Origin of the sequence: Miniphocaeibacter halophilus (assembly GCF_016458825.1) — a bacterium.
Taxonomy (GTDB): Bacteria; Bacillota; Clostridia; order Tissierellales; family Peptoniphilaceae; genus Miniphocaeibacter; species Miniphocaeibacter halophilus.
Genome location: NZ_CP066744.1, coordinates 1,100,252 through 1,157,922, shown reverse-complemented (window position 1 = coordinate 1,157,922; position 57,671 = coordinate 1,100,252). Strand labels below are relative to the sequence as shown.

Sequence of the window (57,671 nt, the reverse complement as noted above, 5' to 3'; positions counted from 1 at the left end):
TGATGAAGAGTTAGAGAGTAGCAAAAAATTAGCTAATAAAATAGAAGAAGGATTGTCATTATTTGGCTTTCCTTCACCTATAGTAGCGTGTAGCGGTAACGGTTACCATTTATTATACAAAGTCAATTTTAAAAACAATACTGCAAATGTAACTAGAGTTAAATCTTTATTGTCTGTACTTGATGAAGAATACAGTAATTCTAAGGTAACAGTAGATACCAGTGTATATAATCCATCTAGGATTTGCCGACTTTATGGAACTGTAAATCATAAAGGTAAAAATACAAAGGAAAGACCTCATCGGGAGTCTTTTTTAGATAAGATACCTGAAAATATTAAAATATTGGACATTGAAACTATAGATGATTATATCAATTCTAAAAAAGTTGATATTAAAGCTGTTTCTACTAAAAAAGCTAGGTTTACTAATGGTAATATTGATGATTTTATTGCTAACTATAATGTAGACGTTAGTAGTATAAAAGAAATGGATTATGGGAAAGTTTATGTACTTTCCCAATGTCCATGGAATAATGGACATGATATTGACAATGGCTCTTATTTAATAAGTTACCCTGATGGTTCTATAAGTGCAGGATGTCACCACGATAAATGTAGCATGGAGAACATTATCACCCTATTTAAATCATTAGATTTTAAGGATTATAAAATTCTTAGTTTTAATAGAAGTAGCTTAAAGGAAAAAACTGGAACCCTTAATGAATATATTCAACATATTAAAGAACATTCTAAATGCTTTGTTGATGATTTTAATAGTGAATATATGTTTATTAGTACTGATGATATTAATGAAGTTTTTCCTATTTATAGCTCACAATTAAAAAAAGCTATTATAAGAATCATCTACAATAAATTTGGTAAATCTCCTAACTCATATACTATTTCGTCAATACAAGATCACTTTTCTGCTTTTTGCTATGAAAATCAGTATAGTTTAAAGAAACGTATATGTGTTAGTAATGATGCTATATATTATGACTTAGGTAACTCCAATAAAGAAATTGTAATAATTAGTAAGGATGGATTTCATATTAAACCTTCTTCAGACAAAGAAATACTTTTTAATCGTAGTAATATAGGAGAACAAGTAGCACCAAGTAGTGAAGATTCTAAAACTGATTTAATGGAATTACTTAGACCATTTTTTAATTTAAATATGAAGACGAATTTAAGTTATTTATAATCAGCTTAGTTAGCAAGTTTATTCCTAATATTAACCACACCATCGAAATACTATCTGGTGAGCAAGGTGGTAGTAAATCAACAATAATGAAATATGCAAAAAGCTTAATAGATCCCTCCAATGATCTTCTTACTACAGTTTTAAATAACGATAGCTTGTTATTATCATTAGCTAATAATTATGTCACGTGCTTAGACAATTTAGATTATGTTGGAAAGGATGCTGCTAACATACTGTGTATGTCTTCTACTAGTGGGACCTACAAGAAACGTAAACTTTATACAGATAATGAAGAATATATTATGGATATTTCTTCAATAATATATATAAATGGAATAAATATAGCATCATCTAGAGCCGATTTACTTGATAGATCCATTGTTTATACTTTAGGAAGAATAAAAGCCAAAGATAGAATTCCTATATCTGAGTTAGATTCTAATTTTGAAAAACTAAAACCTACCATTTTATCGGAAATTTTTATAACGTTGTCTTATTGTCTTGAAACCTATGAAAATCAAGATTATAAATTATTTGAAACACCAAGAATGGCTGATTTTTACATTTGGGGTTGTATTATAGCTAAAACATTAGGAATAGGAGAAAAAGAATTTGATCGAATATACAAAAACAATATAGATAAAATGAAAACTTATTCTCTTGAAGAAAATGCAATAGTGCCGGTATTTATAAAGTTTATACAAACAAAAAAACATTTTGAAGGTACTGCCACTAGACTATTGGAAGAATTAGGACAATTTACTGCTAAAAATAACTTAACAAACCTTGGAGATTTACCAAAAACCCCAAATAAACTAACTAGAGTTTTAAATAGATTGTCAAATAGTTTTAGAAGCATAGGAATTGAAATAGAGCATAATTACAAAAATCGTAGCCGTAATATAACTATAAGTTATAATCCAAAAAACAACGATAACAACGATGATCTTGCAGCTTAAAATAAAGAGGTAATAAAACAATATGAATGAACTAATCAAAACACTATCTGAAATAATTTTAGAGTATGAAATAAAGAACACAGAAGAAATGTAAATAAGTTAAAAATAAGCATATATTATAGTTTTGACCATAGTATATGCTTAAAAGGAGGATATAATGAATTTAAATAAAAGAATTGCAATATATTGTAGAGTAAGTACTAATGAACAGGCTGAAGAAGGTTACAGCATAGATGAGCAAGAAAGGTTATTAATACAATGGTGTAAGGAGAATGGCTACGAAATATATGAATGCTATTCTGACAGGGGTATTAGTGGTAAAAATATTAAGGATAGACCAGCCTTAAATAAGTTATTAATTGATGCGAAAAATAAAAAGTTTGATATGGTTGTTGTTTGGCAAGTCAATAGGATTAGTAGAAAATTAGCCGATCTTATAAGGATTGTAGATATCCTAGAAGATTTTAACATCTATTTTAAATCACTAACTGAAAATTTTGAAAATAATACTCCTACTGGAAAAATGTTACTCCATATGATTGCCACAATTGGTGAGTTTGAGAGGGACACTATAGCTGAGAACATTAAGATGGGCATGCTAGCCAAAGCTGAAAACGGTGAATGGTGTGGTGGAAGGGTTTTAGGATATGATATAGTACCAGTTGATCCTAATAATCCTAAAGGGAAAACCAAACTTGTAATCAATGAAGATGAAGCGAATATAGTAAGGCTCATATTTAAGGAATATGCTAATGGCAAAGGATACAAGGCCATCTGTAACAAGTTAAATAGGTTACGCTATAAAACTAAAAGAGGTAATGCGTTTGGAGTTAATTCCATAAAAGATATTATATTAAATCCTCTATATATCGGTAAAATCCGATACAACGTCTTGCAAAACTGGTCTGAAAAAAGACGTAGGAATATAAATCCAGATCCTATTATAGTAGACGGAAAACATGAAGCTATCATTGATATAGACACGTGGGATAAAGTACAAACCATTAATAAAAATAGAAGAGGAAAACCTGCTAGAATATATGATGGGAAATTTGCTCTTACTGGTGTATTGAAATGTCCTGTATGTGGTGCTGGTATGGTAATGTCCAGAACTATTAATAAACTAAAGGATGGTACTAAAAAGAAAACAGACTACTATGTATGTGGTAATTGGAAGAACAAAGGAACTACTGTTTGTAACTCAAATGGGATAAGAGTTGATATAGCTAATAGATGTGTGTTTAAAAAAATAGAATCTCTAATAAACAAACCTAAAATAATAAAGGATATTGTCGAAAATATAAATTCTGAACAAAATGCAAACATGGAACCTTTAATAGAAAGACTTGAAAATGTGGATTTGAAAATAAAAAATCTTAACAACAAACTAGATAATCTATTTAATGCATTAGAAGATGGTTTCATCTCTAATGAAGAATTTAAGCTACGAAAAGAGAAATATTCACCTAGTAAATTCGAACTAGAAAAAGAAAAATCTAAATTGCTAAAAATAGTATCCAATAGAAAAGTTAAAGAAATTTCATATAAATATATACAAAATATAATTGAGCATTTTGGAGAGTTGCTATTAAAAAGTAATGATATAAGACAACAAAAGAAACTGATTCATCTTTTGATCTCAGAAATTACTATTAACAAAAATAGAGAGATCGACTCTATAAATATAGTAATTAACGATGAACTATTAAATTATCTAGATATTAAAAAGGGAGCATCTAAAAAAGATGCTTCTTTTTTAATGCCCTAATATAATGACAATACAATTTTTAAATTCAATTTTTGCATATAAGTTTTAATAATTATACTCGGAGGTAAAGTTATGAAATACGATTTAAAAACAGCACATAATTTTTTAGAAGAATACTTAAAAATGAACATAGATATTGAATATATTGCCTGTGAATCAATAGAGTTTGAGTCTAATGAATTAGATGAAGAGTTATTTCCAAAAAATATAGTTTTGCCAACTAAGGTTATGACTCATGCCTATTTATATGGAGAATACTATCTTTACTATATTAATACCATCGAAACAAACGAAGTAATGCTAATGGATCTATTAAAAGACTGGGATTTAGTCTATTACAAATTTGGAGATTCCTATAATGAATAGTAATTTAAAAACTCTAATAAAATGTGTTGTTGCTATTCTAAATATTTTAATTAAGGAGAATAAAAAATGATTGTTACAGAAAATATTAATATTCAAACAGAAATATTTAAAAGTAAAAATAACAAATACAGGTATCTGCTTAGCAAAACTTGGAATGATAAAAAGGATAAATATATGGTTATTACCCTATATCCAAGTAACAGCTCTATCTTAAATGAGGATATGACTACTAGGATCATATTTAATGAACTTGCCAAGTATGAAGTTGGCTCTATTATATATACGAATCTATACCCTAGTAATGATATAAAAAATATAAGTAAAGAAGCCTTCAATGAAAATGACAATATTTTAGTAGAACAAGCTAAGTTATGTTCTAAAATAATCTTTGCTTGGGGTACTTTGTCCGAGACAAATAGAACTGTAAGAAGTAGAACTTTGGAAATTATTAAACTATTTGAAAATATAAAATCAGATATCTACTATTTAACAGATAAAAAGAAAGAAAAAATGTATCATCCTCTAAATCCTAAGATTAGAAATAACTGGGTTTTAGAGAAATATACTAATTAAATATAAACTAACTTTTAATAAAAGAGATAGGAATTTATGTACCGACCCCCAAAAGTTAGACCAAAAATCTAACGATTAGGAGGTCGGTTTTTCAATGGCGAAATATAGTTTTGAATTTAAACTAAAAGTAGTAGAGGAATATTTAGATGGCTTGGGAGGATATCGGTATCTAGCTAAAAAATATAATATTCCAAGTTTTACGACAGTATGTACCTGGATACAAGCATATAAAGAATTTGGAGAAACAGGGTTATTAAGAAAACGACAAAATGATAAATATACTTTAGATTTTAAATTAAATATGATAGAGTCTTACCTAACTACAGAGACCTCTTATCATGAACTAGCAACCAATTTCGGAATAAATAATCCATCATTAATAGCAGGGTGGGTATCAAAGTTTAGAAAATTGGGAAAAGAAGGTCTCGTAAAACAACAAGGGAGACCCTCTAAAATGAAAGCTAAAGACAATAAAAACAATAAAAATTCTCAGATAAGTAAAAATGATGCTGACAGAATCAAAGAACTAGAACAACAAGTTTTAGCTCTGAAAATAGAGAATGAATATTTAAAAGAATTGAGGAGATTGCGTCTAAAGGAAAGTCAAAAAAAGAACAAATCGCAAGAATAATACACAATCTCCGAGGATCATTTAAATTAAAAGATATTCTTGCAGTGCTTAAATTTCCCAAATCAACATATATGTATTGGCAAAAAAGATTTAATAGAGATAATCCGGATAAAAAAATAGAAGAAGAAATCTTAAAGATAAGAGAAGACCATGAAAACTTTGGATATAGAAGAATTTATGGTGAACTTAAAAAATTAGGATTTAAGATAAATAAGAAGAAGGTGCAAAGACTTGTACAAAAACTTGTACAAAAACTTAAACTTCAAGTAATGTCATTTACTAGAAAAAGTAGAAAATATAGTTCATACAAAGGTAAAGTTGGTAAAATAGCAAAAAACAAACTAAATAGACGATTTAACACCAGTGTAATACATCAAAAAATCACAACAGATACAACGGAATTTAAATACTATGAGCGTGATAAAAATGGCAATCTTCAAATTAAAAAGTTGTATTTTGATCCATTTATGGATTTATGTAACCTGGAAATATTAAGTTATGGAATATCTGAAAAACCATCAGCAGAGAGTATAATGGCTTCCTTAAAAGAAACTATTAAAATAACGTCTGATTGTAAATATAGAAGAACATTTCATTCAGATCAAGGTTGGGCGTATCAGATGAAAGCCTATGTAAAAGAGCTAAGGGGAAATGGAATAATACAAAGTATGTCTAGAAAAGGTAATTGTTTAGACAACTCACCAATAGAAAATTTCTTTGGAATAATGAAGCAAGAAATGTATTATGGAAAAATATATTATAGTTATAAGGAATTGGAAACAGCAATAAGAAAATATATAAAATACTATAATGAACTAAGGATAAAAGAAAGATTTGGATGGTTGAGTCCAGTAGAATATAGAAAACAATTATCTGTAGCATAGCTATGGTATTATTTTGAAAGCCATAGGTCAAGAGTCGCTTCGCTTTTGTTCTTGACATAAGTCTTTCAAAATAATTAAATAAAATTAGCTACAGTATAATATAAAAAACCAGAGCAAAAAATCTGCTCTGGAAAAAGTCCAACTTTTTGGGGTCACCTTATTTAAAAATCTATCTCTTTTTATTTTTATAAAGAAGTATTTTAAACGATAAGAAGCCCATTATGTGTCCATGTTAAAAGTTATTATTATTTTAATGTAGCTTGGAGGTTTGCATTATTGAGAAAATCTATAAATTTAAAAGGTAATAAGGGTTTTAGATTACTACTTATATACGAAAGAATGAATAAAGGTGAGGTTTTAAATAAGGATTCTTTATCTAAAGAATTCAACGTTTCTTTAAAAACTATACAAAGAGATTTTAATGAACTTAGGATTTATCTAAGGGAAATATATCCTTTTGAAATAGAAACAATTATTAAATATGACAGAAAATTAAATGGATACTACTTAAAAAGATCTGAAATTGACTGGTTAACAAAGGAAGAGGTTCTAATTATATCCTTGATTCTTTTAGGTAGTCATTCTTTGGCAAAAAATGAAATTACTTCTTTAATAAATAAATTAAAAAAACATATCACTTATTATAATAAAAAACACATAGAAAATATTATAAGCGATGATTTTGACAAATATATCTCTTTTATATCCAATGGAAAAATGCTGCAATCAATATGGAAATTAACAGAATATATCACAAACAGAGAAATTATTTCATTTAAATATAAATTATTTGAAAATAATATATATAATATTGTGAAGCCTGTTTCAATACTATTTAGAAATTACCATTTTTATTTAATTGCCTATACTATTGTAGAGGATAAGGAAGAATTACAAATCTTTAGAATCGACTATATAGAAGAGGTAAGGCTAATCGGTGAAAAATTCTATATTCCATATTCAAATAAATTTAGTAATAGTGAATACAGAAGAAAACTTTTAAAAAACATTAAATAATTAGGAGGAAAAAATGTTAGGATTTATATTAGGGATTATATTGTTTATACTATACCATAAAATATTTCGAGTATATTATTTTGGAAATTTAGGAAGCTCAATTTTTAGAGAATTTTTAATAGCACAGTTTTTTGGCTATATTATCTCTTTAATAATAGGTGGAATATTTGGGTTTGCTTTAGCTGGTATAGGGACAATTTTAGGATTAATAATAATAGTTGGTGTTTTATATTTTGTTATTAGAACGATATATTTAACCATTAAGGAAAATTTAAGACGAAAATCAGATAATCTTGATTATATGACTACTTCCGAACAAATACAATTCTTGAAAAAAATATGGAAGTTTGATAAAAAAGTTAGCAACCAAGATGAGGCTTAAATCAATAATGATGGAGATAAAAAATAAAGTTTTAATTAAAAGTCTATTTAGCAATCAATTATATTGATATGAAAAATAGACTTTTTATTTTTTTACCTTTTGGTCTTTTAACAAACAATTGCGAAAATATTTCAATTTCTTGTTGATTTCTTATTTAAATTCTATCTCCATAGGGAATGGATTTAATATAGCTCTCAATAAAAATCCAATCAGGGGCACCTTTATCATCCACGGGTAAAATTACTTCTGTGTTTTTTATTAATTTTAGTTTAAATGCCCTTCCATAACTATATCTGTATTTCTCTAAATCAATTAGAGTTTTTATATAAATTCCTGTAAACTGATTTAACCAATCAGCTCTACACACCACCATATGGTCTCCTGTTATAAATTGTTTTGGCTGATAAAATAATGTTGCTGTTGTATCTCCAATAGTTATTGCATTACCACTCTCTATTTTCTCTGCTTGATCAATGCTGACATAACAGTCAACACCATTATTTTCAGCTGTCCTTGTAACTAATGGTATTGCATTTTTACTATTCAACATTTTTTTTACTAAACCCACTTTTACATGTGGATAACCTTTATATATATTACTAAATAAATCTTTTAACTTAAATTTTTTATATTTTTTACTGTAAATTTTATCAAAGTCATATTTATTTTTAGTAGTTATTCTTTTGTAATTTAACGTCTTAATATAGTTTTCCATAAACTGCCAGTTTGGATTTCCATTACTCGTAATAGGCATCATGACATTTATCTTTTTGCTATCACCGACACGACATTGTCTACCATAATTCCATCTATAATTTTGGTCATAATTAATTAGGGTAGCAATAAAAATACCAATGTATTCATTGAAATTTTCAAATTTAGGAATAAAAACATTAATATCACTTGTTGCACAGAAATCATACTTTTGATAAAATGCTTGGCAAGAAATTTTTTCAGTAGTTATGCAATTACCCTTGAAATCTGGATCTAAGTCTATATATTCAGACACTCCATTATTAGCTACAGTTGCTGAAATATATGGTGTATCTCCATGTCCATATTCATGAGGATAATAATACTTTCCTGCTTTTATATCAAAATAATCGTTCAGCAATATTGGTGCCCAAAATTTACCTACTTTAATAGTTTTATTCTTCATAAATCTCACCTATTTTAACTAAATATGAAAGATAATTATTTATATTTTTTTGAAAATCATTGTAACTTAGTTTATCATAGTCAGTCTGCATATATGCTTCAGCTAACCATTCATCATTTGCTTTAACTTTTTTAGTAACTGACATTCCAGCTTTACTTTCTCTATTAAAATATAATGTTAGCCATTCTTCTTCAATTTTCCGCCATAAACCATCTTCTCTTTCCATTCGTCCCAAATTCTTTCTTTTTTCATACCCATCATCTTTAAAATAACCAAAAAAAGTTTCCTTAATAGGTGAATTTTCATGTCTCATTCCCAGATTAAAAATCATGCAGCAAGCAGATGCACTCGCTCCAGGATGAAAGATATCAATCGGCAATGAAAAAACGGCATCCAAAGTATGTTCTTCTAACATTTTTCTTTTAAAAAGTTTAACATCTCCAGAATTTCCTATAGCACATTGCGTTGGTAACAAAACTGCTAATTTCCCAGTCTTTATTTTTTTTGCAGCTTCATATACAAAATGAAATCCTTTTGAAGGATCTTGTTTAGTGGTCGTTTTCCATGTTTCTACATATTTAGGATTGCTATGTTTTCTTTGAGCATTATATGGTGGATTCATTAATATAGTATTTATTTTTGTTTTTTCAACCACATCATCTAATAAATCAAAACAACTACCTTGCAATACATTTGAATTACCATCCCCATGTATGAGCATATTTGTTGTTGATAAACCATATGCTTTCTCTTCAAATTCAATTCCAAAAATCTGATTCTTCTTTATATTCTCTCTTTCTTCATCAGTATCGCAATCATCCATTGCCTCTGTCATAGCTCTAACTAAAAAAGCTCCACTACCACAGCATGGATCAAGTACAATGGAATGTCTGTTTATGCCAATCACATTGCACATGAAATGAACAATATGATCTGGAGTGAAGGCTTGATTTTTATCTGCCTTACCAACATACTTATTAAAAGTAGTGAAGAATAAATTTAATAAGTCCTGACCCATGGTGCTTTTCTCATTAATGTAAGGTATAATTTTATTTTCAATATCTCTTAAAATATGCTGAAATTCATCCACTTTTAAATCTCTCACATCTTGGGAATCTATAACATTATCTTTTAAAATCACAAGTTTTCTTGCTTTATTTAGATCACCATCTAATAAATCCTCTAAAATTTCTTGTATTCCCTCTCTAATTTGCCCACTAGTTACCCTAGGATAATCATATGCTAAATCATACTTTAGAGCTAGCAAACAGGTTCCAACAAATTGACTTCGGATTCCTTCATTAATTCCATATTGGTGTAAAAGTTCATTTAGTTCATTGGTATTTTCTACCAGAGAAATTTTATCATTCCTTGTGCCAAAATGTATGTTCTTATACTCTTCCATTGACTTGATAACTCTTTGAGACCTATCATAATGAACATCATCGATAATATCAGAACCATCTTGCCAAACCATTATTTCATTTGTTTGGGTAGCAGCTAAAATTGCAATTACTTTATTACCTGTTAGTTCTTTCTCAAAATAAACATAATGTTGCAATTGTTCCATATCTCCTAATAAATTTCCATTTGTTATATGTTGTTTTGTTTCTACCAATATTGTTAAATTGCCTTCAACAAACCTTAAATCAATATCTTTATATTTTCTTTTTGCGTCATCAGACATATAATCAATGTGATTTTTCCCAATATTTTTTAAAGCCTTAGCATAACTAAACTCCCCATTTTCTATATTACTTTTTAAAAATTCTGCTCCAATTCTATTTATAATCTCATATCGATCCATTATTTTTTCAATCCTCTTCTTAAAATGATTTCTATACTCTATAATATCTTTCAATTTGTTTAATCAAAATTAAATAAGTATTTATTTTATATTTTATCACATACCTATAAGTTCCTTAAAATTTCAATGTCTTTATTATATATTCTATATTTATTTTACACAATATAATATCAGATATTATTTTAACTTCATTATCATTATATGTTTTCAATCAGCTACAAACCTTAGAGTTAAATCTCAAGTTTGATTTATTACTAAAAAATCGCATATCAAACCGATACGGAGAACCGTATCATAAGTGATGCGGTTTTTTAAAGGAAAAATCAATACTATAAAAAAGTATGTGAATAATTGATTTAAAGTTCAAAATGCCATTTTTATTAATTAACAATAAATATTCTAACAATCTATCTTTGAATTTCAAATTTGATTAATCTGAAGATTTTAAAATTTTAAAAAAAGAAAATTATAAATATCCGTTATGTAATAAACAAAAAACATAATCAGTAAATCTTCTTAGTAAACGAGGAAGACTTACTGATTATGTTTTTTATCGTGATTTGAGAAGCTTTAGAAATATTTTGTTAAAAACATTTCTAATATAGTTATTTGTTTTTTATAAAAGGGTGTCTTCCAAGTATATTCATCTGTGTTCTAATTTCCATTAATCTATTCACTTCATAATTAGACAATTCATTTACTTCGCCATTCCCTAGTATAGAGGAGACAAAGTTTAATTGCGCATAGAATTCCAGCCCTTCAAGTTTAAAATAAGCATCATTTAAACTTGTACCCCATGTTAATGCACCATGATTTTCTAATAAAACAGCATCATAATCATCTAAGAATGGTTCTATCGAATTAGGTATTTCATTAGTAGAAGGTAAACCGTATTTTGCCAATGGAACCTCTCCTAATAGAATTGTTGATTCAGGTATGATTTGTTTATTTAAAGGAACACCTGAAATAGCATGGCTAGTAGCATACATCGGATGTGCATGTACAACTGCTTTAACGTCACTCCTTCTTTTATATACACGTAAATGCATTTTTATTTCAGAAGAAGGTTTATGAATTTTATCACTTTCCAACAACTCTCCTGAAGAATTAATCTTACAAATCATATCCGGTGTCATAAAGCCCTTACTAACACCAGTTGGAGTACACAGAATATCACCATTTTCTAATTTTACAGAAAAATTCCCATCATTGGCGGCGACCATATTTCTTTCCCACACCCTTTTGCCTATTTCACATATAAATTTTTTAATTTCTTGTTCTTTCATTTAATATTTCTCCGTTTTTATATACTTTTACACTAATTGAATTTCTTATTATTTCTCTTGCAATATCAATATTGTCAATTTTATATAGCGATATGAGTTGAACTATTAAATTTCCTATAACAGAAGCTTCTATAGGACCTGCTATTAATTTTTTATTGATGTGTTTAGATGTTAACTCACAAAGCAGTTCATCCCGTATCCCACCACCAATCATATTTAAAACTTCTATTTTATAACCTAGTAACTCTTCAAGCTCACCAATCGCTTTCTTGTATTTATTAACTATTCCATTGTAAGCTACTCTCACAATATCCTTTTTTTCTTTTAAATTTTCTCCATATTTTTCATTACAATAGGATATTATTGCTTCTTCCATATCTATAGGTTTTTTAAAGCGATCATCATCGGTATCTATAGCTATATCTATGACAGATTCTCTAGCTAAATTGCTTATTTCTAAATATCCCAATCCGAATAATGGATTCCATTTTCTATACAATTCTTGAATTATCCATAATCCAGTGATGTTTTTCAAAAATCTTATAGTATCATAAGCACCACCTTCATTCGTGAAATTATATTTAAAGCTTTTTTCATTTATAATCGGTTTATCAATTTCAGCACCTAACAAAGACCATGTTCCACAACTTAAATACGCTGATGTATTTCCATTTAAAGGCGTACCCAAAATTGCAGAAGCTGTATCATGACTAGCAACTGAGATCACTTTTGTATCTGTCAATCCAATTTCTTTTGCTAATTTGGGTTTTATTTTTCCAACTATGCTACCTGGCTTAATTATTTCAACAAATTTATTAGGTAAGTGTAATTTGTTTAATAATTCTAAATCCCAACTTTGAGAATTGATATTTAACATTTGAGATGTTGTTGCATTCGTATATTCATTAAACATTTTTCCAGTTAATGCATATATTAAAATATCGGGGAGAAATAAAATATTTGTACTTATATTTAAAAATTCAGAATTCATATAATCATCATAATATTGATAAATGGAATTTATGTCCATAAATTGAATTCCAGTTCTCTTATATATATACTTTAAGGAGACTCCTAGATTATCTTCTATTTTTTTCAGTTTTCCAATCCCTCTACCATCTCTGTAATGATATGGATTTTGTAAAAGATTGCCATTTTTATCAAAATGACCATAATCAACAGCCCATGTATCGATTCCAATACTCTCTATATTGTAATTATTTAGTTTTAACTTTTTTAGCCCTTTTACTATGTTTTTCCAAATGGATAGTATGTTTATATATAGTCTATCGTTCATTTTAACAGGTAAACTATCGAATCTTGAAATTTCCTCTAGTAGCAATCTATTATTTTCTAAATATCCTGCTATTATCCTTCCATTAGAAGCACCTATATCTATGGCTATACTTACATTTTTCATCTTACAGTCTTTCCTTTAAAAAAATTCAAATATACTTTACCTTCTATTCCAGATTTTTGTATACCCAGATTTTCTTCTCTTTCTCTAAAAGTATCAACCTTATCTATTCTGTTTTGTACTATTATTTCATTTAGATATGGCCATTCTTTTGACAACTTTGTTCTAGGATTTTCTGTAATATTGTTAAGAGCACTATTAAACAATAAGTTTGTTACTTCAAATTTAATACTGTTTTTACCCAAGTGTAATTTATCAGTTATATTTAATTTATATGGTTTTTTCCATATATTTCCAACAAATTTATCATTAATATAAACATCACATATTTCAAAAAGACTATCTATTTCTAAAAAAGCGTTTAAATTTATCAATTCATTAGATATTTCAAATTCAGATGAATATATTCCTATTCCACTATAGTATTTAAAATCATCTATGGTTTCCCATGTTATAAAAGAATCTATGATTTTGTTGTCCATACCGATATTTAAATATTTAGGCTTAATCTCAAACCTTTTATATATTTCATATTTTGATATTCCCAAATTTTCTCTAAGATTATTACTTTCCTTGATTATCAATGATTGATTCGGCTCTAAATCAAGTAGAATTTTATTTCCTTTTACATCATAATTTAAATATATATTATTTTCCATAGGATCATATATTTCAAAATAATTATTGAATTGAAAGTCAATAGAAATTTCCTTATATTCATCACTAATATTAGCAATAAAAATAATCTTATTATGTTTAGAATCTTCTCTTATTATAAATCCAACGTTATCATTATTCTCTATTTTAATAATAGGATCTATGATTTTTCCTATATTATCAAATAATTCAATTTCATTTAATAAATAAACTCCCTTTTTACTTGAAATTCTTTTTATTATGTCTTGTATTTCATAATTTACAGCTACATAATTTAAGTAGGTATGACCAAAAATAGGATATTTATTTAAAAATATAATATTAGTAGTATTGGATAGTTGCTCTATTTTTCTTAAAGTATATAGGTCTATATAATCCATACTTGGAACTATCAATGTATCTATTTCATTTGTTTCTAATTTCAGAACATTTTCTGATTTTTGTATCCTATCATCGTTTACAAATGCCGTCCAATATCCTAAATTCGAAAGTTTGTTCAATATATTATTTCCAATATGTTTTTCTATTTTTAAAGACATATGTAATTCAGCCATAGTGTTTTTAGCCCATATATCTGTAGTTGGTGTTAAGATTGCTAAGTTAGTCTTTATCTTTGATGATTGTAAATATCTACAAGTATTAGAAATATATTCTGATAAATTATTATAATACTTCCACCATGTATTATGAGGAGATATTACTGTGGAAGCATAAAATATATTATCGAGATTATTTCCTTTATAAAATGAATATCCATGGTTTATAATGTGATTGATTCCATCAACAAAACAAGCATCCGTAGCTTTTTTCATCATTTCTAAAGTTACTAGAAACCTTGGTTTTCTTAACCATGTATAAGTTTCATTCGATACTATCGGGGCATTAATATTCATACCTGAGCTAACAGCAAGTCTTCTATGATTAATATTTACATTCAACTTATCTCCATATCCAAAAGTTTCTCCTTCTGGAATATGAGATGCACTGTAAGCATTTATAATGTCTCCCCATGTACCATGTGCTTGTAATCGAAATTGTACCCCTTTTTTTACAGCCCATTTCTTAATTTCTTTAAAATAATTATTTACAGTAGCCTCACCATATGTTCTATAATAATCACATCTTATATATGGGGATAAATCATCTATATTATCCCAGAGAGCTGGTAGATATGGAGTTAGATCATATCCACGTTCTCTAATAAAATCATCTAGTAGATACTTAGTCCAATTTGAAGCTGTCAGTTCAATCGAGTCACAAAAGACTGATCTTATTTTTGTTACATCGATATTATCTAATAAGACATCTCCTAATTGTTCAAGATATAACTTTGTAACATCTTTTCTACAATGGTCCATAGCGTACCCCTCCATGTTTGGAGCAGCCTTCCCCACTAATTGTCTATATTCATTTGAAACAAATACATATAGTCTATGTTCTCCTTCAGGGATATTTAAATCTTTAATGGATTCCCCCCAAGGCCATACTTCGATATATTCTGTTTTTACATGAGTTGTTACATCTCTTAGAGTATCCTTGATAATTTTTCCATTATCAATTTTCGCTAACGTAGCCTTCACTATTTTACCAGATAAAACTCCAGTAAAATCATAATTATAGTTAGTTGGACCACATAAATTAACCTGATAAGGTATCAATATATCCGGAGCCATACTTTTATCTATAAATTTACCACCTAAAGGCCATCCGGAGCCTAGTGTTAAATCAACATCTATATTCTCTTTGTGACATCTATTTATAAAATAATTTAAATCGTCAAAAAATTCTGAAGAATAAAATTGTTTATTCCCCTTTTCTTCTATAGGATATATAAACTGTAATTCTATTCCTCCTATACCTTTGTTTTTAACTTGTTCTATATTATAATCTATTTCATCTTTTGTAATATTTAGACCATATAGCCACATTCTAGTATATGGTTTGTTTAAATTACTCATTTTAAACTCCTCTTAATTTAATAAGGTGAATACCTATTATGCTGATTCTCTAATTATTAATTTAGTAGGAAATGTGATTTTTTCAGATTTTTTAGAGGGGTTTTCAATTTTTTCTTTTATTAATTCCATAGCTTTTTTCCCGATCTCATACTTGTTTTGTCTTATTGTACTAAGTCTTGGTTCAGAAAAATCAGATATTGAAATATCATCATATCCGATTATCGAAAAATCTTTAGCAATGGTAAACCCCGCTTCTTTAATAGCTCTAATAAATCCTAAAGCAACTAAATCGGAAGTACAAATAAAAGCTGTTGGTAAGTCTTCTATATTATGATCCTTTAAAATCTTCTTCATATATAGATATGAATTAATTAATTTTTCAGTTTTTAAACTTTCTTCAATAAATAGCCAATTCTCATCAAAAGATATTTTATTAATTTCAAGCCCTAGTCTATAACCTAAATATCTATTTTCAACATTTGATAAATTAAGAAATTCTGCAACGAATCCAATTTTTTTATGCCCTTTTTCCACTAGATAGTTAACACATTTTTTCATAGAGTTTATATCATCTGATACTATTGAAGATACGTCCAAATCTTCAATAGTAACGTCTATAACCACAACAGGTATATTATTTTCTCTAATACTTGTTAGTTTTTGTCTATCTGGATTTCCACCAATAAATATTATTCCATCAATGTTGTTTTCTAAAAAATTATTTATAGCTTTTTTTTCACTAACTTCATTATATTCTGTATTACTGATCATTATAGAATAGTTTTCTTTTAAAGCTATATCAGAAACTCCCTTTATTACATTTGCATAATATTCATTTGATAAATCGGGAACAATGAGTCCAACAGAGTCGCTTTTAGCAGTTCTTAAACTACTCGCAACTCTATTGGGTCTATATTTTAATTCTTTAATAGCTTTTTCTACTATAGTTCTTGTTTCTTTAGAAATTTTAGCGGTATTGTTCATAACATGTGATACTGTTGATTTAGAGACACCGGCTTTATTTGCAACATCTTGAATCGTTACTTTCTTTTTCAATGATATTACCTCCACTAATTAGTTGTTCACATGTTATTATATCAAACTAATATGAACTATTATTTGTTAATTTTCTTTTTTTCATTTTTATATGTCCCGATTCCTGATACAGCTAAAAATATTGCCACTACAGGAGTAATCCAATTTAGTATTGCCCAAGGAATATAATCTATTGTACTTATGCCTAAAGTCTGAACAAAAAATATTGCTGCTGGAGTCCATGGGAATAAAACCTCTAACATAGTACCTGCATCCTCGGTTGTTCTTGATAAAACCTTTCGACTAATTCCATTTTCATCATATTTTTCTCCAAAAATATCAGCTGTTACAAAACTGCATGCTATTCCATTTGAAGTAATACCAATCATGGCAATTGCTGTAACTAGAGAAGATATTATTATTGCAGCTCTTGTTTTAACCTTGCCAAAGATTACATTTGCCACTGCTGGCATTGCGTTTATAGAATTAAGAGTCCCTACTGTTGCTAGAATAGATGTTGAGATCGGTATTAGATTTCCCAACTCCCAAAATCCACCTTTTTCAAAAAAACCTATAATATATGCTTCACCTTTAACAGGCAATGAATATTTAAACCAGTCTACCATTTCTAGTTTAAACCCACTATGTAAACCATCTAAAATATTAGTAAAAGTAAAGTTCTGAAATATAAATGCAAATACAAAAGATATAAAAGCACCTACAACCATAACAGGTAAAACTGGCTTTCTCATTGCAGAACCAATTAATACAATCAGTAATGGTATTATCAATAAAATATTAAAATTGAACATTCCGCTTAAATCATTAAGTATAGTTGTAACCCTTGGATCATTGATACTTCCAGCCGTTGCAGGAAACACAAACCCGGCTATGGTAAATACAATTAACGAAATAATTGTTGAGGGTACTGTCGTCCATAACATAGAACCTACATGATCATAAAGATCGACTTTCGAAGCTATAGCAGCCATATTAGTAGTATCAGATAAAGGTGATAATTTATCTCCGAAATAAGCACCGCCTATTACTGCACCTGCCACAATTTCTGGCCTAGCTCCAATAGCATTCCCTATTCCCATTGCCACAACTCCAATTGTTGCAGCCGACCCCCATGAAGTACCAGTAAATATGGAAAACAACGCTGCTAAGATCAAAGAAATAGCATAAATAAATTTTGGATCTATAATCTTTATTCCATAATAAACCAACATAGGCATTAGACCACTCATTATAAATCCTGCTATCAATGGTCCTATTACTATAAGTATTAATAAACCGGGTAAAGCATCACTTATAGATTTTGTCATAGATTTAAATAATTCATCCCATGAAATATTTGTAGTTAATAAAATAAACACAGAAATACATGAGGCAGATATGAACATTATAGTTTCAATATCTAAAGCCGCATCTGGATTTCCTTTTAATATTGGTAAAAACAAACCCAATATTATTACTAATAAAAATATTCCTACAGCAGTAAACTGTTTACCTAATGTAATATTTTTTTTCATTCTACTCCTCCAAAATTGTTATTTACTATAATCCTAAGCATCGATTTCATTTTAATGAAATCGATTTAATTAGATTTTAACTTTTATTTTAAAATTTGTCAAGCGATACCATTATTTATATTTACAGTTTATCTATTTAATCTTTATTATTTGTAATCATTGAATATACTTACATTTTATAAAATCGATTTTACATTTTTGCATAAATATTGTATTATTAAATTACTATAATTCTAAATAATAAATTTTCAGGAGATAAAGTATGAATAATGTTTTACAAAGATATGAAGAAGCTAAAGTTTGTTATAGTAAATATAATATAGATTTAGAGTCTTGTTTAAAAAAATTAAAAAAAATTAGAATATCTATTAATTGTTGGCAAGGTGATGATATAAGAGGTTTTGAAAATAATGGCAATAATTTAAGTGGAGGAATAGATGTAACTGGAAACTATCCCGGAGTACCTAGAAATCCGGAAGAATTGCGAAGTGATCTTGAGGTAGCCTTGAAACAAATACCTGGTAATCATAAAATTAACTTACATGCAATTTATGCTGAAAGCAATGGAGAAAAAATTGAAAGAAATAAAATAGTACCAGAACTTTTTGATAATTGGATAAATTGGGCAAAATCAAATAATTTAGGTTTAGATTTTAATCCAACACTATTTTCTCACCCCTTAGCTGATAATGGTACATTATCTAGTATTGATAACTCCATTAGAGATTTTTGGATAGAGCATTGTATATCATGTAGAAAAATAGGTGAATATATAGGAAAAAAACTAAACGATCAATGTCTTACAAATATTTGGATACCTGATGGCTCTAAAGATATTCCCGCTGATAGATTAGGACCAAGAAAAAGATTGAAGAAATCTTTAGATGAAATTTTTTCTATAAATCTTAATCCTAAATATATTATTGATTCTGTAGAATCTAAGTTGTTTGGTATAGGTCTTGAATCCTATACAGTAGGTTCTCATGAATTTTATATGAATTATACCAATGGGAAGAGTGTATTATATTTATTAGATGCTGGTCATTTCCATCCTACTGAATATATTTCAGACAAAATCTCATCCATGCTTTTATTTAAGGATAAGCTTGCTCTCCATGTTAGCAGACCTGTTAGATGGGATAGTGATCATGTAATAATCTTAAATGATGAACTAAACGAAATTTCTAAAGAAATAGTTAGAAATAATGCCATTGACAAGGTATTGATAGGTTTAGATTTCTTTGATGCTAGTATTAATAGGGTTGCAGCTTTGGTTATAGGAACAAGAAATATGTTAAAATCTTTATTACTTGCTTTACTTATGCCTAATGATTACCTTGTAGAGCTTGAAGAAAAAAAAGATTTTACCAGTAGATTAGCAATTATGGAAGAGTTGAAAACATTTCCTTTTGGCGATGTATGGAATTATTATTGTCATATTTCAAATGTTCCATTAGAGTCAGAATGGCTTAATATAATAAAGAAATATGAGGAAGATGTTTTTTTAAAAAGAAAATAGTAAAAAACATGGTTCAAAACTCTGAGCTTGAACTGTATTTCTTTCTTGCTTAATAATGTATTGACTATATTAATATTCTAATAAGAATTATTCTGAAATATGATCTATTGTAATTAACAAGCTATTTTAAAAAATAAGCAACTTCATATATTATTGTATATTAATCTTTAATGATGCCAATCAACATTTAAATCTAAAAACCTAGTATGTTGTTTTATTAATTATATATTGCATACTAGGTTTTTTATTAATCATAATATTCTATTCATCTGTATTATCTGAATTATCTTTTTCTTGTTTATTTTCATTTAAATTATCTTTTTCTATTTTATCTTCTTCCTTTGTAGTTTGTTCTTCTTTTAATTTACTTACTTCCTCACCTATTTTATCACCGGCTTTTTTAACATAGGACTTAACTTCTTCAAAATCCTTATTTAATTCTTCTTTTTTAATGGTTCCCTTAACTAATGCATTACCTATGGTAAATCCTATAGCTGAAAATATAAAAATATACATTCCTGTACCTGAAAAGTTTGCTGATTCACCAAAAAAATCAACGGTTTTGCTCTTATTATACATAATAGATAGAACAATGCTAAGTATTCCTAGGGTAATACCTATAATCTTATTATATTTTTCTCCCTTAAGAATTTTATAAACTGGGTAGATAAAAAATATAAGAAATATAAAACCCTGTTGTTGAAAACCACTGGTTTTGGCAAATCCCATATCTACCCAAGGCATAAATAAAGATATTACACCTATAATCGATGATATTATTACAATTTTTTCTCCTAAATCAAATTCATTAAATTTTTTCATATACATTCTCCTTTTTATTAATTATCCTAAATTAAAATGTTGTAAATACAACTCCCCTATAATATTATAATATTTATATTTATAATTTCAATATTTATTCAAGTTTTTCTATAAATCCTAGTCAAAAAATTCTATTTTGTTGTAAATTAATCTTTATTAAAAAATAGATTAAGTCTGAGTATATTATTACTTATACTATTTATCTTCATCTAGTTACTTTCTTGGTTAAATAGTTAATTAATTAACAATCAATCCGATTCTTAAACTATTACTTTTCTAATTACAATAACTGAAAGTTATTAAATCACTAATTATATAAAATCTTTTAGTATCCTATTCTTCAAATAGCTAAATAAAAAGTGTTTTTAATAAAATATATTATCATTATAGTTGTTTTTTTAAAGACAAAATAAAAAATCATCTAAAGTTATTAACAATAACCTTAGATGATTTTAGTTTTCTTACTAATTAATCTCTTATTTGAATTTTTCTATATCAAAAGGAGTTAAAAGCCATTCTTTATTTGGCCAATTTTCAACTTCTGCTATATTTTGTAAAGCTTTTATACAGAACTCCACTATTACTTTTGATGGATCATCATATTTTAGTATGTCCTCTAATAATAAGAAATACTCAGCTTTTTCAGGACTATAATATGCTTCTTTTGGTTCTATTGGTAGGTCGCTAATATCTTTTTCCAAGAATGGATAAGCAAGAATAAACAGACTAGGATCATCGAAACTCTCATCTCCTGGCCAGAAACCAAATTCTACAAATTGTTCATTAAATGCAACTTTTTCTATGATTCCTTCTCCTGTAAACGGTTTTTCTTCACCTGCAAATAAAACCGTAGTCATATCAAATGTTCCCCAGAACAAGGCAGGTAATATTTTTTTACCTCTATATGCAGACGCAAAATCTAAAAGTGCATTTCTTACTAAGACACATATTTCAAAATAATTTAAGGCGCTTCGTCTGTCAAAATCTATTTTATTTGTTTGCTCATTGAAAGGTGTTGTAAAAAATACTTCTTGAGGTACTGGATAAATTTTAACAGGATGTCCTATACTATCTAGAATTTTTAAATAATCCTCATAATAATCTGCAACTGAAGCATTATCCCTTAATAGAAATTTAGCTGTTTTTCCACTTGTACAAATTGCCTTAACACTTCCTTCGTGTAAGTTAAGTTGAACTTCAAAACTATAGCCATGATCATTAATAAGGCCTGTTGTAAAACCTACGGCTGTAATATTAAGTAAAGATTGATTCCATTCCGGTTGTGGGGACATTTTTTCCAACTTCGTTTTTCCCATCATTTGTAGAATCATGTGCATGGTAATATTGGTATCTCTCCAACTACTATACTTTTGTAACTTTTTCATATAATCACCTCATTGATTTATTATATTATTTTATGGTATATATATTAATAATATGTATAAATTAAATTTATATATATCTATATTATTAATATACATTAATTATAACACAATATATGTAAAAGGAGGTTGTATTGATTTCTCAAGTGTGGGAGTCATTAATGACTCGCTCAGATTTTTATATTGAACTAATATTAGAACATTTAACAATTTCTATTATTGCTATATTAATAGCCGGTCTTATAGGTTTAATAATAGGAATTTTAATAAGCGAATACAAAGGAGCATCTGAATTCGTCTTAATGTTTATTAATATTATATATACTATTCCATCAATATCCTTGTTGGGATTATTAATTCCTTTTTCAGGAATAGGTAATAAAACAGCTATTATTGCTTTAATAGTGTATGCTTTACTACCGATGGTTAGAAGTACCCATACAGGAATAACCAATATAGACGATAATATAATTGAAGCTGCAAGAGGCATGGGAAGTACAGATTTTCAAATACTTTATAAGATACAATTGCCCCTTGCTTTTCCTGTAATAATGTCAGGATTAAGAAATATGGTTATTATGACCATAGCCTTAACGGGTATTGCATCTTTCATTGGAGCAGGTGGATTAGGTGTTGCTATTTATAGGGGTATAACTACAAACAATATGGCTATGACCATAGCTGGAAGTTTACTAATTGCTATTTTAGCCTTTGTTTTAGATTTTATACTAGGTAGATTGGAGAAATATGTAAATAATAGAAGTAGGAAAAAACTTGTACCTGTTTTAGCAGTATTAGCTATTGGTATTGTAACTTTAGTTACTTTAGTAGCTTTTCCTATGAAAAAAGAAAAAATTCATGTTGCAACAAAACCAATGACCGAACAACAGATAATGGGTGAAATGCTTAAATACTTAATTGAAGATGAATCCAATTTAGAAGTGGATATTACCCATGGAGTTGGAGGAGGAACTTCAAATATTCAACCGGCTATGGAAGCTGGAGAATTTGATATTTATCCGGAATATACAGGAACTGGATGGAATGTTGTACTGAAACAAGATGGAATTTATGACGAAAGTATGTTTGAAGAAATGCAAAAGGAATATAATGATAAATTCAATATGCAATGGTTGGGAATGTATGGCTTCAACAATACTTTTGGCCTTGTAGTAGATAAGGATATTGCTGAAGAACATAATATTAAAACCTATTCTGATTTAGCAAAGTATACACCTGATTTAGTTTTTGGAGCAGAGTATGATTTCTTTGAAAGAGAAGATGGCTACGATGCTTTAAGCGAATTATATGGATTTAATTTCGAAAAAGTAGTAGATATTGACATTGGATTAAAACACAAAGCAATGGAACAAAAGGAAATCAATGTAATGAATATATTCACTACTGACGGGCAACTAAGTAAGGCTAATGTTGTAGTCCTTGAAGATGATAAGGGTTTCTATCCTTCATATATATGCGGTAATGTTGTAAGAAATGAAGTTTTAGAAAAACATCCTGAACTTAAGGATATTATATCTAAAACCGATAATTTAATAAGTGAAGCCGAAATGGCAAACTTAAATTATCTTGTTGAAAGCGAAGGACAGGATCCAAAAGTAGTGGCTAAAACATTTTTGGAAGAAAAGGGATTACTTAAATAAATAATAGAAAGGTTAATATAATGGAACAAAATTGCCATATTCAATTTAAACATGTAGATAAATTCTATGGTGAAAACAAACTTATACAAGATTTAAATTTCTGTATAGAAAAAGGTGAATTTGTAACCTTAATAGGTAGCTCTGGTTCTGGTAAAACAACTATTTTAAAGATGATAAATGGTTTAATACCTATAAACTCCGGTGAAATTTTCATAAACAATAAAAATATTGCAAATGAAAATATGATAATGCTAAGGAGAAATATTGGCTATGCTATTCAAGGCTCTGTACTTTTTCCACATATGACAGTTGAAAAGAATATATCCTATGTTCCTAACTTATTAAATAAAGGAGATAAGGAAAGAACTAGGAAAACTGTAAAAAAATGGATGGATATTGTAGGACTAGAAAAAGATATGCTATCTAGATATCCTGATGAACTTTCAGGAGGTCAACAACAAAGAGTAGGAATTGCTAGATCTTTAGCAGCAAATCCCGATATTTTACTAATGGATGAACCCTTTGGTGCTGTTGATGAAATAACAAGAAAACAGCTACAAGAGGAAATAAAAAGAATTCATAATGAAACAGGTATAACTATTGTATTTGTAACACATGATATAAGAGAAGCTTTAAGCCTAGGAACTAAAATCATGATATTACAAGAAGGAGATATTGTACAATACGATACACCAGAAAAAATTAAAGAAAATCAGCAAAATTCATATATTAAAGATTTATTAGGCGAATATATAGATTTTGAATAAATAAATAAAACATATGTGACTTGTTATTTAATGTATATTAAAACAATAATTATTACCGGAATAAAATAGGAATCTTTCTATTTTATTCCGGTTTTTTATTTTTTATAACTAGCAGTAATGAATAATTTTATACCTAGAAAATATTAATATTGACAAAAAATTTTAAAATATTATAATGTATATACTGACATATACACTTAAGTACACTTGTAGTTTGCTAGGAGGAAAAATGAAAATACATATTAGTAAGCATTCCCCTAAACCTATATATGAACAGATTTCTTCACAAATAAAAAATTTAATACTCAATAATAAATTAAAACCCGGAGATAAATTACCTTCTATGCGTGAATTAGCCAAAATATTACAGGTTAGTGTAATAACAACACAAAAAGCATATGAAGAACTATTAGAAGATAATCATATTGAAACAATAGTAGGTAAAGGAACTTTTGTAAAAAAAAGCAACACTTCTTTTATTTTAGATGAACAATATAAAGAATTGGAGGATAAAATGGAAGAAACTGTTAGACTTGCAAAACAATACAAAATAAAAGAAGAATATTTAATACAATTAGTTAAAGAGTTTTATAGAGGAGAAGATATTGATGGATAATGTAATCCAATTAAAAAATATTAACAAAAATTATGAAGATTTTTCTTTAGACTCTATTTCACTAAATATACCTAAAGGATATATAACAGGTATAATTGGAGAAAATGGAGCTGGAAAAACAACATTATTAAAAATAATTATGCAATTAATCAATTCTGATAGTGGAGAGATTTATATTAATGAAAAAATAATTAATCCTAGAAACTATAAATTATTTAATTTTATTTACATTATTTACGATAGTATTAACTTAAATGAAAAATTAACAATTGAGCAATATGGTAAAGTTTATGGAAGGTTATATTGTAATTGGGATAATAATTATTATTATAAATTAATAAATGATTTCAAGCTACCTAAAAACAAACAAATTAATACATTTTCAAAAGGAATGAAGGTAAAGGTAAATTTCGCTTTAGCTTTAGCTACAAAACCTAAAATACTTTTGCTTGATGAGGCAACTTCTGGCTTAGATCCCTTAATTAGAGATGATATTTTAAACCTGTTATTAGAATTTGTTCAAGACGAAACCAATACTGTATTAATTTCATCACATATTATTTCAGACTTAGATAAAATTGCAGATAAGTTAATTTTTTTGCACAAGGGAAAGGTATTTTTAGATGAAATGACCTATAATATCGATAAACAATATGCTATAGCCTATTGTGATATTAATGAATTAAATACTTATCTACCTTATTGTCTAGCATATAAAGAATATAAATTTGAATTTAAACTTCTTATAGATAAAAAAGAAAATTTACTTGTGGACTTTCCAGATATGAAAGTTGAGAAAGCCTATTTTGAAGATATAATAAAAATTATTGGAAAGGGGATTGTTTTATGAAAGGATTAATACTATATGATTATTTATCAGTTAATAAAAAACTTTTAAATAAATCCATATTAACATCAATAATATTTACTATAACATTAAGTGTGTTTTTTATTCAAGGAACCTTTACATCACTGCTGATTAATGCATATTTACTTAGTTTAATTGCCTATATTCCTATGGCTTTGTTTGAAGATAATTCAGAAACAGATAGTTTTATGCGTACCTTAACCTTTCCTATTAGTACAAGCAAAATAGTTCTTAGTAGGTATTTAGCTGCTTTTTTGTATTTAAGTATTTATTCTTTAATATTTGGAATTGGTATAATCTTAGCAATAATTGTAAATGGAACTGTAAAGCTTTATTTATATCCCTATTTAATAACAATAGTTACAGGAATTCTTTTGTTATCATTAGGATTAATCAGTAATTTTTCCAATAAAAGCCATTTAATTAATTTATTTATAGTTTCTGTTTTTGTTTTAATTTTATATTTAATTTTAAGTAACTTCCAAATGGAAAGTATTTTATATTGGATAAGTAATCTACCTAATTACTTTTATATAACTACCGGAATAATCATATATTTGTCTTTATTACTTATTTCTTTTTTTATTTCTACAAAATTACTTAGCTTTAAATTATCAAGGAGATAATTCAAGAAATGTTTCACGTGAAACATTTCTTGAATTAAATTTTATTATAGGAGTCATTGTTTTTAATGTAAAAAGATATTTTGTTTCACGTGAAACAAAATATCTTTTATTTTCCAAAAAACCGATTTATTATAGCTATAGATTAGTATTAATATTTATTTTAAAGACCTTAAAACTCATTTTAAAGCCAAAGCCCTATTTTTCAACATTTAAAAGGCTAGATTGTTATTTTTTTATCTCTAATAGTAAAATTAAAATCCAGTACTGTAATCTAACTTACATTTAAAACTATATTTCCATTATTAAAAAATAAATTGCTAAACAGTTTTTATTCTCTTAAGATATTTAACTATATGTATTAAATTAAGTATTGTAAGGTAAATTTTTTCTTTAATTAAGCAAATAAGTCCTATGTCCTATTATTTGAATATTCTCTATGATATAATCAACTTAGTTATGTAATAAAACAATTATTAGTTTATGAGGTATGTTTTGACAAATAATTTAGCTAATAATAGTTGTGAAACTTTTAATGTAAGTGAAGAATTAAAAGATTTACAAGCTATTGAAAAATCAATTATAAAAAGATACAGAAAAAACATTTGGTCCAAATTCATTAAAGCTATTAAAGAATATGAGTTAATACAAGATGGTGATAAAATAGCCGTTGCTATTTCCGGAGGAAAGGATAGTTTGCTACTGGCAAAATTATTTCAAGAACTTAAAAAAAATGGAAAAAATAATTTTGAAGTTGAATTTATAGCAATGGATCCAGGTTATCATAAGGATATTAGAAAATTACTTGAAAATAATTGTAACTACTTAAATATTCCCGTTAATATTTATGATGCTGATATTTTCGAAGTAGCTGATAAAATTGCTGGTAAGTATCCATGTTATATGTGTGCAAGAATGAGAAGAGGTTCATTATATGCAAAAGCTCAGGAACTAGGGTGTAATAAACTAGCTTTAGGCCACCATTTTAATGATGTAATTGAAACGAATTTATTAAATATTTTATGTGCAGGTAATTTTAAGACTATGATGCCTAAACTTAAGGCTCAAAACTTTGAAAATATGGAAATAATCAGACCCTTATATTTAATAAAGGAAGAATATATTATAAGATGGATGAATTATACCGGCTTAATGCCATTGAACTGTGCTTGTATGGTATCAGCGAAAAAAATTGGTTCTACTAGGGTGAAGATTAAACAGTTAATTGAAGATATGGAAAAAGATGGTTTTACAAATGTGGATATCAATATTTTTAGGTCTGCACAAAATGTTGAATTAGACCGAGTTTTAGGTTATTCTAAAAATGGAGAATATCATAATTTTTTAGATGACTATTAATAATATTTTGGAGGTATTATATGAATTGCTTATATGCAAAAATTTTAGACGATTTGTACTACATTGGTGCCAATGACAGACAGACAGCTTTATTTGAAAATATGTGGCCACTTCCTGAAGGAGTGTCCTATAATGCATATTTAATAAGGGACGAAAAAACCGCATTACTTGATACTGTTAGAATTAATAAGGTTGATGGTTTCATTAATAAGGTTTTAGAGGTTTTAGATGGAAGAAAATTAGATTATTTGGTTATTCATCATATGGAACCTGATCATTCCGGATGTATAACAGATATTTTAAATCTATTTCCGGATCTTATTTTCGTAGGAAATAAGAAAACAAAATCCATGCTTTATGACTTTTTAGAATTAACTCCTGATGACGATAAATTCATAGAAGTTAAAGATGGTGATGTTTTGGACTTAGGGAAAAGACAATTACAATTTGTAATGACTCCAATGGTTCACTGGCCTGAGTCTATGGTAAGTTATGAACCAAATGACAAAATACTTTTCTCCCAAGATATATTTGGTGGCTTTGGTACTGTTGATGGTGCTATATTTGATGATCAGGCAGATTATAATATTTTTAGGTCTGAAACAAGAAGATATTATTCCAATATAGTAGGTAAATACTCAATGATGGCTGTTAAAGCTATTGAAAAGGTAAAGCAATTAGATATAAATATAATTTGCCCGGTACATGGTTTTGTTTGGAGGGAAAATCCACAAACAATTATTGACGATTATGAAAAATGGGCTAATTATGAAGTAGAAGACGGTGTTGTAATAGTCTATGGCTCAATGTATGGCAATACCGAGGGAATGGCTGACCATTTAGCTACTTTCCTTGCTAAAGAAGGAGTAAAGAACATAAAGGTATTTGATGTTTCTAAAACTCATGCTTCATATATTTTAAATGAAATATGGAGATACAAAGGCCTTATACTAGGTTCTGCTACTTATGATAATAGTGTATATCCTAATATGTATAATTTATTAAATGTTCTAAAATATAATAAAATTAAAAATCATGTATTGGGAATTTTTGGTTCCTACGGCTGGAGTGGTGGAGCTGTTAAGGATTTAAAAGCCTTTGCTGAAACCGGAAAATACGATGTATTGGAAACAGTTGTAGAAGCTCGAGGTACAATGCATAAAGAAGAAGAAGATCAACTTCGTTTACTTGCTAAGGAAATGGCTGAAAAATTAAAATAGATATAATCCAAATAGTCCTAGAGTAATTCTGGGACTATTTTTTTTAACTTAAATTACTATTATTACCGAACATATGTTTGCTTTTAAGGATTTTATATGGTAAAATTTTTTAAAGGTGATTATATGGGCGATTTATCAAAAAAAATTCAAATACTTACAGATGCTGCAAAATATGATGTTTCCTGTTCTTCCAGTGGAAGTAGTAGGAGGAACACAAAAAACGGCCTAGGTAACGCTAATATTTCCGGCATATGCCACTCCTGGTCCGAAGACGGAAGATGTATTTCTCTTTTAAAAATACTTTTAACTAATAAGTGTATTTATGATTGTGATTATTGCATTAATAGAGCAAGTAACGATATTGCTAGGGAGATTTTTTCCATTGATGAAATAGTCGAACTTACCATTAACTTCTACAAAAGAAATTATATTGAAGGCCTTTTCTTAAGTTCCGGTGTTTATAAAAGCCCGGACTATACAATGGAATTGTTAATTTCCATTGGGAAAAAATTACGTGAAGAAGAAAATTTCAACGGTTATATACATATGAAAGCAATTCCCGGCTCTTCTGAAGAATTAATAAGAGAGTTAGGCAAATACATAGACAGGGTAAGCGTAAACATAGAACTTCCTTCAGAAAAAAGTCTTAAAATATATGCTCCTCAAAAAAAATATGAAAAAATAATTACTCCTATGAGTATTATAAAAAACAGCATAATTGAAAACCGATTCGATAAAAGAAAATTTAAAAAAACTCCAAATTATATTAATGCAGGACAAACTACTCAAATGATTATAGGAGCAAGTAAGGAAACAGACTATGAAATAATAAAAAAATCCGAGGAACTTTATAAGTCCATGAAGATGAAAAGAGTATATTATTCTGCCTTTGTTCCTGTTTCATCATCTAAGCTTCTAGCAACTATTACTGAACCACCTTTAAGAAGGGAACATAGGATTTATCAAGCTGATTTCCTTTTAAGATTTTATAACTATAAATCCAATGAAATACTAAATGAAAATAACCCAAATTTTGATATGAATTTAGACCCTAAGGCTAATTGGGCATTAAATAACCTACATCTATTTCCAATGGAAATAAACAGGGTTTCTTACTACCAACTACTACGTATACCTGGACTTGGACCAACATCTGCCAAAAGAATAATCTCTTACAGAAAATTAGGGAAATTAAAATATGACGACTTGAAAAAAATAGGCGTTGTATTGAAAAGAGCTAAATATTTTATAACGGTAAATGGAGAATATAGAGGTTTAAGAGAGGACAATAGCCTTAAGATCAAAGAAATGTTAGCTATTTCCGATACAAGTAATATACAACAATTGAGTTTTATAAGCTAATGATATATTTGTATGATAACAGCCTTATGGGTTTCCTAACCTGCATATATTATGGCTATAAAAATTATAAAGATTTGGAAAATATTCAAGAAAACAATATACAGATGAATATCTTCTCCAAGTATAAGTATATTGAAAGTGAAGAAGAAAAATCTAATATTATAATTGACTATTTAAGCTCAAACTTTAATAAAGATTTAATAAACTCCATATATAATGTATTTCTTTCAAATAGCATGGAAAAGGAAATGACTATTTTAAATACAATTATCCTAGCAAGAAAATACGGTAATAGGGTTTTAAATGTTCCAAATAATAATATTTTTAGATTTAATAGAATAGAAAGAAATGTATTGTTTGAAAAACATAGATTTGAAGGGCTTTTAAGATTTTCAGAAATCCAAAACGGATTTTTATATGCTCCCTTTGAACCGGAAAATAATATACTACCCTTGTTAATAGGTCACTTTGTTAACAGGTTGCAAAATCAACAGTTTTTAATACATGATGTAAAAAGAAACTATGTAGCTATTTATGAAAAAAACAATTTAGATTTTTTTGATGTTGAGAAGTTAAATATTGAATACTCTGAAGATGAAATAAAATATCAAAATCTTTGGAATATATTTTTTAAATCCATAAGTATAAAGGAAAGGAAAAATTTAAAGCAACAAGTAAGCTTTATGCCAAAAAAATATTGGAAATATTTAATAGAAAAGAAATGATTATTGTTTCTTTTCTATTTTTTATATAATCAATTAAAAATCAATTAGTTTTTAATTATAATTAGTACTATAATCTATTTATAGGATAAGTGAAAGGAGATACTCTATGAAATACGATTTTACAACAAGTCCAGATAGAAGAAAGATGGGCTCTGCAAAATGGAAACAAATGCTTAACTGGTCACCTAATATTCCAGATGATATAGTTCCTTTATCTGTAGCTGATATGGAACTGGATAACCCTCCTGAAATAAAAGAAGGTTTGTCTAAGTTTGCACTGGAAGCTGTTTATGGCTATACAGTACCTACAGATGACTATTACGACGCTGTAATATCTTGGATGAAAAGAAGGCATAACTTTAATATAGAAAAGGAATGGATAGTTAATACATCCGGAGTAGTAACGGCATTTTATAACGCTGTAAAAGCATATACCAATATTGGTGATGGCGTTATTATTATGACTCCTGTCTATTACCCATTTTATAGCTCCATAGAAAAATCTAAAAGAAAATTAATTAAAAATCCATTATTAAACAAAAATGATTATTATGAAATAGATTTTGAAAATTTAGAAAAATTATGTAAAGAAGAATCAAATAAGCTAATACTCTTTTGCTCACCTCATAATCCTATTGGAAGAGTTTGGACAAAGGAAGAGCTGAAAAAATTAGAAAAAATCGTACTAGAGAATAATATGATAATAATTTCTGATGAAATACACCATGACTTAGTTTTACCTGGATATAAGCATACGGTTTTTCAAACACTATCAAATGAAATTGCTGAAAGGACAATAACCTGTACTGCACCAAGTAAATCCTTTAATTTAGCAGGACTTGCTTGTTCAAATATAATAATTAAAAATGAAGATTTAAGAAATAGATTTATAGAAGAAATGGAAAAATCAGGTTCTACAATGGTAAATATCTTCGGCTACGAAGGGTGTAAACTAGCCTATAATAAATGTGAGAACTGGTTAGAAGAACTAATAGATTTAATAAATATCAATAAAAACTTAGTAGAAAACTTCTTTAAAGAAAAATATCCAAAAATAACAGTTACCAATATGGAAGGAACCTATTTACAATGGATTAATTTTAAGGTATTAAACATGGACAAAGACCAACTTGAAAACTTTATGCACAAGGAAGCCTTTTTTATTACAGATGAAGGTTATATTTTTGGTGAAGAGGGAGTAGGCTATGAAAGAGTTAATTTAGCTCTTCCAACTGATAAATTAAAAATATGTTTAAAACATTTAGACAGGGCATTAGAAAAAGTATATTCATAAAATAGCAGAGTAGAAAATATATTCTATTCTGCTATTTTTCTTCAATTTGCTTTTTGTAATTTTCTCCCCAAATATGAAGAGCATCTAAAACAGGTTTTAAACTATAGCCTATTTCTGTTAATGTATATTCTACTTTAGGTGGTACTTCAGCATAGACCTTTCTTGTTAAAAGTCCCATTTCTTCCATTTTCCTTAAATTTGACGTTAAAACCTTTTGAGAAATTGTTCCTATGGATTTTTTTAATTCTCCAAATCTCTTAGTACCGTCTATTAAATCCCTAATTATTAAAACAGACCATTTGTTAGAAATTAACATCAAAGTCACTTCTACCGGACAGGCTGGCATATTAGTCATAAAATCACCTCCAATAGTTACTAAAATATACTAAGTATCAAAAATGTATTTACTTTACAAATACTACTATAGCTATTATTATAAAGATAGAGACAAGATATTTCAATAAGCAAAAGAGCCTAAAAGGAGGAAATCTTATGAAAATTGGAATAATAGCCGCTAATGGAAAGGCAGGAAAACTTATAACAGCAGAGGCAGTAAGTAGAGGGCTTGATGTGACGGCAATCGTTAGAGGAGAAAATAAGACAGAGGCAAGTAAAGTAATTACAAAGGACATCTTTGATTTAACCTACGATGATTTAAAGGATTTTGATGTAATAATCGACGCCTTTGGAACTTGGTCTAATGAAACTTTTCCTATGCACTCTACAAGCTTAAGACATCTAGCAGATATTTTAAGTGGAAAAGACAATAGATTATTGGTAGTTGGTGGTGCAGGTAGCCTTTACATAGACAAGGAACATAAAACAAGACTGATGGATACACCTGATTTTCCTGAAGCCTTTATGCCTTTAGCAACAGCTATGGGGAAAGCTCTAGATGAATTAAGAAAAAGAGATGACGTTAAATGGACATATATTAGTCCGGCTGCTGATTTTCAAGCAGATGGAAAAAGAACCGGAGAATATTTACTAGCAGGTGAAGAATATACTACAAACGCTAATAATGAAAGCCTAATAAGCTATGCCGATTATGCTATAGCAATGATTGACGAAGCAGTTAATGGAAACCATATTCAAGAAAGAATATCTGTATTGGCCAAATAGTTAAAATAGTATACTATTAAAACACATATTTATATTTAAATAATTATAGATATGTGTTTTTTATATTTATCAGATAAAATTGCCATAATTTGTTTTTACTATATTATAATAATAAATATATTACCATATGATATAATATGCTAAAAATCAAAGGGAGGCTTAGTATGAAAATAAGAACAATGTCTATTGATGACTATGAAAAAATCTACAATCTATGGATAAATACCCCAGGTATGGGACTTAACAATATAGATGATTCTAAAGAAGGTATTAATAAATTTCTTAAAAGAAATCCTACAACTTGTTTTGTGGCATAAAAAAATAATGATGTTATCGGTGTAATTATCTCAGGACATGATGGTAGAAGAGGATATATATATCATACTGCTGTAATCCCTAACGAAAGGAATAAGGGCATAGGAGGATTATTGCTAAAAGCCGCTTTAGACGCTTTGGGAAAAGAAGAAATAAATAAGGTTGCCCTTGTAGTATTCTCTAAAAATAAAATTGGTAATACTTTCTGGGAAAAACAAGGCTTTACTTCTAGGAAAGATATAATTTATAGAAATAAATTAATTTCAGAACTTATTAGAATTGATACCTAAAATATAGTTATTAGTACCTATATTCATATCTTATTATTAAGATACTATAATTGGAAAATTAAAAATAAAATACAAAAAGTTAATACTTACACTTAAGATGTACTATAAATCAGAGATTTCGCTTTATAGGTACATCTTTTTTAGTAAATTTGCCAAAACCCAACTATTGTGTTATTCTATTAGTACATTAATAATTAAGGAGTGTGAAACATGATAAAAATAAAGGAATTTAAGAAAACTATTGTCTTGTTTTCAATAATTTTAATTGCCTTGGTCATTACTGCTTATACTGGAGATTTTAATGAATTTGGATTGGAAAATACAATTGCTGAAAATACTCTAGATGAAAATGCTGCTTATACATTAGAATAATAAAATAAAAAGTCGTATATATAAAAAAAGAATTTTTTAATTTTAATCATGGCCATTGGTTTATTTGTTTTTTCTAGTTGCAATTCAAAAAACAATAATACAAGCTCAGAAAAACCAGCTAAAAAAGAAGAAAATTAAAATAGTTGATCTTTTAAATAATAGAGTTATTAAGGAAATCAGAGAAGAAGATAAGGACTTTTCAAAAATAACAATATTTTTCGAAAAATTAAAAGATGCTATTAATGAAGAGGAGTATGAATCTTTGGAAGAAGATATAGATTCAGTAAAGGATGCTTTTTCTCCTTCAAAAATACCGGAAGGTTCAACAGAATATTTAGAATTTAAATTTTACCAAAGTAAAACAGAAACAGTTTTAGGCAAAAATGATGACAAAATGCTAAACACTAAGAATGTTATTTTATACAAGGACAGTCCCTACATAAGTATGAAAATTTTGGATACTTTTGAATCAAATTTAAAAATATCCCAAGAAGATTATGATTATCTAATAGAACTGGCAAGCTAAATCCAATTTGTGATTTAGCTTTTTTATTTAAAGAATTTTTCTAAGACCTTCTTCTTTTTTAATGTTTGAGCAACAATAAACTTAATAAAAAGTAATACAACAATAAAAATAGTTAAGGGAAGTTTATACTTATCATAAATATTTGTAAAAATAAAATAACTTATAAGTATTGTTGCAGCCAAAGATAAGAAATCTAAAATAATAAGCCTATAGTAATTTTCTTCCTTTATGAAATTTCTCATATAATTGTTAAAATCCAATTTCTTATCCAATAATTTTCCAATAGCAAAAGGAGCTAATATAAATATAGCCATAAATATTTTGGAAATAGTAGACAATATTATTATATATAGTATTAAGCCAATTATTTTCATGCTTTTCTCCTAGAATATATATGTATGCTAATAGAGTATATCAAATATTTATAATTACTATAATAGATGAAACTAATAACCAAAATAGTATATCAAATATTTAATTTATTAAGCCATAATTATTGGTATTATTATAATAGGATTTCATTATTAATAACTATATGTAAAAAATATATACGACAAATATTACTATTGGAGATACTATGATTAAAAAAATTGAAGATATAAATACAAAAATTAAAATATCAAGCTATATATTAAATGATTTACCTACCTGGTTTGGCTTACCCGAAAGTACTAAGGAATATATTGAGAAAAGTTCAGAAATGGATTTTTGGGCATATTATATAAATAATTCCCCTGTAGGTTTCATAGCTCTTAAGAAAACCAGCACTAGTACAGCAGAAATTTATGTTATGGGAATTTTAAAAAAATATCATAAGCAGGGTATTGGTAAAAAGTTATTTGAAGAATTTTTTAGATTTGCTAAAAATAAGAACTACGACTTTATTCAGGTAAAAACAGTAGCCAAGGGATTTTATAAGGAATATGATACAACAAATCTTTTCTATAAATCATTAGGCTTTAAGGAATTAGAAATTTTTCCAACCCTTTGGGACAAATGGAACCCTTGTCAAGTTTTAATAATGTCGACAAAGTAGTTTTACGCTATACTAATAGTAGGTGATATTATGAGATATAAAAATCCCAATATGAAAAAAATTAGGGGTTCACACATCCTTTTAGTTTCTTGTGGCTACTGTAAGTACCCAATTGCTAAATACCAAAAAGTAGGAAATAGCGGTTTAATTAAAATGTACAATGAAAGAATTATTGAAGGTAATATCGATTTTTCAAAATACCATGGGGCCTTGTTTTGTCCCAACTGTAAAGAACAAATTGCTACAAGATACATTACAAAAAGAGATAAGAAAGAAGCCTATAGACTTCATCATGGAAAATTTAACAAGAAAAAGATTTAAAATAAAATACTATAAATAATTCTTTACAAATATAAGAACTTAATATAAAAAAACTAAAAATAATCAATCATCCTTAATCTTAGTAAAGATGTAACTTTATCTTAATAATTATGTAATTATTTATTGCTAATATATTATTAGGAGGGATGTTGTATGGTTGATTTAATAATTAAGGCTTATGAAATAATAACAGTAACTTTGCCATTCTTATTAATTTATTTTATTTTTAATAGAAATAGAAAGAAAAGTATAAAAGCTTTTATACCCTATTTGGTTTTTATAATTTACATATATAAGGTTCTAAATGTAACCGGATCTGGTGCCATTTACGAGGGAATACGAAGAAATTTCGAAATTTCTTCAAAGCAAATAAATCTAATACTGTTTTCACAAAGCGATATTTCCCTTTTCGGTATTATAGGACTTATATTACCTATACCTATTGGTTTTTTATGCCTGTATTTTATGAAAACAAAAAGCAGAAAATTTAATTTGGGTTTAGGAATTGCCTATTTATTTCTTTTATTTTTAGGAGTTCTTTTCACCTTAGTTAAGGGAGGAAGTATTGTTGGACATAGCTTAAATATAGTTATGTTTATCCCTTTTGGTTTTCTTCTACCTTATCTATGGAAAAAGACCAATAACTTGATGGCTGTTACAATATATAGTTTTTTCTTCTCTCTTGTAATAGAATTAAGCCAACTTTTAAATGTAAGAGCTACTGATGTAGATGATTTATTAATGAATACTCTTGGTGGCATAGTAGGATTTATTATTTTTAAAATGTATTGTAAGGTTAAATCTAGAAGCAATACAAGAACTATGAATTCCAAACCTAGCCCAGCCATTTATATTGGTGCAATGTTTCTAGGAAAATTTCTTCTATTTAACTCCATGGGTTTATTAAACTTGTTTTACGATTTCCAATAATAGATATTTAAAACCAGTAAGTACTAAGTACCTACTGGTTTATTTTATTTAGCCATTTCTACATCATCTAAATATGTTGGCAGTGTTAAGTTTTCCGGAATTACATCTAATTTTTTAATGCTTACTGCTGAAACTTTATATTCTGCAGTTAAGGTTATAGGGTCAAGGGCGTCATTTGTTAATTCATTTACTGGAGACTCCCAATAATGTAAGGTCATAAATATAACACCTGGTTTAACCCTGTCTGTTATTGTAATTCTCGTGTTGACTTTACCCCTTCTAGATTTTACTTCTATTGCATCATATTCCTTTAAACCTAGTTTCACAGCATCAGCCGGATTAATTTCCGCTAATTCACAAGGCCTAATGTTATTTAAGGCTTCAGATTGTCTAGTCATTATGTTGTAATGATACAACATTCTTCCTGTTGAAAGTAACATTGGATACTCTTTGTCAGTTAATTCAGCAGGCGGTTTATATTCTGCCGGTTTCAACAGTCCTTTTCCTCGGGCAAATACACCTTTGTGTAGGAATTTAGTTCCCGGATGTGTTTCTGTTGGACACGGCCATTGAATTCCAACTTTATCTATTCTTTCATATGTTATACCCTTATAACTTGCTGTAGTTTTTCTAATGTCTTCAAATACTTCTCTGGAGTCTTTAAAGTCAAATCCATCTACACCCATTGCTTTAGCAATTGAAGATATAATCTCCCAGTCAAGTCTAGCCTCTCCTGGAGGATTTGTTGCTTTTCTAACTCTTTGAACTCTTCTTTCAGTATTTGTAAATGTACCTTCTTTTTCAGCATAGCAAGTTGCCGGTAAAATAATATCTGCAAATTTAGCTGTTTCTGTTAAGAATATATCTTGTACTACAAAGAAATCTAAATTATCAAGGGATGCTTTTACATGATTTGCATTAGGATCTGATAAAACCGGATCTTCTCCCATTACATACATTGCTTTTACTTTACCTTCATGGGCTGCATCTAACATTTCCGGTATTCTTAGGCCCTTGTTTCTTGTTAATTTAGTATTCCATAGTTCTTCGTATCTTTGAATTGTCTTTTCATCATACGCATTTTGATATCCCGGGAAATTATTTGGTAAGGCAGCCATATCACAAGCTCCCTGTACATTGTTCTGTCCTCTCATAGGGTTAATTCCTGCTGATTCATGACCTAAATGGCCTGTAATCATAGCTAGGTTAGCTAAGGACATTACATTTTCAGTACCTGTGGTATGTTCTGTTATTCCCAAAGTATAGAATATTCCGGCTTTTTTAGAAGAACAATACATTTTAGCAGATTCATATAACATATCTTTTCCAATTCCTGTAATTTCTTCAACTACATCTGGTGTATATTTTTTAACTACTTCTTTTAATTCTTCAAACCCCTCTACTCTTTTTTCTATATATTCGTCATCTGTTAAGCCTTCTTCAATGATTATATTCATTAAACCATTTATTAAAGCCACATCAGAACCAGGATTTAACGGCATCCATATATCTGCCATATTTGCTAATTCAGTTTTTCTTGGATCTACTACAATTAATTTAGTTCCATTGTACTTAACTGTTCGCTTCATCTTATTTCCAATAATAGGATGAGCTTCTGTAGCATTTGAACCTATTAAGAAGATTACATCTGCACCTTCTATTTCTCCAATGGAGTTAGTCATAGCTCCACTTCCTAGTGTAGTTGCAAGACCTGCAACTGTAGGAGCATGTCAGGTCCTAGCACAATGGTCAACATTGTTAGTTCCAATTGCTACCCTCATAAATTTTTGGAAGGTATAGTTGTCCTCATTTGTTGTTCTAGCTGAACTTAGTCCTGCAATTGCATCTGGTCCAAACTCATCTTTTATTTCTGTAAATTTTTCAGCTACTGTACTAATAGCTTCATCCCAAGAAATTTCAACAAATTCCCCATTAACTTTCTTTAAGGGTTTCTTCAGTCTATTTGGACTGTTAATTAAGTCCGTATGACTTCTTCCCTTAACACATAAAGATTTCCCATTAACAACAGCATCTTCTGCTGGAGTTACACCAATGACCTTACCCTTGTGAACATTTAAATCAAAATTACAACCTGTACCACAGAAAGGACAAGTAGTTCTAACTTTTTTAACCTCCCAAGGCCTAACACCAACTAGCTGTTTATTCATTATTGCTCCTGTTGGACAAACGGAAATACATTGTCCACATAGACGGCAATTTTCATCAGATAATGGTAAATCAAAGCCTGCGGCAATTTTTGATTCAAAACCCCTACCAACAAAATCTATAGCTGTTGTTACTTGAACTTCTTTACATACCCTTACACATTTACCACATAATATACACTTAGATTGATCTCTAATAAGTACAGGATTTCTTGCCTCTATTTCATAATCTTTTTTTGCTCCATGAAAACTAGGTCTAACATCATATTCATAAGCAAGATTTTGTAAATCACAACTTCCTGTTTTATCACATGTTAAACAATCCTCAACTGGATGATTTGATAATAAAAGGTCTAAAACCATTTTTCTTGTATTTATTACAGTATCGGTATTAGTTCTAACTACCATTCCTTCTTGAACTTTAGTTGAGCAGGAGGCCACTAAGTTTCTAAATCCTTCAACTTCAACTACACAAATTCTACAACCACCAAATGGTTTTAAACTATCATCATGGCAAAGTGTTGGTATTTTTATGCCCACTTGTCTACAGGCATCTACTAAAAGCGTTCCTTCTTTAACGGAAACTTCCATTCCGTCAATATTAAGATTAATCATATTATCACCTTTACCAAACTTCTCTATATCCAACATTTATATAAATATCTTCTAATCTTGTTTTATGCATTTGCTCCATATTTCTTAAACCAACAAATACAGATTTTTTATCGTTTTCAGTTGCTGCATCAGCTAAGGCCTGATACATATCCATGGCTTCCTCTTCTCTTTTAATAGCCAAGGCTATTGCGTCTTGAAAATTCATATCTGTAGTTAATTCAGGTTTATCTATAGTATCTGCTATTTTATAATCTATTGACTCTTCTAAGTCTATAGTTTCACAATGAGATTCTTTAAAATCCTCTAAAAATTTCTTATGTTCTAATTCTTCCTTTGCTAAATCTGTAAAAGTTTCTTTTAAGGTTTCATCTTTTATTTTATTAGCAGCATCTGTATAAAATTCATAGGACATTACTTCTTCATTTATAGCGTAATCAATAATCTCATTAAATTCTGACCTATTCATAAGCTCTCCTATTCATCAAGTTTTATTAATTTATCTAAAACACCGTCAAGTTCAAGAACTTCTCCCCAACTTGATTCTATAAATTCATTTTTGTTTTCTCCATAAACTTTTTTAAATGGTTTAGCCGGTTCTTCAACATATTCTAATTCCGTTAATAAACGTCCCTTTAAACATAAAGGTCTTCCATTTTCTGGATGTAAAGCATTAACGGCTACAACTTTACCATCTTTTTTCTGTACTTCCATATTGCAACCATAGTCACAGGATTTACATTTAACTTGTTTGGTTTCTAATTCCCAAACCCTACCTGCTCTATAGGTCCTTCTATCTACCAAAGCACCAACGGGACATGCAACAACGCATCTATTGCATGAAACGCAGTTTGAAGCTTCTAGGGAAGTATCTGAATCCGCTACAACCTTTGTATCGAACCCTCTTCCACCAAAGTTTAAAATATTTCTATCAGGTACAACTGCACAAGTTCTTACACATTTACCACAAAGTATACATTTACTCTCATCTCTTAAGATATAAGGGCTGGAAGTATCTGTAAAACCTGCTATTTCTGAACCACGTCTTGCACCATCATGAATTCTAAACTGTACATCGTATCTATAAGCATAGTCCTGTAATTTACAACTGCCGTTTTTACTACAGGTTAAACAATCACTTGGATGGTTGTCCAACATAAGTCTTAAAATTGTTTTTCTAATATTAACAACTTGTTCCGATTCAGTATAAACTACCATTCCTTCTTGGGCCGGAGTTGAACAAGCTGTAACAGGTTTATTAAAACCCTCTATTTCAACTACACAAATTCTACAAGAGGAAACAACAGGTAGGTCTTTGTCGTAACAAAATGTAGGAATTTCAATACCTGCTCTTTTAGCAGCTTCAACTAAATTCAACCCTTTTGGAACTGTAACTTTCTTTCCGTCTATTGTTAAGGTTATAAAGTCCATTTTTACCTCCTAACGTAAATGAACAGAGTTAGTAGGACAAACTTCCATACAGTTTCCACATTTAATACAAGCCTCTGTATCAATAACATGTACTTCCTTAGGCTTTCCTGAAATACAATTTACCGGACAATTTCTAGCACATTTTCTACATCCTATACATGTATCGTCTATATAGTATTCAAGTAATGCTTTACAATGTCCTGCCGGACATTTTTTGTCTACAACATGAGCTTCATATTCATCCCTAAAGTATCTAAGTGTTGATAATACAGGATTAGGTGCTGATTGACCTAAACCGCAAAGGGAACTGATTTTAATCATATTGCCTAGATTTTCAAGAGTGTCAATATCTTCTAAAGTGCCTTTTCCTGCAACAATTTTTTCAAGAATTTCAAGCATTCTCTTAGTACCTTCACGACATGGTGTACATTTACCACAGGATTCATCAACTGTAAACTCTAGGAAAAATCTTGCAATATCAACCATACAGGTAGAGTCATCCATAACTATCATTCCACCGGAACCCATCATAGAGCCTAGTGCAGTTAAATTATCATAGTCAATTGGAGTATCTAAGTAATCCTTAGTAATACATCCACCAGATGGACCACCTGTTTGAACTGCCTTAAATTCCTTATCTCCAATAATTCCTCCACCTATTTCGTAGATAATATCCCTTAAGGTAGTTCCCATAGGAACTTCTATAATTCCTGTTCTCTTTATATTTCCTCCAAGAGTAAATACCTTAGTTCCATGGGATTTTTCAGTACCAATACTTGAAAACCAATCTGAGCCTTTATATATTATCTGCGCAATATTTGCATAGGTTTCAACATTATTAATTAAAGTAGGTTTACCCCATAATCCTTCATTTGCTGGGAAAGGTGGTTTATTTCTAGGAATACCTCTTTTTCCTTCTATGGATTCAATAAGGGCCATTTCCTCACCACAAACAAAGGCACCGGCACCTAATCTTAACTCTAAATCAAAAGAAAAATCCGTTCCCATAATATTGTTACCGAGTAATCCTAACTCTTTTGCCTTTTTTATACTTGATTCTAATTTTTCTACAGCTGAAGGATATTCTGCTCTAATATATATAAAGCCATAGTTTGCATTTATTGCATAACCGGCTATAGTCATAGCTTCAATAACAGAATAAGGATCTCCCTCTAAAATAGACCTGTCCATAAATGCACCAGGGTCTCCTTCATCAGCATTACATAATACATATTTTGGACTTCCTTCTGCATCTTTAGTAAATTGCCATTTCAATCCAGTTGGAAATCCTCCGCCACCACGGCCCCTTAATCCACTTTCCTTAATTTCATCTATAACTTCTTGAGGTGACATTTCATTTAATGCTTTATGTAATCCCAAGTATCCATCTAAAGCAATATATTCTTCAATAGAATCAGGATTAATAACTCCACAATTTTTATGAGCTATTTTCTTTTGCTTAGTGTAAAAAGATACATCATAAATTGACTTTACAATATCATCGGAAAGGCTTTCAGGATATATTAATTCATCAATGGTTTTATCTCCTAAAAGATCTTCCTTAACTATTCTCCTACCGTCGCCTTCCTTTAAATAGGCATAAAATTTACCTCCGGGATAAACAACAGCAATAGGACCTGCTTCACACAAACCAAAACAGCCAACTCTTACTACATCTATTTTTTCCTCAGCATTAGCTTCCTTTAAAGCTTCCCTAATTTCTTCTTCCATCTCATCGGACTTAGATGATCTACATCCTGTATCTCCACAAATTAAAACCTGTTTATTATATAAACTGTTTATATTAGCGAAACGATTGTCCCTTAAAGCCATTTGAGGTAAAGTTTTATTTTTAATTTCCTTAAGCATTTGTAAATCCATTATTTTTTCACCTCTTCGTTTCTATAAGAATCCAATATTTCCTTTATATCCTCTGTTTTTAACTTACCATAAACATCACCGGAAATAGTCATTACTGGAGCAAGTCCACAAGCACCTATACAACGAGTTGCTTGTATTGAAAAGTTTAAATCCGATGTAGTACCTCCAACATCAATTCCTAATTGATCTTTAACCTCATCTAATACATCTTGAGCTCCCCTAACATAACAAGCTGTTCCTAAACATACACCTATTTCATGCTTTCCCTTTGGAACTAGGGAAAACTGGGAATAAAAAGTAACAACTCCATATATTTCAGCAATTGGAATTTTAGTTTTCTTTGATATAATTTCCTGTATTTCTATTGGTAAATAGCCGAATAATTTTTGTCCCTTGTGTAAAATTGCCATAAGGGAACCTTTTTTTGTTTTTTCCTTGTCAATAAAACTTTCAAACTCTTCTAATCTATCTGCATTAGCTTCGTAATCAAAAGTAAAAGACATAAACACCCCTCCTAAAACTCATTTTTTAAAAATGTTTTCAATTTATATTCACTATGAATTAACTTGAATTAATCTCTATAATTATCTCATAAAAAATACCTTATATCAATATATACGCCTATATTAAAGTCCCTATAACGCAAAAGCATATAGCTAGTAATGTTATACACTTAGAAAACATTTCTTCAATATATATTACAAAGAAAGATTATGGTTATACAAAATTTCCTTTTTTCCATATTATATGTGTATAATATGATTATATTTTTAAAAGTAGGTAGAAGATTTTATGATAAAAACACTAGAATACAATAACGAAAAAATTCATTATAAATTACAAAGAAAAAATGTAAAGAACATCAATATTAGAATAAAAAATAATATAGTAAATATTTCCGCAAATAATTCTGTTTCTGAAAAGTATATTGAAGATATACTTTTCTCCAAATGGGATTGGCTTATAAAGGCCCTTAATAAAAAAGAAAATATTTTTTTACAAAATAAAGAATATAAATATATCTCAGGAGAGGAGTTTTTATATTTAGGTGAAAAATATTGTCTTAATGTAATTAAAGCAAATGAAAATAAGGTTATTTTAAATAATGATTTAAACCTATATATAGAAGATAGTAAGGATACAAATACCATGAAAAGAATTTTAGATAATTGGTTCTTAAATGAAATGGATTATGTTTTTAAAGACTCCCTTAAAAGAAACTATCCCTTAATTACAGCCTATACCAAGGTAAAACCTAAATTAAAATACAGGAAAATGACTGCTTCTTGGGGAAATTGTAGGATGCCTTCAGGAATAATTACTTTAAATAAATATTTAATAAGAACTCCTTTGAATTTTATAGATTATGTTATGGTTCATGAATTAGTTCATTTAGTCCATCAAAACCATGGAAAGAATTTTTATAAGCTACTTGAAAAACTTATGCCAGATTGGAAAATAAAAAAGGAAATAGGAAATAATTATAATTAATATATATATAATTTAATAAAGTAGTTTGATTTATCCAATTCGTTGTATTAAGATAAGTATATCGTCTTAAAAGATTGTTTAATTTTAATAACAATTAATATGCGTTTAAGAGTATCTTTATTTTATTATAACTTTATTTACCTAGTAGTAAAACGTTTTTTATATGTTATTTGTTTGCCAATGTCTAAGTCAATTATTATTTAAGGAGCAAAAATATTATGAATTTAGAAAATCTACCTAAAATAGATGAAGTTTTATCTTCTTTGTATAGTAGGTTGAAATTACAAAGAAAAGTGGAGTATATTCCATTAAATCAAGCTGCTAACCGCGTTTTAGCTGAAGATATGCTAAGTAAAAACACCTTGCCGGTAGTAAGGAGTTCAAAATTAGATGGTGTTGCTGTCAACTTTTCAGATTTTCAAGAAAATTATCCAGAAAGAAAAATATGGGAAAAGGATATAGATTATTGTTTAGCAGATACAGGAGATGACTTTAACCCAAAATTTGATACAGTTATTCCTATTGAAAATATTACTTTTCTAAAAGATGGAAACATAAAATTATCTCCGGATTTTATTTTAAATAAATACAGTGGTGTAAACAAAAGTGGAAGTCATTTGAAAAGTCAGGAATTATTAATAAAAAAAGATACTCTCTTAAATTTTTTTCATTTAAATTTAATGGCTAGTGGTGGTTATAATGCACTTCCGGTTTATGAAAAACCTATAGTTACCTACATACCAACGGGAAATGAACTAATTTATCCAAGTATTTCTCCAAGTAGGGGGGAAAATATTGAAAGTAATGGTATTATGGTAAGAAATTTAATAGAACAATGGGGTGCTAGGCTAATTACATATCCTATTTGTAAGGACATAAGGGCGAATTTAAACTCAATATTAGATGAGGCTTTATTTTTTTCCGATATTGTACTTATAAATGGAGGGTCCTCAAAAGGTAGCGAGGACTTTAACACTAAAATTATAGAGGATAAAAGCAGTTTCTTTCAACATAGAGTCAAGGTTGCTCCCGGTTTTCCAATAGGAATAGGTATTATTGATAATAAACCGGTTATTAACCTACCGGGTCCACCTATAGCTACTTTTGCAGCTATGCATTGGTGTGTAAAAAATTTGATTAATTACTATTTAAAGGTAAATAATCCCTTAAAGAATATTGCTTACGGAGAGCTTGCTACAGACTTAAAAACTCCCGAAAAAATAGACCTTTATCTTCTTTTAAGGATTGATATTCTACAAAATAAGTTAGTTGTAAGGCCTTTTTCTAATAAAGAACGCCATGCAGAAAAAATGCATCTTTGTAATGCTATAACCAGGGTTCCTGCCGGCTCTAATTTAAGAAAAGGAGATTCAATAAAATTTGAATGGATTTAAAGGATGAAAGATGAATAGAAATAAAACCAACAATTTAAGAAAAAAAATTAATAAGGATAATATTATTTTAATATTTTTACTAGTTATGCTTATAATATTGGCGCTTTTTTCCATTACCCTTGGAAGATACGGTATTCCTTTTAAAACGGTATATACAACTATTAAGGATGTAGTATTTGGCAATTTAGCCATAGATTCTAAGGAAGCTTCTGTAATATTCATAATTAGAATTCCAAGAATAATTATGGCAATAATAGTAGGTGCGTCCTTATCGGTAGCCGGCGCTGCTTATCAGGGAATGTTTAAAAACCCTATGGTTTCCCCTGATTTACTAGGAGTGGCAGCCGGTGCATCTGTCGGTGCCTGTATTGGACTACTCCTATCGCTAAATAGTATAGAGGTTCAAATTTTAGCATTTGTTTCCGGATTAATAGCTGTTTTACTAGTTATGTTAATTAGCTCTGCAGTTTCACAAACCGGAAGTAATAATCTACTTACCTTGGTTTTATCCGGAACTGTTATTTCCTCTCTTTGTACAGCTGTTACATCCTTAATTAAATATATTGCAGATACAGAAACAAAATTACCGGAGATAACTTTCTGGCTTATGGGAAGTTTAGCAAAAACAGGAGCGTGGAAAAATGTAATTGTCCTACTCATAATGTTTCTAATTGGTGCAATACCCTTGTATTTTTTACGATGGAAAATAAATGTTATGGCTTTTGGAGAGGAAGAAGCTCAAACTATGGGAATAGATACAAAAAAATTAAGAATAATAATTATTACCTGCTCAACTTTATTAACGGCTTCTTCAGTTGCAACCTGTGGAGTTATTGGCTGGGTAGGTTTAGTAGTGCCACATATTTCCAGATTTTTAGTTGGTCCTAATTATTTAAAATTATTACCTTGCTCTATGTTAGCAGGCGGATTATTTATGCTTCTAGTGGATACTGTAGCAAGAAATTTAACAGCAGGTGAAATTCCTCTAGGTATACTTACATCAATTATTGGTGCTCCTGTATTTATTTATATGTTATTTAAAGGAAGAAAGGCGTGGTCTTAATTAAAATAAATGTAGAAAATTTAGCTTATGGCTATAACAATAAAGCTATAATGAAAAACTTTAATCTTGAAATAAATTCCGGAGAAATTCTTTCCTTACTTGGACCTAACGGAGCCGGTAAAACTACTTTATTTAAATCTTTACTTGGAATCCTACCAACTATAAATGGGGAAATTAAATATGATAATAAAAATATAAAGAATATTTCAAAACAAGAATTAGCAAAATTCATAGCTTATGTTCCTCAAATACATAATACCCCTTTTGCCTTTCAAGTCATAGATGTGGTTTTAATGGGACGTACTGCACATTTAGGTGCTTTTGGAAATCCAACTAAAATAGATATTGAAAAAGCATATAATGCATTAGAAGAACTGCAAATTTCATCTTTAGCTGAAAAAATATTTACAGAATTATCTGGTGGGGAAAGACAAATGGTTATGATTGCCAGAGCTCTAGTACAGGAGCCAAAATTTATTATGCTAGATGAACCTACTTCCAGCTTAGATTTTGGAAATCAAGTTAAAGTATTAGAACAACTTTTAAAATTGTCAAAAAATGATATTGGAATAGTAATGACAACTCATACACCTGATCACGCTATACTCCTTAGTGGAAAGGTTGTACTTCTCTACGGACATGGTAATTATTTATTTGGTACAACAGAGGAGGTGATTACGGAAAACAAATTGTCAAAGGCTTATGGCGTCGAAATAAAATTATTGGAAAATTTTGTAAAAGAAGAAAGAATTAAATATTGTTATCCAATAATCAATACTATTTAGAAAGGGGTTAAAAGTGAATAATAAAAAAAATTTTTTAAAGTTTAAAGTGTTAGGTATATTTTTATCTTTAGTTTTAATTCTAACAAGTTGTAGTAGTCCAGCAGAAAAAGAAACTAATTCTACTGATGTTAGTCAAAAACAAGAAGTAACAATAGAGACTAGAAAAATTACCAATGTAGATGGAACAGAATATGAAATTCCAGAAGAAATAACAGGAGTAGCTCCTACTATTGGTGCATTTGCTCATATAACAGCCATGTTAGGCGGAAGTGAAAAATTAGTTGCTACAATTCCTAATTTAAGCGATTTGTTTAAAACAGTTTGGCCAAAAACAAATCCGGATGGCTATGACACTTCAAATATTGAAGATATTATTGCCTCAGGAGCACAAATAACCTATGGCCCAAATTATACAGAAGAACAAATGCAACAACTTGAAGCTGCAAATATTGTTACACTTAAAGTGAATGCTTTCTCAAATGTAGAAGAAATGAAGAATATTGTAACTTTAATAGGAGATATACTGGGAGATGATGCTCCTGAAAAAGCAAAAGAATTCAATGAATACTATGATAATAATATTTCCTTTGTAAAAGAAAAAACAAAGGATCTTAAAGAAGAAGAAAAAATTAAAGTGTTAAATTTAAGAACTAGTGGTGGAAATTACACAACAGTTAATGGTAAAGACATTTCAGCAGAATATGCAAAAGCTGCTGGAGGAATATTTGTTTCCGATAGTTATGAAGGAGTTTCCGGAGAAATGACAGTAAATGCTGAACAAATTCTAGAATGGAATCCTGACGTTATATTTACCATGGGTGCTGAATCCGGAGAAACAATAAAAAATGATCCGGCACTTGCAAGTGTAGAAGCAGTGAAAAATGAACAGGTTTTTGTTGAACCTTCAGGTACTTACCCTTGGTCTGTTAGATCTGCTGAGGGAGCATTAATGCCATTATTTTTAGGAAAAATCATGTATCCGGATATATTTGAAGATCTTTCAATAGAAGATGAAACAAAAAAATTCTATGATGAAATATATGGGTATAAACTTTCTGAAGAAGAAGTAGAAACAATTATGGCTGGTGAAAAATAAAAACATAGGTATATATTAGCATGAAAAATAGTTTAAATATATGAAATTAATATATTAATTTCGTGTATTTATGTCGTATTTCATCGTATTTTATAAACATTATAAATATTGATTCACATTGTTTTTCATGGTATAATACAATCATATAACCGAGAGATGAGAGTAAAGGTTGGTAAGCACTACCACTTTGCTCTTTTTTTGTGTCTTTTTTATCAAACTAAGCTTAAGAGCGAAAGGAAATGCTATGAATAGGTTAATTAATATGTTGGAATCGAATCCAACTGTTGCTGCAATTAAAAATGATGAGGACTTAAAAACCGTCCTAGAAAACGATAACGATGTTGTTTTTATACTATATGGCGATATTTGTAATATTGCAGATATAGTCAACAAATTAAAAGAATTTAACAAAATTGCAATTGTACATATAGATTTAATATCTGGTTTATCCTCCAAGGATGTTAGTGTAGATTTTATAAAAAAACACACTAGTGCCGATGGAATTATTTCTACTAAACCAATGATAATTAAACGAGCAAAAGAATTAGGTCTTTGGGCTATTTTACGTTTCTTTATTTTTGACACTATTTCTTTTGAAAATATATCAAAAGCTTTAAAGCATGTAACTCCAGATATGATAGAAGTTTTACCTGGGTTAATGCCTAAAATAATAAAGAAAATCAATAATATGGTAGATATACCAATTATTGTAGGAGGTTTGATAGACGAAAAAAGCGATGTTATAAGTGCATTAAATGCGGGAGCATTTGCAATATCCACAAGTGATCATAAAATTTGGAAAATGTAGAGAAGGGGAGTTAAACATGACAAAGTATATTATGGCATTAGATGCTGGTACTACTAGCAATAGATGTATATTATTTAATAAAAAAGGAGAAATTTGTTCTGTAGCACAAAAGGAATTTACTCAAATATTTCCTAAACCGGGTTGGGTTGAACACAATGCTAAGGAAATTTGGTCAACTATTATGGGGGTAGCTGTTGAAGCAATGTCGAACCTTAATATAAGAGCAGATGATGTAGCAGGAATAGGAATTACAAATCAAAGGGAAACCACTGTAGTTTGGGATAAAATTACCGGAGAGCCAGTTTACAATGCAATCGTTTGGCAATGTAGAAGAACTTCTAAATTCTGTGATGAATTAAAACAAGCAGGTTATGAAGATATGGTTAAGGAAAAAACAGGTCTTTTGATAGATGCCTATTTTTCGGCAACTAAACTAAAATGGATTTTAGACAATGTTGAAGGTGCAAGGGAAAAAGCTGATAAGGGAGAATTGCTTTTTGGTACCATAGACACTTGGATAATATGGAAATTAACCAATGGAAAAGTTCATGTTACTGACTATTCCAATGCTTCAAGAACAATGCTTTACAATATAAACACTTTAGAATGGGATAAGGAAATATTAGAGCTATTGGATATTCCAGAAAATATGTTGCCTGAAGTTAAACCTTCAAGTGAAATTTACGGCTATTGCGATTCTAATTACTTAGGAGGATCTATACCTATATCCGGAGCAGCTGGTGACCAACAAGCTTCTTTATTTGGACAAACTTGTTTCCAAAAAGGTGATGCTAAAAACACTTACGGCACTGGTGCCTTCCTATTAATGAATACAGGAGAAAAACCTGTTTACAGTACCCATGGTTTAGTAACAACTATAGCTTGGGGATTAGATGGCAAAATTAACTACGCTTTAGAAGGTTCTATTTTCGTTGCAGGCTCAGCTATACAATGGCTTAGAGACGAACTAAGAATATTAGACTCTGCAGCAGATAGTGAATATATGGCAACAAGAGTTCCAGATACTAATGACTGTTACGTTGTGCCGGCATTTACAGGACTGGGAGCTCCTTACTGGGATCAATACGCTAGAGGCGCTATTGTAGGAATAACCAGAGGAGTTAATAAATATCATATTATAAGAGCTACTGTAGAATCCTTAGCTTATTTATCCTATGATGTTTTAGAAGTTATGGAAAAAGATTCCGGTGCAAAAATGAAAACTTTAAAAGTCGATGGAGGTGCTAGTCAAAATGATTTCTTAATGCAATTCCAAGCAGACTTATTAAACGTAAAGGTTCAAAGACCAAAATTTGTTGAAACTACAGCTTTAGGAGCTGCTTATTTAGCAGGACTAGCTGTTGGTTACTGGGAAAATTTAGATGATATAAAACAAAATTGGGAATTATCAAGAGAATTTATACCTAGCTTATCAGAAGAAGAAATTCAAAATAAAATCAAGCGTTGGAGAAAGGCAGTTACCTATTCTCTAAGCTGGGCTGATAAATAGGAGTTTAATATGAATAATACTACAATTTTAATAGGTGAATTAATTGGAACTTTTCTATTGGTTCTATTAGGTGATGGTGTTGTTGCAAATAATAATTTGAAAAAAACCGGCATGAACAGTGCTGGACCAATTCAAATTACAATAGCATGGGGTTTTGCAGTTTTAATACCTGCCTTTATATTTGGTGAAGCAACAGGTGCTCATTTTAATCCTGCTTTAACCATAGGACTAGCAATAGATGGAAGTATTGCTGTATCGACTATTCCTTACTATATAATCGGTCAACTAGTAGGTGCTTTCCTAGGTGCTTGTTTAGTCTATTTACTATATAAACCTCATTTTGATTTAACAAATGACAATGCAACAATTAGAGGTTGTTTTTGTACTGCACCATCAATTAGAAATCCAATATACAACTTATTAAGTGAAATAGTTGGTACCTTTGTATTGGTATTCGCTATTAAAGGAATTGGACAAGTGAGCAATATAGCTCCAGGAGTAGATAAACTCTTGGTGTTTGGAATAATAGTATCAATAGGTATGTCACTAGGTGGATTGACTGGATATGCAATAAATCCTGCAAGGGATTTTGGACCAAGACTAGCTTATGCAGTTCTACCTTTTAATGTAAAAAAAGATCCTGATTTTGGATATGCTTGGATTCCAATAGTCGGACCAATAATAGGTGCTATTATAGCAGTTTTACTATATGGTGCTATTTTTTAAAAAAAATTAATGTATATTTTCAGTTTTAAGGAGAAAAAATAATGTATGATGTTTTAATAATAGGAGGCGGATTTTCCGGTTCTGCTATTGCAAGAGAATTATCAAAATATAATGCTAAAATTGCAGTTTTGGAAAAAACAGAAGATATTTGTGAAGGAACTTCAAAGGCTAATACAGCTTTAGCTCATGGTGGATTTGACGCAAAACCTGGAACATTAAAAGCAAAATTAAATGTTCAAGGTAATAAAATGATGGATAAATTAACGAAAGATTTAAATATTCCTTTTGAAAGAAATGGAGCTTTAGTTCTTTGTTTTGATGAAAAAGATATTCCTAAATTAGAAGAACTAAAGGAAAGAGGAGAAAAAAATGGAGTTCCCGGACTAAGTATAATAAATCAAGAAGAGTTAAGAAAATTAGAACCTAATATTACCGATGATGCTGTAGCAGCTTTATTGTGCGAAAGTGCTGGAATAATATGTACCTTTACATTAAATTTCGCTTTAGCTGAAAATGCATATGAAAACGGAGTTGAATTCTTCTTTAATACAGCTGTAGAAGGATTTACAAAAAAAGAAGACAGATGGATAGTTCATACTAATAATGGTGATTACGAAGCAAAGGCAGTAGTTAATGCTGCTGGAGTATATGCTGATGAATTACACAATATGGTTTCCAGTAAAAAACATTCAATAACACCTAGAAGGGGACAATATTTCCTAATGGACAAACAAGTTGGAGATACTGTAAAAAGAACTGTTTTCCAATTACCTACAAAATTCGGAAAGGGAATAGTAGTAACACCTACAGTAGATGGTAATTTACTAATAGGACCAACTGCAGAAGACATTGAAGACAAAGAAGGAGTAGATACTACTAAAGAAGGTTTAGATGAAATTATGGAAAAATCTAAAATGACTTTAAAATCATTTCCTTACGGATCTGTTATTACATCTTTCTCCGGCTTAAGAGCTCATGATGAAGAAGATGATTTTGTTGTAGAAGAAGTTGAAGATGCAGAATATTTCTTCGATGCGCTAGGTATAGAGTCTCCAGGTTTAACAAGTAGTCCTGCTATTGGACTTATGATGGCAAATCTTATAAGGGATAAATTAAATTTACAGGAAAAAGATAATTTTAAAGAAACCCGTGAAGGATTGCCTTTAACTAACAGAATGACACCTGAAGAACATAAGGCTTTAATAGAAAAGGATAGTTCATTTTCAAAAATCATCTGTAGATGTGAAATGATAACTGAAGGAGAAATAGTAGCAGCCATTCATTCACCATTAGGTGGAAAAACTTTAGATGGACTAAAAAGAAGAGTTAGAGCTGGTGCTGGTAGATGTCAAGGTGGATTTTGTTCTCCTAAAGTAATAGAAATAATATCTAGGGAACTTAATATTCCACAAGAAGAAGTAATGAAAAATAATTCCAACTCTAAAATTATTTTAGGAAGAACTAAGGAATAATAGGTGATAAAATATGAAAGAATATGATATTGTAGTAATTGGTGGAGGTCCAGCAGGTTTAGCAGCAGCTTATTCTGCAAAGGAAAATGGAATAGATAATATTTTAATAATAGAAAGAGATAATATTCTTGGTGGAATCTTAAATCAATGTATTCATAACGGTTTTGGTTTACATGTATTTAAGGAAGAATTAACAGGCCCAGAATATGCTGAAAGATATGCTAATTTAGTAGAAGAAAAAAATATTGAATATATTTTAAATTCTATGGTTTTATCAGTTGATGAAAATAAAGTAGTAACAGTAATGAATGAAGAAGATGGTATATTTGAAATTCAAGCTAAAGCAGTAATTTTAGCTATGGGTTGTAGGGAAAGATCCCGTGGAGCAATTAATATTCCAGGCTATAGACCATCAGGGGTATTCTCTGCCGGAATGGTTCAACGTCTAATGAATATGGAAGGCTATATACCTGGAAAGGAAGTAGTCATCTTCGGTTCAGGGGATATTGGACTAATAATGGCTAGAAGAATGGCTTTAGAAGGGGCAAAAGTTAAGGCCGTTGTCGAAAGAAAGCCATATTCCAGTGGACTACAAAGAAATATAGTACAATGCTTAGATGACTATGACATTCCTTTACTGTATCAACATACAGTATCTAAAGTAGTTGGTAAAGACAGAATGGAAGGTGTAGTATTATCTAAAGTAGACGATAAAAAACAAGCTATACCCGGAACAGAAGAATTTGTTTCCTGTGACACCCTACTACTGTCTGTTGGATTAATACCGGAAAACGAAATATCTCGTGATTTAGGCGTTAAGATGAATCGTAAAACAAGTGGACCAATAGTTGGTGAAAACCTAATGACAAATGTTGAAGGCGTTTTTGCCTGTGGTAATGTACTTCATGTTCATGACTTAGTTGACCATGTAACAATGGAATCAAATATAGCAGGAAAAAAAGCTGCCGAATATATAAAAATGAACAAGGTAGATACATCCGGAAAGAAAATACAATTAATACCGGACAAAGGAGTTTCCTACCTAGTACCTGATCATATAAATCTTTCAACCTTGTCTGATGATGTAACAGTAAGGTTTAGAGTAACTGATGTATATGAAGGTGCATATGTAGATGTGAATTTTGACGATGAATTAGCAATTCACAGAAAAAAACCATTCCTTGCACCAGGTGAAATGCAAGAAATAAAATTGAAAAAAGATTATATTCTAGAACATCAAAATACAGATAATATTACCTTTAAAGTAGAGGCGAAGTAAAATGGAAGAAAAAAATTTAATTTGTATAAGTTGTCCTATTGGTTGTCATATGACAGTGACTTTAGATAATGAGGAAGTTTCTAAAGTTGAAGGAAACACTTGTAAAAGAGGCGCAGCATACGCTGAAAAAGAAATAACAAATCCAACAAGGTTTGTAACTTCAACAGTAAAAGTAAAAAATGGTCAAGTTGAAAGAGTTAGTGTAAAAACTGAATTAGATATACCTAAATCTAAAATATTTGACGTTATGAAAGAAATAAATAGTGTTGAAGTATCTGCACCGGTAAAAATGGGTGACACAATAATAGAAAATGTAGCAGGAACAAATGTTAATATAATAGCTACAAGGTCTGTAAAATAGATTAGTACTCCAAGAAATTGGAGTACTTTTTAATTTAATAAATAAGACTCTTCAAGTATTCATTTTCCCTATTTGTTTTAGATCATATACAGAATTAACCGCTATGGTCTATACTTATAAATATACATAAGCTTAAGGAGGCTATATAATGGTTAAAAATATAACAACAAATTTAGATATTATTGAATCCTTACTCTATTTTTGGCAAGCTAGTAGTGAAGGAGAAAAAGTAGGAGAATCTTATATAAAAAGCATTGTAGAATTTCCCGATATGAAATACTTATATAACGATGAATTTAACGAAGAATCGGCAAGAAAAGTTCTTTCTTCCATATCCAATAGAGAATTAATAAGTAACGGAACTAAAACGGAAATGAGATATTGGAATAATAATATGTGGATGATGGAAGATTTAGGTTTTACAAATTTAATGATAAAACCAATTAAAACATTACATTCCGATAAATTCCTAGAAAAAATTAATAAAAATCCAAAAGCTGATAAATATGAAAATATTGAAATAGTATTTTTACCAGGACATTTTGACGAATATTATATCGATGGAAACAAATTAATAATAAACTTCTTTAGAGTAATAGTAGATATATTTGACGAAGACAAAATCACAATTGGTGGCGTAGATTTTGATGACTATATTGAAGAAAAATTAATAGAATTAATAGAAAAATAGAAAGCCCAAAAGGCTTTCTATTTTCTCTTTTTAATAGTAAATTGGTTTATTTTCAAAAACCGCTTCAGAAGTTGCCTCAATAGATAATTTTTTAAATAATTTTATATCTACCTCTGCTAACATAACAGAAATATGGGCTTGGCATCCCTTTAGTTTAGGAATTTGATCTAGGGCCAGCTGTGCTACCGGATTACTTGCCGCTGAAATAGACAAGGCAATTAAGGTTTCATCTATATGAAGTCTTGGATTTTTACCACCTAAATATTTAGTTTTTAATTTTTGAATAGGCTCAATTGCTTCCGGTGAAATTAAATGAATATCATCATCAATGCCTGCAAGTTCCTTCAAGGCATTTAAAATTAAAGCTGCCGATGGTCCTAATAAATCCGAAGTTTTTCCTGTAATAATACTGCCGTCTGGAAGTTCCAAAGCTGCAGCTGCCTTACCTGTTTCCTTTGCTCTCTTTAAGGCAGCCGGAACAACAGGCCTGTCATTTACATTAATATTCAAAGGCTTCATTAATAGCTCTATTTTATATACAACAGACTCCAGGCAATTTCCTCTTGCCAATTCATTTAAAGCATTATAATAACGTCTAATAATCTCCTGTTTAGAAGCTTCCTGACATACCTTGTCATCACTAATGCAATTACCAGCCATATTTACACCCATATCAGTAGGGGATTTATACATACTCTCTCCGTAAATCATTTCAAACATAGCCGATAATACCGGAAATATTTCCACATCCCTATTATATGAAACAGCTGTTTCTCCATAGGCCTCTAGATGAAATGGGTCTATCATAGTAATATCGTTTAAATCTGCTGTAGCAGACTCATAGGCTAAATTAATAGGATGTTTTAAAGGAATATTCCATATTGGAAAGGTCTCAAATTTAGCATAACCTGCCCTGATACCTCTTTTATTTTCATGATAAAGTTGGGAAAGACAAGTTGCCATTTTCCCACTTCCCGGTCCTGGTGCAGTTAAAACAACTAAGGGTTTTGTAGTTTCAATATATGCATTTTTTCCAAAGCCGTCTTCACTAACAATATATGGTATATTTTGAGGATAACCCTCAATTAAATAGTGGGTATAAACCTTAATTCCCAAATTAATTAAATGATTCTTAAAT

General features: G+C 29.2%; 56 protein-coding genes (2 of these 56 running past the window's edge). 39 read left to right on the top strand and 17 right to left on the bottom strand.

What is annotated here, in order from left to right; genetic code table 11:
* From JFY71_RS05700 to JFY71_RS05665, 8 genes are all read left to right on the top strand, one after another.
* Positions 1-1,204 carry the 3' portion of a hypothetical protein gene (locus tag JFY71_RS05700; RefSeq protein ID WP_243662079.1) on the top strand. The gene continues 299 nt to the left of window position 1, outside the view, so only the last 1,204 of its 1,503 coding nucleotides appear in the window; its start codon lies off the left edge, out of view; it ends in the stop codon at positions 1,202-1,204.
* A gap of 86 nt (positions 1,205-1,290) precedes the next feature.
* Positions 1,291-2,163, top strand: a complete 873-nt coding sequence (locus tag JFY71_RS05695) for a hypothetical protein (protein WP_243662078.1) — start codon at positions 1,291-1,293, stop codon at positions 2,161-2,163.
* 157 nt (positions 2,164-2,320) lie between these two features.
* Positions 2,321-3,931, top strand: coding sequence for a recombinase family protein (locus tag JFY71_RS05690; protein WP_243662077.1), 1,611 nt, complete (start codon positions 2,321-2,323; stop codon positions 3,929-3,931).
* Positions 3,932-4,003: 72 nt separating this feature from the next.
* Positions 4,004-4,297: a hypothetical protein gene (locus JFY71_RS05685; RefSeq protein WP_243662076.1), complete on the top strand. Its 294-nt coding sequence runs from the start codon at positions 4,004-4,006 to the stop codon at positions 4,295-4,297.
* A gap of 66 nt (positions 4,298-4,363) precedes the next feature.
* Positions 4,364-4,870, top strand: a complete 507-nt coding sequence (locus JFY71_RS05680) for a DUF1643 domain-containing protein (protein WP_243662075.1) — start codon at positions 4,364-4,366, stop codon at positions 4,868-4,870.
* Positions 4,871-4,964: 94 nt separating this feature from the next.
* Positions 4,965-6,385 (top strand): IS3 family transposase gene (locus JFY71_RS05675; protein ID WP_420846432.1). Its coding sequence is split into 2 segments (ribosomal slippage): positions 4,965-5,498 and positions 5,501-6,385, totalling 1,419 coding nucleotides; the frame shifts between segments, so codons are not numbered across the junction.
* Between the two features lie 276 nt (positions 6,386-6,661).
* Positions 6,662-7,402 (top strand): helix-turn-helix transcriptional regulator, encoded by a 741-nt coding sequence (locus JFY71_RS05670; protein ID WP_243662073.1) that lies wholly within the window; start codon positions 6,662-6,664, stop codon positions 7,400-7,402.
* Positions 7,403-7,415: 13 nt separating this feature from the next.
* On the top strand, positions 7,416-7,784 hold the full coding sequence (locus JFY71_RS05665) for a hypothetical protein (RefSeq protein WP_243662072.1): 369 nt from the start codon (positions 7,416-7,418) through the stop codon (positions 7,782-7,784).
* Positions 7,785-7,938: 154 nt separating this feature from the next.
* Here JFY71_RS05665 and JFY71_RS05660 read toward each other — a convergent pair whose 3' ends face one another.
* The 7 genes from JFY71_RS05660 to JFY71_RS05630 all read right to left on the bottom strand — a co-directional run bounded on the left by JFY71_RS05660 (position 7,939) and on the right by JFY71_RS05630 (position 18,638).
* Entirely contained in the window at positions 7,939-8,943 is a 1,005-nt protein-coding gene (locus JFY71_RS05660; RefSeq protein ID WP_243662071.1) for a restriction endonuclease subunit S, read from the bottom strand.
* Positions 8,933-10,750: an HsdM family class I SAM-dependent methyltransferase gene (locus JFY71_RS05655; protein ID WP_243662070.1), complete on the bottom strand. Its 1,818-nt coding sequence runs from the start codon at positions 10,748-10,750 to the stop codon at positions 8,933-8,935. Before JFY71_RS05655 ends, JFY71_RS05660 begins: the two co-directional genes overlap by 11 nt.
* A gap of 605 nt (positions 10,751-11,355) precedes the next feature.
* Positions 11,356-12,036, bottom strand: a complete 681-nt coding sequence (locus JFY71_RS05650; protein WP_263457756.1) for a class II aldolase/adducin family protein — start codon at positions 12,034-12,036, stop codon at positions 11,356-11,358.
* Positions 12,017-13,456, bottom strand: a complete 1,440-nt coding sequence (locus JFY71_RS05645) for a rhamnulokinase (RefSeq protein WP_243662068.1) — start codon at positions 13,454-13,456, stop codon at positions 12,017-12,019. Before JFY71_RS05645 ends, JFY71_RS05650 begins: the two co-directional genes overlap by 20 nt.
* Entirely contained in the window at positions 13,453-16,068 is a 2,616-nt protein-coding gene (locus JFY71_RS05640) for a glycosyl hydrolase (protein WP_243662067.1), read from the bottom strand. Before JFY71_RS05640 ends, JFY71_RS05645 begins: the two co-directional genes overlap by 4 nt.
* 36 nt (positions 16,069-16,104) lie before the next feature.
* Positions 16,105-17,124, bottom strand: coding sequence for a LacI family DNA-binding transcriptional regulator (locus tag JFY71_RS05635; RefSeq protein ID WP_243662066.1), 1,020 nt, complete (start codon positions 17,122-17,124; stop codon positions 16,105-16,107).
* A gap of 59 nt (positions 17,125-17,183) precedes the next feature.
* The gene (locus tag JFY71_RS05630; RefSeq protein ID WP_243662065.1) at positions 17,184-18,638 is read right to left on the bottom strand and encodes a Na+/H+ antiporter NhaC family protein; all 1,455 of its coding nucleotides are present in this window, start codon (positions 18,636-18,638) and stop codon (positions 17,184-17,186) included.
* 262 nt (positions 18,639-18,900) lie between these two features.
* Here JFY71_RS05630 and rhaA point away from each other — a divergent pair, with 262 nt between their 5' ends.
* Positions 18,901-20,157 (top strand): L-rhamnose isomerase, encoded by a 1,257-nt coding sequence (rhaA, locus tag JFY71_RS05625; protein WP_243662064.1) that lies wholly within the window; start codon positions 18,901-18,903, stop codon positions 20,155-20,157.
* 261 nt (positions 20,158-20,418) lie between these two features.
* On the opposite strand, the gene JFY71_RS05620 is transcribed toward rhaA, so the two are convergent.
* Both JFY71_RS05620 and JFY71_RS05615 read right to left on the bottom strand, forming a co-directional pair.
* Entirely contained in the window at positions 20,419-20,979 is a 561-nt protein-coding gene (locus JFY71_RS05620) for a hypothetical protein (protein WP_243662063.1), read from the bottom strand.
* 476 nt (positions 20,980-21,455) lie between these two features.
* Positions 21,456-22,364, bottom strand: coding sequence for a DUF5996 family protein (locus JFY71_RS05615; RefSeq protein ID WP_243662062.1), 909 nt, complete (start codon positions 22,362-22,364; stop codon positions 21,456-21,458).
* A 158-nt stretch (positions 22,365-22,522) separates the two neighbouring features.
* Here JFY71_RS05615 and JFY71_RS05610 point away from each other — a divergent pair, with 158 nt between their 5' ends.
* From JFY71_RS05610 to JFY71_RS05565, 10 genes are all read left to right on the top strand, one after another.
* Complete coding sequence (locus JFY71_RS05610) at positions 22,523-24,022, top strand: ABC transporter permease/substrate-binding protein (RefSeq protein WP_243662061.1); 1,500 nt, start codon at positions 22,523-22,525, stop codon at positions 24,020-24,022.
* Positions 24,023-24,042: 20 nt separating this feature from the next.
* Positions 24,043-24,789 (top strand): ATP-binding cassette domain-containing protein, encoded by a 747-nt coding sequence (locus JFY71_RS05605; RefSeq protein WP_243662060.1) that lies wholly within the window; start codon positions 24,043-24,045, stop codon positions 24,787-24,789.
* A gap of 229 nt (positions 24,790-25,018) precedes the next feature.
* A complete protein-coding gene (locus JFY71_RS05600; protein WP_243662059.1) occupies positions 25,019-25,405 on the top strand; it encodes a GntR family transcriptional regulator in 387 nt (128 codons plus the stop codon).
* A complete protein-coding gene (locus tag JFY71_RS05595) occupies positions 25,398-26,255 on the top strand; it encodes an ABC transporter ATP-binding protein (RefSeq protein WP_243662058.1) in 858 nt (285 codons plus the stop codon). Before JFY71_RS05600 ends, JFY71_RS05595 begins: the two co-directional genes overlap by 8 nt.
* Positions 26,252-26,899, top strand: coding sequence for an ABC-2 transporter permease (locus JFY71_RS05590; RefSeq protein WP_243662057.1), 648 nt, complete (start codon positions 26,252-26,254; stop codon positions 26,897-26,899). Before JFY71_RS05595 ends, JFY71_RS05590 begins: the two co-directional genes overlap by 4 nt.
* 492 nt (positions 26,900-27,391) lie before the next feature.
* The gene (locus JFY71_RS05585; RefSeq protein ID WP_420846431.1) at positions 27,392-28,255 is read left to right on the top strand and encodes a tRNA 2-thiocytidine biosynthesis TtcA family protein; all 864 of its coding nucleotides are present in this window, start codon (positions 27,392-27,394) and stop codon (positions 28,253-28,255) included.
* Positions 28,256-28,275: 20 nt separating this feature from the next.
* Positions 28,276-29,475 carry an FprA family A-type flavoprotein gene (locus JFY71_RS05580; protein ID WP_243662056.1) on the top strand — a complete coding sequence of 400 codons (1,200 nt, stop codon included), beginning with the start codon at positions 28,276-28,278 and terminating at the stop codon, positions 29,473-29,475.
* Between the two features lie 123 nt (positions 29,476-29,598).
* A complete protein-coding gene (locus JFY71_RS05575; protein ID WP_243662055.1) occupies positions 29,599-30,837 on the top strand; it encodes a putative DNA modification/repair radical SAM protein in 1,239 nt (412 codons plus the stop codon).
* Complete coding sequence (locus tag JFY71_RS05570) at positions 30,837-31,562, top strand: TIGR03915 family putative DNA repair protein (protein ID WP_243662054.1); 726 nt, start codon at positions 30,837-30,839, stop codon at positions 31,560-31,562. Before JFY71_RS05575 ends, JFY71_RS05570 begins: the two co-directional genes overlap by 1 nt.
* 106 nt (positions 31,563-31,668) lie before the next feature.
* Positions 31,669-32,856, top strand: a complete 1,188-nt coding sequence (locus JFY71_RS05565) for a MalY/PatB family protein (RefSeq protein ID WP_243662053.1) — start codon at positions 31,669-31,671, stop codon at positions 32,854-32,856.
* 31 nt (positions 32,857-32,887) lie between these two features.
* Here the strand turns inward: JFY71_RS05565 and JFY71_RS05560 are convergent, their stop codons facing one another.
* Positions 32,888-33,211 (bottom strand): winged helix-turn-helix transcriptional regulator, encoded by a 324-nt coding sequence (locus tag JFY71_RS05560; protein WP_243662052.1) that lies wholly within the window; start codon positions 33,209-33,211, stop codon positions 32,888-32,890.
* A 137-nt stretch (positions 33,212-33,348) separates the two neighbouring features.
* Between JFY71_RS05560 and JFY71_RS05555 the strand changes: the two genes are divergently transcribed.
* The 5 genes from JFY71_RS05555 to JFY71_RS05535 all read left to right on the top strand — a co-directional run bounded on the left by JFY71_RS05555 (position 33,349) and on the right by JFY71_RS05535 (position 35,481).
* Positions 33,349-33,978, top strand: coding sequence for an SDR family oxidoreductase (locus JFY71_RS05555; protein ID WP_243662051.1), 630 nt, complete (start codon positions 33,349-33,351; stop codon positions 33,976-33,978).
* A gap of 164 nt (positions 33,979-34,142) precedes the next feature.
* A complete protein-coding gene (locus JFY71_RS05550) occupies positions 34,143-34,295 on the top strand; it encodes a hypothetical protein (protein ID WP_243662050.1) in 153 nt (50 codons plus the stop codon).
* Positions 34,296-34,310: 15 nt separating this feature from the next.
* Positions 34,311-34,583 carry a GNAT family N-acetyltransferase gene (locus JFY71_RS05545; RefSeq protein ID WP_263457764.1) on the top strand — a complete coding sequence of 91 codons (273 nt, stop codon included), beginning with the start codon at positions 34,311-34,313 and terminating at the stop codon, positions 34,581-34,583.
* A 210-nt stretch (positions 34,584-34,793) separates the two neighbouring features.
* Entirely contained in the window at positions 34,794-34,955 is a 162-nt protein-coding gene (locus JFY71_RS05540; RefSeq protein WP_243662049.1) for a hypothetical protein, read from the top strand.
* A gap of 64 nt (positions 34,956-35,019) precedes the next feature.
* A complete protein-coding gene (locus JFY71_RS05535; protein WP_243662048.1) occupies positions 35,020-35,481 on the top strand; it encodes a hypothetical protein in 462 nt (153 codons plus the stop codon).
* 23 nt (positions 35,482-35,504) lie between these two features.
* On the opposite strand, the gene JFY71_RS05530 is transcribed toward JFY71_RS05535, so the two are convergent.
* A complete protein-coding gene (locus JFY71_RS05530) occupies positions 35,505-35,855 on the bottom strand; it encodes a hypothetical protein (protein ID WP_243662047.1) in 351 nt (116 codons plus the stop codon).
* A gap of 203 nt (positions 35,856-36,058) precedes the next feature.
* On the opposite strand from JFY71_RS05530, the gene JFY71_RS05525 reads away from it, so the two are divergent.
* The 3 genes from JFY71_RS05525 to JFY71_RS05515 all read left to right on the top strand — a co-directional run bounded on the left by JFY71_RS05525 (position 36,059) and on the right by JFY71_RS05515 (position 37,768).
* Positions 36,059-36,517, top strand: a complete 459-nt coding sequence (locus JFY71_RS05525) for a GNAT family N-acetyltransferase (RefSeq protein ID WP_243662046.1) — start codon at positions 36,059-36,061, stop codon at positions 36,515-36,517.
* A gap of 30 nt (positions 36,518-36,547) precedes the next feature.
* Complete coding sequence (locus JFY71_RS05520; protein ID WP_243662045.1) at positions 36,548-36,838, top strand: hypothetical protein; 291 nt, start codon at positions 36,548-36,550, stop codon at positions 36,836-36,838.
* Positions 36,839-36,991: 153 nt separating this feature from the next.
* The gene (locus JFY71_RS05515) at positions 36,992-37,768 is read left to right on the top strand and encodes a VanZ family protein (protein WP_243662044.1); all 777 of its coding nucleotides are present in this window, start codon (positions 36,992-36,994) and stop codon (positions 37,766-37,768) included.
* A gap of 44 nt (positions 37,769-37,812) precedes the next feature.
* On the opposite strand, the gene fdhF is transcribed toward JFY71_RS05515, so the two are convergent.
* Genes fdhF through JFY71_RS05490 form a run of 5 tightly spaced genes read right to left on the bottom strand, consistent with a single transcriptional unit; the run spans position 37,813 to position 44,360 of the window.
* The gene (gene fdhF, locus JFY71_RS05510) at positions 37,813-40,548 is read right to left on the bottom strand and encodes a formate dehydrogenase subunit alpha (protein WP_263457755.1); all 2,736 of its coding nucleotides are present in this window, start codon (positions 40,546-40,548) and stop codon (positions 37,813-37,815) included.
* A 10-nt stretch (positions 40,549-40,558) separates the two neighbouring features.
* Positions 40,559-41,014, bottom strand: coding sequence for a ferritin-like domain-containing protein (locus tag JFY71_RS05505; RefSeq protein ID WP_243662043.1), 456 nt, complete (start codon positions 41,012-41,014; stop codon positions 40,559-40,561).
* An 8-nt stretch (positions 41,015-41,022) separates the two neighbouring features.
* On the bottom strand, positions 41,023-41,976 hold the full coding sequence (locus tag JFY71_RS05500; protein ID WP_243662042.1) for an NADH-quinone oxidoreductase subunit G: 954 nt from the start codon (positions 41,974-41,976) through the stop codon (positions 41,023-41,025).
* 9 nt (positions 41,977-41,985) lie between these two features.
* On the bottom strand, positions 41,986-43,809 hold the full coding sequence (gene nuoF, locus JFY71_RS05495; protein ID WP_420846437.1) for an NADH-quinone oxidoreductase subunit NuoF: 1,824 nt from the start codon (positions 43,807-43,809) through the stop codon (positions 41,986-41,988).
* Positions 43,810-43,856: 47 nt separating this feature from the next.
* Positions 43,857-44,360: an NADH-quinone oxidoreductase subunit NuoE family protein gene (locus JFY71_RS05490; RefSeq protein ID WP_243662040.1), complete on the bottom strand. Its 504-nt coding sequence runs from the start codon at positions 44,358-44,360 to the stop codon at positions 43,857-43,859.
* A 289-nt stretch (positions 44,361-44,649) separates the two neighbouring features.
* On the opposite strand from JFY71_RS05490, the gene JFY71_RS05485 reads away from it, so the two are divergent.
* The 12 genes from JFY71_RS05485 (at position 44,650) to JFY71_RS05430 (ending at position 56,533) form a co-directional block, all read left to right on the top strand.
* A complete protein-coding gene (locus JFY71_RS05485; protein ID WP_243662039.1) occupies positions 44,650-45,348 on the top strand; it encodes a M48 family metallopeptidase in 699 nt (232 codons plus the stop codon).
* 218 nt (positions 45,349-45,566) lie between these two features.
* Positions 45,567-46,742: a molybdopterin molybdotransferase MoeA gene (locus tag JFY71_RS05480; protein ID WP_243662038.1), complete on the top strand. Its 1,176-nt coding sequence runs from the start codon at positions 45,567-45,569 to the stop codon at positions 46,740-46,742.
* A 10-nt stretch (positions 46,743-46,752) separates the two neighbouring features.
* Entirely contained in the window at positions 46,753-47,805 is a 1,053-nt protein-coding gene (locus tag JFY71_RS05475) for a FecCD family ABC transporter permease (protein WP_243662037.1), read from the top strand.
* On the top strand, positions 47,796-48,590 hold the full coding sequence (locus JFY71_RS05470; protein ID WP_243662036.1) for an ABC transporter ATP-binding protein: 795 nt from the start codon (positions 47,796-47,798) through the stop codon (positions 48,588-48,590). Before JFY71_RS05475 ends, JFY71_RS05470 begins: the two co-directional genes overlap by 10 nt.
* A 13-nt stretch (positions 48,591-48,603) precedes the next feature.
* Positions 48,604-49,686, top strand: coding sequence for an ABC transporter substrate-binding protein (locus JFY71_RS05465; protein ID WP_243662035.1), 1,083 nt, complete (start codon positions 48,604-48,606; stop codon positions 49,684-49,686).
* Between the two features lie 244 nt (positions 49,687-49,930).
* On the top strand, positions 49,931-50,494 hold the full coding sequence (locus JFY71_RS05460) for a glycerol-3-phosphate responsive antiterminator (RefSeq protein ID WP_243662034.1): 564 nt from the start codon (positions 49,931-49,933) through the stop codon (positions 50,492-50,494).
* A gap of 16 nt (positions 50,495-50,510) precedes the next feature.
* Positions 50,511-52,004 carry a glycerol kinase GlpK gene (gene glpK / locus JFY71_RS05455; RefSeq protein WP_243662033.1) on the top strand — a complete coding sequence of 498 codons (1,494 nt, stop codon included), beginning with the start codon at positions 50,511-50,513 and terminating at the stop codon, positions 52,002-52,004.
* A 9-nt stretch (positions 52,005-52,013) separates the two neighbouring features.
* Positions 52,014-52,730 (top strand): MIP/aquaporin family protein, encoded by a 717-nt coding sequence (locus tag JFY71_RS05450; protein WP_243662032.1) that lies wholly within the window; start codon positions 52,014-52,016, stop codon positions 52,728-52,730.
* Between the two features lie 41 nt (positions 52,731-52,771).
* Positions 52,772-54,202, top strand: a complete 1,431-nt coding sequence (locus JFY71_RS05445; protein ID WP_243662031.1) for an NAD(P)/FAD-dependent oxidoreductase — start codon at positions 52,772-52,774, stop codon at positions 54,200-54,202.
* A 13-nt stretch (positions 54,203-54,215) separates the two neighbouring features.
* Positions 54,216-55,481, top strand: a complete 1,266-nt coding sequence (locus JFY71_RS05440; RefSeq protein ID WP_243662030.1) for an NAD(P)/FAD-dependent oxidoreductase — start codon at positions 54,216-54,218, stop codon at positions 55,479-55,481.
* A 1-nt stretch (position 55,482) separates the two neighbouring features.
* Entirely contained in the window at positions 55,483-55,842 is a 360-nt protein-coding gene (locus tag JFY71_RS05435; protein WP_243662029.1) for a DUF1667 domain-containing protein, read from the top strand.
* A gap of 148 nt (positions 55,843-55,990) precedes the next feature.
* Complete coding sequence (locus tag JFY71_RS05430; RefSeq protein WP_243662028.1) at positions 55,991-56,533, top strand: TDE2712 family protein; 543 nt, start codon at positions 55,991-55,993, stop codon at positions 56,531-56,533.
* A 30-nt stretch (positions 56,534-56,563) separates the two neighbouring features.
* On the opposite strand, the gene JFY71_RS05425 is transcribed toward JFY71_RS05430, so the two are convergent.
* Positions 56,564-57,671 carry the 3' portion of a DUF1846 domain-containing protein gene (locus JFY71_RS05425; RefSeq protein WP_243662027.1) on the bottom strand. The gene runs 371 nt beyond the window's last position, so 1,108 of the gene's 1,479 nt are visible here — the last part of the coding sequence; the start codon falls outside the window, past its right edge; its stop codon occupies positions 56,564-56,566.

What these genes read in the sequence shown, in the direction of transcription:
- JFY71_RS05695 (WP_243662078.1), top strand. Translation starts at nt 1,291, where the DNA reads ATGAAATATGCAAAAAGCTTAATAGATCCCTCCAATGATCTTCTTACT.
- JFY71_RS05690 (WP_243662077.1), top strand. Translation starts at nt 2,321, where the DNA reads ATGAATTTAAATAAAAGAATTGCAATATATTGTAGAGTAAGTACTAAT.
- JFY71_RS05685 (WP_243662076.1), top strand. Translation starts at nt 4,004, where the DNA reads ATGAAATACGATTTAAAAACAGCACATAATTTTTTAGAAGAATACTTA.
- JFY71_RS05680 (WP_243662075.1), top strand. Translation starts at nt 4,364, where the DNA reads ATGATTGTTACAGAAAATATTAATATTCAAACAGAAATATTTAAAAGT.
- JFY71_RS05665 (WP_243662072.1), top strand. Translation starts at nt 7,416, where the DNA reads ATGTTAGGATTTATATTAGGGATTATATTGTTTATACTATACCATAAA.
- JFY71_RS05660 (WP_243662071.1), bottom strand. Translation starts at nt 8,943, where the DNA reads ATGAAGAATAAAACTATTAAAGTAGGTAAATTTTGGGCACCAATATTG.
- JFY71_RS05655 (WP_243662070.1), bottom strand. Translation starts at nt 10,750, where the DNA reads ATGGATCGATATGAGATTATAAATAGAATTGGAGCAGAATTTTTAAAA.
- JFY71_RS05650 (WP_263457756.1), bottom strand. Translation starts at nt 12,036, where the DNA reads ATGAAAGAACAAGAAATTAAAAAATTTATATGTGAAATAGGCAAAAGG.
- JFY71_RS05645 (WP_243662068.1), bottom strand. Translation starts at nt 13,456, where the DNA reads ATGAAAAATGTAAGTATAGCCATAGATATAGGTGCTTCTAATGGAAGG.
- JFY71_RS05640 (WP_243662067.1), bottom strand. Translation starts at nt 16,068, where the DNA reads ATGAGTAATTTAAACAAACCATATACTAGAATGTGGCTATATGGTCTA.
- JFY71_RS05630 (WP_243662065.1), bottom strand. Translation starts at nt 18,638, where the DNA reads ATGAAAAAAAATATTACATTAGGTAAACAGTTTACTGCTGTAGGAATA.
- rhaA (WP_243662064.1), top strand. Translation starts at nt 18,901, where the DNA reads ATGAATAATGTTTTACAAAGATATGAAGAAGCTAAAGTTTGTTATAGT.
- JFY71_RS05620 (WP_243662063.1), bottom strand. Translation starts at nt 20,979, where the DNA reads ATGAAAAAATTTAATGAATTTGATTTAGGAGAAAAAATTGTAATAATA.
- JFY71_RS05615 (WP_243662062.1), bottom strand. Translation starts at nt 22,364, where the DNA reads ATGAAAAAGTTACAAAAGTATAGTAGTTGGAGAGATACCAATATTACC.
- JFY71_RS05610 (WP_243662061.1), top strand. Translation starts at nt 22,523, where the DNA reads ATGACTCGCTCAGATTTTTATATTGAACTAATATTAGAACATTTAACA.
- JFY71_RS05605 (WP_243662060.1), top strand. Translation starts at nt 24,043, where the DNA reads ATGGAACAAAATTGCCATATTCAATTTAAACATGTAGATAAATTCTAT.
- JFY71_RS05600 (WP_243662059.1), top strand. Translation starts at nt 25,019, where the DNA reads ATGAAAATACATATTAGTAAGCATTCCCCTAAACCTATATATGAACAG.
- JFY71_RS05595 (WP_243662058.1), top strand. Translation starts at nt 25,398, where the DNA reads ATGGATAATGTAATCCAATTAAAAAATATTAACAAAAATTATGAAGAT.
- JFY71_RS05590 (WP_243662057.1), top strand. Translation starts at nt 26,252, where the DNA reads ATGAAAGGATTAATACTATATGATTATTTATCAGTTAATAAAAAACTT.
- JFY71_RS05580 (WP_243662056.1), top strand. Translation starts at nt 28,276, where the DNA reads ATGAATTGCTTATATGCAAAAATTTTAGACGATTTGTACTACATTGGT.
- JFY71_RS05575 (WP_243662055.1), top strand. Translation starts at nt 29,599, where the DNA reads ATGGGCGATTTATCAAAAAAAATTCAAATACTTACAGATGCTGCAAAA.
- JFY71_RS05570 (WP_243662054.1), top strand. Translation starts at nt 30,837, where the DNA reads ATGATATATTTGTATGATAACAGCCTTATGGGTTTCCTAACCTGCATA.
- JFY71_RS05565 (WP_243662053.1), top strand. Translation starts at nt 31,669, where the DNA reads ATGAAATACGATTTTACAACAAGTCCAGATAGAAGAAAGATGGGCTCT.
- JFY71_RS05560 (WP_243662052.1), bottom strand. Translation starts at nt 33,211, where the DNA reads ATGACTAATATGCCAGCCTGTCCGGTAGAAGTGACTTTGATGTTAATT.
- JFY71_RS05555 (WP_243662051.1), top strand. Translation starts at nt 33,349, where the DNA reads ATGAAAATTGGAATAATAGCCGCTAATGGAAAGGCAGGAAAACTTATA.
- JFY71_RS05550 (WP_243662050.1), top strand. Translation starts at nt 34,143, where the DNA reads ATGAAAATAAGAACAATGTCTATTGATGACTATGAAAAAATCTACAAT.
- JFY71_RS05540 (WP_243662049.1), top strand. Translation starts at nt 34,794, where the DNA reads ATGATAAAAATAAAGGAATTTAAGAAAACTATTGTCTTGTTTTCAATA.
- JFY71_RS05530 (WP_243662047.1), bottom strand. Translation starts at nt 35,855, where the DNA reads ATGAAAATAATTGGCTTAATACTATATATAATAATATTGTCTACTATT.
- JFY71_RS05525 (WP_243662046.1), top strand. Translation starts at nt 36,059, where the DNA reads ATGATTAAAAAAATTGAAGATATAAATACAAAAATTAAAATATCAAGC.
- JFY71_RS05520 (WP_243662045.1), top strand. Translation starts at nt 36,548, where the DNA reads ATGAGATATAAAAATCCCAATATGAAAAAAATTAGGGGTTCACACATC.
- JFY71_RS05515 (WP_243662044.1), top strand. Translation starts at nt 36,992, where the DNA reads ATGGTTGATTTAATAATTAAGGCTTATGAAATAATAACAGTAACTTTG.
- JFY71_RS05505 (WP_243662043.1), bottom strand. Translation starts at nt 41,014, where the DNA reads ATGAATAGGTCAGAATTTAATGAGATTATTGATTACGCTATAAATGAA.
- JFY71_RS05500 (WP_243662042.1), bottom strand. Translation starts at nt 41,976, where the DNA reads ATGGACTTTATAACCTTAACAATAGACGGAAAGAAAGTTACAGTTCCA.
- nuoF (WP_420846437.1), bottom strand. Translation starts at nt 43,809, where the DNA reads ATGGCTTTAAGGGACAATCGTTTCGCTAATATAAACAGTTTATATAAT.
- JFY71_RS05490 (WP_243662040.1), bottom strand. Translation starts at nt 44,360, where the DNA reads ATGTCTTTTACTTTTGATTACGAAGCTAATGCAGATAGATTAGAAGAG.
- JFY71_RS05485 (WP_243662039.1), top strand. Translation starts at nt 44,650, where the DNA reads ATGATAAAAACACTAGAATACAATAACGAAAAAATTCATTATAAATTA.
- JFY71_RS05480 (WP_243662038.1), top strand. Translation starts at nt 45,567, where the DNA reads ATGAATTTAGAAAATCTACCTAAAATAGATGAAGTTTTATCTTCTTTG.
- JFY71_RS05475 (WP_243662037.1), top strand. Translation starts at nt 46,753, where the DNA reads ATGAATAGAAATAAAACCAACAATTTAAGAAAAAAAATTAATAAGGAT.
- JFY71_RS05460 (WP_243662034.1), top strand. Translation starts at nt 49,931, where the DNA reads ATGAATAGGTTAATTAATATGTTGGAATCGAATCCAACTGTTGCTGCA.
- glpK (WP_243662033.1), top strand. Translation starts at nt 50,511, where the DNA reads ATGACAAAGTATATTATGGCATTAGATGCTGGTACTACTAGCAATAGA.
- JFY71_RS05450 (WP_243662032.1), top strand. Translation starts at nt 52,014, where the DNA reads ATGAATAATACTACAATTTTAATAGGTGAATTAATTGGAACTTTTCTA.
- JFY71_RS05445 (WP_243662031.1), top strand. Translation starts at nt 52,772, where the DNA reads ATGTATGATGTTTTAATAATAGGAGGCGGATTTTCCGGTTCTGCTATT.
- JFY71_RS05440 (WP_243662030.1), top strand. Translation starts at nt 54,216, where the DNA reads ATGAAAGAATATGATATTGTAGTAATTGGTGGAGGTCCAGCAGGTTTA.
- JFY71_RS05435 (WP_243662029.1), top strand. Translation starts at nt 55,483, where the DNA reads ATGGAAGAAAAAAATTTAATTTGTATAAGTTGTCCTATTGGTTGTCAT.
- JFY71_RS05430 (WP_243662028.1), top strand. Translation starts at nt 55,991, where the DNA reads ATGGTTAAAAATATAACAACAAATTTAGATATTATTGAATCCTTACTC.